Genomic DNA, 57,671 nt, shown 5'->3' with positions numbered 1-57,671 from the left:
GTTTTCAGGTAGCCGACGATCGTGTAGACGAACGAATCGTAGTTATCCACCACCAGAATGTGCGCGGAATCAGTCATGCTTGCTCTCCTTGGAAGACGTGTCCTGCAAGCCATACTACTCAGTGCGGCCGCTGTGATGCGGGTTGATTCCAGTAGGGAGGAATCGGCGTGAGGAATCGGCCTGCGGCCGATGCTGGGTTGTTTCGCAGCCGGTTGGCTGCTTCTCCTTCTCTCCCCCAGTCAGCTTCGCTGACAGCCCCCCTCGTCAGAGGGGGCCAAGGAACTATACGGTGTAGGCCTTGCCTCCCTCTGGCGAGGGAGGTGGCTCGGCGTAAGCCGAGACGGAGGGAGAGCAGCACGCAGTCAACCGGCTGCGGAAAACCCAGCATCGGCCGAAGGCCGATTCCAAAGGCCGATTCCTACTCCACCGCCACGTAATTGGACATCTGCTGGAGGAAGGGGATGTGCGCGGCGGCCCACGGGAATCCCCACTGGAACAGCGCGCAGGCGGCCGCGAACAGCAGAATGGCGGCCAGCAGCAGTCGAATCGGCAGCACGCCGGGCTGCAATCGCACCAACGCACCGTACAGGCTTGCGTCCGGGCGACGGCGCTCACCAGCGTGAATCGCGCGCAGCACCGGCCAACGCCAGGCCACGGCGGCGGCGATGAACAGAATCGCCCACGCCACCAAGGCCCACGCCACCACGCGATCCAGCGAACCGATATGCGAGGCCACGGACGGTGTCTCGGTCACGGCGAACTTCACCGCACCGGATGAATCGGTGGTGGCCAGTTCGGCCGGCACCCCGTCGGACACCTTGGCCCAGTAAGCCAGTTCGCCGTAACTGATCCAGCGATGCGTGGGCGTGGAGTATTTCGGCTCGCACGTGGTCATCGTGATCATGCGCTTGGTGGGCTCGGCACCGGGGTTCTCGGGGTTGGCCGAGATCACGTACGTATCAGTGGGCAGCACGATTTCGTAGCGCGTGTAATGGTAGACGTACCAGTAATGCTCCGTGCGGACGATGATGGCGTCGCCGGTCTGCAGCTTGTCCACGTCGCCGAGCGGCTGCCCATAGCCGTTGCGGTGTCCGGCGAACGCGAAGTTGCCCACCTGGCCGGGCAGTTGGCTGGTCTGGTAGCGGCCGAGGCCATGGCGGTTGAGCTGTTCGAGTGTGGTGCCCTCCACCAGGTTGCGATGCCAGCCCGAACCGAACCGCGGGATGTACACCTGGGCGATGAGGTCGCCGTACTGCGGGTTCTCGGGCTCGGCGGGAGGGTCGCCCTCCTGTGCCTTCGCGATGGTCGTGGTCCCGTTGCCGTTGCTGCCGGCGGCCGGGTCGGACCAGGAGACGGATTGCAGGGTCTCATTCTGCGTCTGCTCGGCCTCCACGCCGGTCCACCACATCTGCCACACAATGTACAGGGCGCAGATCGCGGCCACCGTGATGAGCAGTTCCGCGATGATGCCGAGCGCCTGCCACAGCGGGCCGCGACGGGTGCCGGGCATGCCTGCGTTGCGCGAGCCACCGGGGACTCGGGAGCCGCCAGAAATCATCGCGGCGACACCGTCGGCCTGCGTATCCACCGCTCCCCCACGCGCCCTACGAATCCCTGCCCGTCCGCCGAATCCACCGCGCACGTTGCCGGACCCGCCGGTGTGTCTGCCGCGGCTCACTGCGCCGACTCCTCGTCCTTGACCTTGGACGAATCGACCGTGGCGTACTTGAGCTGCTGGAGCAGGGCCGCGGTGGACGGGAACTGGAGGTCGTCCTTATTCTCCACCTTGTATCCGATGCCGAACGCGGTGACGTATTGCTTCAAAATCGTGATGGCCTTGGAATCATTGAGGGCCTTGCGCATGGCCGAGGCATCGCCGATGGCGGAGATGGTGAACGGCGGCGCGTACTTCTTGCCGTGCAGCGAGAGCACGTTGCCCGAGCAGATCACGGCGGAATTGAACAGCACGCGCTGGTCCATGATCATCATGGCCTGGGCGCCTCCGGCCCACAGCGCGTTGACCACGGACTCCACGTCCTGCTGGTGAATCACGTAATCGTCGATGTTCGAAGTCGAGCCGTTGTTGTTCACCGCGTTCTCCCACAGCGGCGAATCGTCGAGGGTCACGGTCACGCCCGCACCATCCAGCTCGGGCAGCATCAGGCTGGAATCGTTGCCGTTCTGCGAGGAATTCTGGGAGGTGCCGCTGCCGTCGGAGCTGAGGATGTCGGTGAGGCTGTCGATCTGCGAGGTCAGGTCCGTGACCTCCTTCTGCAGGCCCGCCACCTCGTCCACGCTGTGTTCGATGAGGTCGGCGGTGTCGTTGGTCACGGTGGTGGTCTTGTTCACGCGCACGTTGGTGCTGAGCAGAAACCCGGTGAGCGCGATGACCACGAACGCCGCGATTCCGGCCGCAAGAGAGCGCTTCACGCCATGCTTACCCACGTGTTTGACCATAAATACCCGTCTTTTCCTCGGCGTGTTCGCTGGTTTCGAGTGTAACCACTATTATGACTTTTAGCCTATTGAATGGAGACTATGCTGATGGCTAACGAAGAGCTGCACGAAACCGACTCGAACGACCAGAAGGACTGGCAGGACGAGACTTCCGCCAAGGCCGCTGACGACGCTGCCGCCGCCGAGGACGAGAACTACGGTGTTGATATGGATCAGGTTCAGGCCGTCCTGAACGCCACCGCCGACAAGTCCACGATGACCCCGCAGATGCAGCGCATGATGAGCCGCCAGGAGGAGAACACCAAGCGCGTGGAGGAGACCATCAAGGGCACCAAGTCCAACCCGCGTTGGTTCGTTCCGGTGTTCTGCGCGTTCATGATCATCGGTCTGATCTGGTGCGTGGTGTACTACCTGTCGCCGTCCGGCGCCTGGCCGATTCCGAACATCGGCGCCTGGAACCTGGCGATCGGCTTCGCGCTGATCATGGTGGGCTTCCTGATGACGATGGGTTGGCGCTGAGTCCGCTGCCTTATTCGTCCGATTGACGTATTGCAAGGCCGGTTCCCGATTTCAATCGGGGCCGGCCTTTTGCGTAGGCTCTGTTCAGCCAAGATTGACATGGTCCCATTCTTGGCTTCCCTTGTCAGGGGAGCTGGCGGCGAAGCCGACTGAGGGGTAGTCCAATGGAATTCATGTCAATCTTGGTTTAACAGAGCCTTTGTGTATCCATTCTGTTCTGGCGGGCCAGCATGCTGCGCACGCCCTGTCCACCAGTTACCCACAGCTATCCACCACTTATCCACGAGTTATCCACACGGTTATCCACTCAATGTGGATGAATTACACGATTGTAGTTTTTCGAGCCAGTTATCCACCGAATGTGGAAAAGGGTGTGGATAACTAGTGGATAAGTGGTGGATAAGGTGCGTTTCATGGTGTATATCCCGTGTATAACCCTGATTTGCGCCGGTTTTTCGCCGATTGGCCGGTGCATGAAGACCTGTGGAAATCGGGGTTGTACGCCGGTTATCCACAGTTATGCGGTAAGGACTTATGCACCGGAGAGCTCCGATATCCACCAACCCACCGGGTTATCCACAGACTTATACACTTTTCCCCACACCTGTGCACAACTCGATTCCCCACCCCGCGGTATCCCTTGCGTCGGCGATGTGCATAACTTGGACGTGGATTGTTGACAGTCTCCCTTATAGGAGTCCGGCATACGGGTTGGCGGTGTTGAGGGCCAGAATCAGCGCCACCACCAGCACGGTGACGCCCCAGCCGTACACCTGCATGCGCCATTTCAGGCTCTTGGAGCGCCACGGCTTCAATCCGGCCACCAGCAGCCAGGTGAGCAGTCCGCCGACCACGAATCCGCCCACATGCGCCTGCCAGGCCACACCGCCCACCACGAACGGCAGGGCGAAGTTGACCGCCATCCACACCAGCATCGAGCGGATATCGGCACCGATGCGCCGGTACACCACCAGCAGGGCGGCAAACAGGCCGAACAGTGCGCCCGAAGCGCCGTATGCGGCGTATTGCCAGCCTTGGCCGCCGGGGGCCAGCACGCCCCACGCCATAAGGCCCAGCGCACCGCCGAGCCCGGAAATCATGTACAGGCCCAGGAACCGCCAGTGGCCCATAAGCCGTTCAAGTTCGGGTCCCACGGAATACAGGGCGATCATGTTGAACAGGATGTGCAGGATCGAGTTCGGCGCGTGCAGGAACATCGAGGTGACGATGGTCCACGGCTCGCGCACCATCGTGGCCGGGGCCGCCATGCCCCGCACGATCAGCCAGCTCTGCAACGCCGGCGAGATGAACCCGGCGAGCACCTCCACCAACCACACCGCCACACAGGCGACGATCAGTGCCCATGTGACCACCGGGCCGCCGCGTTCCCATTGGTATCGAATCTGCTGTTTGGTAGGCATACGCATGGGCTCCACTGTATCGGAGCGCATGTCATTCCACCCAATCAACACAAACACCGACTTAGAATAGGGAGCAGAGTCGGTCTGAATGGGCATACCGACCAGACGATCCCTAGGGAAAGGAGCCGTCATGGAGAACAAGTCTTCTAACGGTTGGAAGTTCTTCGCACTGCTGTTCGGCGCGCTGCTCGCAGCGGTGGTGGGTCTGTACATCTACAAGCAGCAGAACCCGGATTACGATCCGTGGGAGGAGCCGTGGGAGAACAGCTCTTCGCCGGTGGATCTGGGCCTGAACAAGGCCGCGGACAAGGGCGATGAGGAGGAGCCCGAAGCCGCCCCGGCCGAAGCCTGATTTTCCAGCTGTTATATACGAGGAAGCCCCCGCAACCGATTTGATTGCGGGGGCTTTCGTATGCCGTCAGACTCCGGCTCCCCTCTCTGAGGGGAGCTGCTGAGCGGAGCCACACACATAGCGCTACTCCCCTCAGTCACCTACGGTGACAGCTCCCCTCAGAGAGGGGAGCCGAGGTTATGCTCAGGCGAGCGAGCCGGTGTGCCAGAGTGCGGCGCCGTTAAGCAAACAGTCCGGTGGACTGTTTGTAGGCGACGCCGAGCGACGACAGTCGCGAGGCAGGGACCAGCGCGCATTTGGCGCGCCGGTCCCGAGCCGTCAGGCGAGCGGAGCGAGTCGACTGACGTGTGTGTCCGCAAGGCGCACCGAGGGAAGGCGTACGAAGGTACGTCGACCGAGGAGCAACGCCGCGGACACTCCGTCAGTCGGCGAGCGGGCCGGTGTGCCAGATGCGCTCGAGGTAATCCTCGATGGAGCGGTCGGAGCTGAAGTAGCCGGAGTTGGCCACGTTGAGCAGGGCCTTGCGGTTCCACTCGAGCTGGTCGCGGTAGAGCTTCTCGATCTCGGCCTGGATGTCGGCGTAGGCGGAGAAGTCGGCCAGGGTCATGAACCAGTCCTTGGTCAGCCAGTCGGCCACGAGCGGAGCGTAGGCGTTGCGGTCACCGTTGGAGAAGGTGCCGTTGGCGACCAGATCGATGGCCTGCTTCAGGCGAGGATCGGCCTCGTAGTACTTGGCCGGATCGTAACCGTCGGCGTACAGCTTCTCGACCTCATCGACGGTCATGCCGAACAGGAAGAAGTTCTCGGCGCCGACCTTCTCGCGGATCTCGACGTTCGCGCCGTCCAGGGTGCCCACGGTCAGGGCGCCGTTGAGGGCGAACTTCATGTTGCCGGTGCCGGAGGCTTCCTTGCCGGCCTGGGAGATCTGTTCGTCCAGTTCGGTGGCGGGAATCAGGTTCTGAGCCATCTCGATGTTGTAGTTCGGCAGCATGTGGACGGCCAGCTTGCCCTTGACGTCCGGATCGTTGTTGACGACCTTGGAGACGTTGTTGATGAGCTGGATGGTCATCTTGGCCAGGTAGTAGCCCGGAGCGGCCTTGGCGCCGAAGAACACGGTGCGCGGCAGGATCTCGTCGGCGGAGACGGTGCCGTTCTTGATGGCGGCGTACTTGGAGATGACGGCCAGGATCTTCAGGGCCTGACGCTTGTACTCGTGCAGACGCTTGACCATCGTGTTGAACATGGTGTTCTCGTCGATGTCGATGCCGTAGTGATCCTTGGCGAAGCCCACGAAGGCGTGCTTGTTGGCGGCCTTGACGGCGGCGAACTTCTTGACGAACTCGTCGTCCTTGGCCAGCGGGACCAGGCCCTGCAGCAGCTCGAGATCGGAGAGCCACTTGTCGGTGCCCAGACCCTCGGTGATGAGGTCGGACAGGCCCGGGTTGGCGAGCTTGACGAAGCGACGCGGGGTCACACCGTTGGTCACGTTGGTGAACTTGGTCGGGTAGGCGTCGGAGAAGTCCTTCAGGGTCATGTCCTTCAGGAGCTGGGAGTGCAGCTCGGCCACGCCGTTGACGTGGGAGCCGCCGTAGGTGGCCAGGTAGGCCATGCGGACGGAGTCGCCGGTGTAGATGCGCATGCGCTCGATGGTCTCATCGGCGATGCCCTTGCCCTTGAGCTCGTCCTCGAACTGCTCGTTGATCTTCTCGATGATCTCGAGGTGACGCGGCAGCAGCTCGCCAATCAGGCTGGCCGGCCAGACCTCGAGGGCCTCCGGCAGCAGGGTGTGGCAGGTGTAGTTGAAGGTCTTGACGGTGATGTCCCAGGCGGTATCCCAGTCGTAGTCGTACTCATCGATGAGGATGCGCATGAGCTCGGGGATGCCGATGACCGGGTGGGTGTCGTTGAGCTGGAACGTGATCTTGTTCGGGAAGGTGGTCAGATCCGGCTTGGCCTCGCCCGGGTAGAAGACGCGGATGGCGTCATGCAGGGAGGCGGACACGAAGAAGTACTGCTGCTCGAGACGCAGCTCCTTGCCGACCTTGGTGGAATCCTCCGGGTAGAGGATCTTGGAGATGTTCTCGGCCTTGACCTGCGGCTTGACGGCCTCCATGTACTCGGAGCGGTTGAAGGCGAGCAGATCGAACTCGTCGTAGGACTTGGCGGTCCACAGACGCAGGGTGTTCACACGCTGGGACTTGTAGCCCGGCACCAGGTAGTCGACCGGCACGGCGCGCACGGACCAGGCCGGCTTCCACACCTTCTTGCCGTTCTCCTCGACGACCTCGCCGCCGAAGGAGACCTTCTGGTCACGGTTGTAGTCGATGTGGCCCCACGGCTCCTCGTTGTTCAGCCAGTAGTCCGGGGTCTCCACCTGCTTGCCGTTCTCGTCGAACGTCTGCTTGAAGATGCCATACTTGTACTGGATGCCGTAGCCGAAGGCCGGCACGCCCAGGGAGGCGAGGGAGTCGATGAAGCAGGCGGCGAGACGGCCAAGGCCGCCGTTGCCCAGGCCCGGCTCGTACTCGGCGTCGACGATGTCCTTCGGCTGGAAGCCAAGGGCCTCGACGGCCTCGTCGAACTGCTCGGTCAGGCCGGCGTTGAGCAGTGCGTTCTCCAGCTGCTTGCCCATAAGGAACTCGGCGGAGAAGTAGCCCACGGCCTTGGTGTTGCCGTTGACGGTATCGGCCTGGGTCTTGAACCAGGCGTCCGCGAGGTGGTTGCGCACGGCCTTGGAGGCGGCGACATACACATCGGCCGCGGTGGCCTGCTCAGGGGTGACGTTCTGGGTGTACTTGAGTTGCTCGCGAATCTCGTCGGCGAACTGAGCCGCCGTGACAGGAGACTTGGGTGCGGTGATTTCGGTCATTCTGACTTTCCTTCCGGGATAGTTGCCCGACTTCATTATGCCGCGAGATAGGTATCGCCACATAAACGCAGGCATGAACTCTCCGTAACAGCATTGGAAAAGAGCGTTATGCATACGTTCTCATTAGGAGCATAGCACGCCTACGTAGTTTGCGCATCTCCGCGTATGTCATCGATGTCATCGTTTGCAATACGCGCCCCGTGGCCTGCGGAATGCCCCCTGCCGAGGCGCGCGACATTCCGGCATTCGAGACATCCTCCACGATGGCGTCATCGGGGAACCATCGCGCACGCCATCGTGCGAAGATGGGGGCATGGCTGTGATTTTGGAAAGGGACCTGCCTCGCGGACGCGAGGCGTTCAAGCGTTGGGCCGAGGCCGCGCGGGAGACGGTGAACGCCGTCGGCATCGATGACTCCGGCAGCGCCACCGCCCGCCTTGCCGTCCGCCCCGAACTGCCGCGCAACGTATGGGCGATGGCCGTGCGCTACTCGCTGTTCCTGCTGGAATGCCGCGCGCCCGGGCCGGGTGTGGAGGTGCGCGTGGCACCGTGGGGAGCCGTCAAGATCCTGGACGGTCCGGAATCGGACCCGCACAACCTCACGCCGCCGGACGTCATCGAACTGGACCCGGAAGTCTGGCTACGGCTGGCCTGCGGCATCACGGACTGGGCGGAGGAAAAGGACGCCGGACACATCAGCGCCGTCGGCGAACGCGACGACCTGAGCGACCTGCTGCCGCTGGCCTGAGAGCGATCGCCGCCCTGCCGCAGGCAACGAAAAGGCGCCCGCACTGAGCGGACGCCTAGAAAGTATGGAAACGGCGACTGCGCGAGCGCCGTCAATCGGCAAAACCAATCACTGCTTCGGCTTGAGAGCGCTCGGAATCGGGCGCGGCTTCGGCATCGGGATGGGCTTGTGCAGTGCGGCCGGCTTGGCCGTGGTCTTCGGGAATTCGCCGCTCGTCGCCTTCGCGGCGGCCTCGGCGGCCCACTTGGCGTATTCATCAAGATCATCGTCCGCGACCGGAGCGGCCGGTTCGGAAACGGCATCCGCAGCGGACGTCTCATGATCGGCGTCCACATCGTGAGCATACTTGGCTTCGATGTCGGCGAACGGATCGGGAGACCCCACTCCCGGCTCCTGCTCGCTCAGTTCCTTGGCCAGCTCGTCATAATCGGTATCGGTAGTCAGATACTTGAGCTTACGGGCTATTTTCTGCTGCTTGGCTTTCTGACGTCCGCGGCCCATGCGACCCCCTGCGATTACTGTGCTGTTCGATTCATCAACTTATGAGAGTACCACTTGTTTGCGGCTTGTTCGTTGTCGGCTCACACTTTTACCATAAAAAGCGTTTATTTGAGGCTATTTCAAAGGATTTCGCATGACCGACGAGCAGCAATTGACAGCGGCAGGCAATGAGATGAGCGCGAGCTTCCTCGCCGCCAAGAAGCGTTCGGACGAGACGCTCGCCAAGCTCGAAGCCGAGCCGGGCAAGTTCACGATGCTCACCGGCGACCGCCCGACCGGCCGTCTGCACCTCGGCCACTACTTCGGTTCCATCAAGGAGCGCGTGGCCATGCAGAACAAGGGTGTGCACTCCAACATCATCATCGCGGACTACCAGGTGATCACCGACCGCGACACCACCGAGCACATCCAGGAGAACGTGCTGAACCTCGTGCTGGATTACATGGCCGCCGGCATCGACCCGAAGAAGACCATGATCTACGCGCACTCCGCCGTACCGGCCGAGAACCAGCTGCTGCTGCCGTTCCTTTCCCTCGTGACCGAGGCCGAGCTGCACCGCAACCCGACCGTGAAGTCCGAGATGGAGGCCTCCGGCCACGCGCTGACCGGCCTGCTGCTCACTTACCCGGTGCACCAGGCGTGCGACATCCTCTTCTGCAAGGCCAACGTGGTGCCGGTCGGCAAGGACAACCTGCCGCACATTGAGATCACGCGCACCATCGCCCGCCGCTTCAACGAGCGTTACGCCAAGAAGCACCCGGTGTTCCCGGAACCGGCCGCCATCCTGTCCGACGCCCCGGAGATTCCGGGCCTCGACGGTCGCAAGATGAGCAAGTCCTACGGCAACTCCATCATGCTGGGCGCCACCGCCGAGGAGACCGCCAAGCTCATCAAGAAGAGCCCGACCGATTCCGAGCGCAAAATCACGTTCGACCCGATCGCCCGCCCGCAGGTCTCCGCCCTGCTGACCACCGCCGGACTGGTGACCGGCCGCGACCCGAAGGAAATCGCCGAGGAGATCGGCGATGCCGGCGCCGGCGCCCTGAAGGCATACGTGATCGAGTCCGTGAACAACTTCCTGGCCCCGCACCGCGAACGTCGCGCCGAACTGGCCAAGGATATGGACTACATCCGCGACGTGCTGGAGGACGGCAACAAGCGCGCCAACGCCATCGCCGAGGAAACCCTCGACCAGGTGCGCGAGGCCATGGGCATGAAGTACTGAGTTCTGCCCGGCCTTTCGGACCGTACGTTTAAATACGTGTAAGGCTGTGTGCCGCATCTCTCTCGGGGATGCGGCACACAGCCTTTTTGCACGCCCAACACAAAATGAACCCCTTCACAACACCTGCGGGAATCCTATCTGCGTTACGAGGGGCTGATTTGCGGGGGCTGGGATACCTATCTGCGTTACAAGGGGCTGCGCAACCGGTTAATCGGGGGTGTCCGAACCGCCCATACATCGATATTCCGCCGTTGGGGGACTGTATCTACGCTGAGCGGAGCCCCTCGTAACGCAGATAGATGTCCTGATGAAGCCCAATCAGCCCCTTGTAACGCAGATAGCGATTGGGCCAGACTACATCAGCCGTGCTGTTCCACGGATCGGGTCTCAGTGGACACGGGTGCCGGCCACGAACGTCATCGCTACATGGGTGGGCATGGCGCGCATGGCCTCAGGCGTGGTCTGGGCGTACGGGTCCGCGTCCAGGAGCACGACGTCCGCGGGGGCGCCGGCTTCGAGACGATCTCGGCCCGCAGCGGTCGAGGCCGCCAGTGCGACTTCGACCGGCAGGCACTGCTCCGGCTGGAACGGATCGCGGGACGAGTTTTCGGTGCCGAAGACCGCGGCGGAAATCGCCAGCCACGGGTCGAGCGGGGCGACGGGCGCGTCCGAGCCCATGCGCAGCTTCGCCCCCGCGTCATACAGCGAGCGGAACGGGTACGGGATGCCGGCGGGATTGGCCCAGAAGCGGGTGACGACGTCACGGTCGTCCATCGCATGCTGAGGTTGGATGCTGGCCGTAAGCCCCAGCTGGGCGAATCGCGGGATATCCACGGGCTTGAGCATCTGCGCGTGCTCGATGGATCCGTGCGCATGGGTGGCTTCCGCCGCATTCAGCACGATGGTGTTCGCCTCGTCGCCGATGGCATGGCAGGCGATGTCGAAGCCGTGCGCGGTGGCGAGCCGCATGTACTCCTCGATTTCCTGTGGCGTGTAGCTCAGGGTGCCGTAAGTTGCGGGTTCGATGCCCGAATACGGGGTGGAGCAATAGGCGGAGCGTGTGTTGAGAGAGCCGTCCGAGATGAGTTTCATGGCACCGACGCGGCCCAGTCCGTTGCTGCCGGGCAGGGTCTTGCCGGTATGCCATCCGGCGTCGATGGCGTCCTGCATGCGTTCGGGGTATACGCCGGCGTCCACACGCAGCCGGTTGATGCCGGCCGCGAAACGGCCGATCCACGTATTGATGTTCTCGGCCATCTCGTAATCGCGGATGCCGACGATGCCTTTGGCGACCGCATCCCGCTCGGCCTCGCGCAGCAGTCGGTCGGTCTCCTCGGCGGCGCCGGGCGCCTTGTCGAACTGGGTGTAGGCGTCGAACCATTCGAGCTCGCCCACGAGCCCGGTGCGCTCGTCCACATGCACACCCAATCGCCGCGCAGCCGCGGAATTCACCCAGCCGCAGTGCATGTCCGCGCTGGAGAGGGCCACCGGCTGGTCGCCGGTCACCGCATCGATGGCGGCAAGCGTGGGCTGTTCGTCGTCGGACCACAGGGAGTGGCGGAATCGCATGCCCACCACGAAGGCGTCAGGGTCGAGCGTTCCGGCGGCGCGACGCTCATCGAGGTGGGCGCGCAACATCGCCATCGCCTCGGACGCCGAGCGGGCATTGATCAAATCCAGCCGGCCCAGCGTCTTCGACCATTGCGTGAAGTGCGTGTGGCAATCCCACAGGCCGGGGATGGCCCAGAGCCCATCGGCGTCGATGGTGGTTTCGGCAGCCGGTTCTCTCCCGACCGAACCGGTCGGGCTGACGAACGCGACCTTCCCGTCCTGCAGGACGATATCGACACGGGTCTGAGCACCGGGGACACCGGCATTGGCAATACGCACCGAGTTATTCATACCTGCCATCATGCCACCGCCAAGTCGGTGGAGACCCATCGTGCTCAGTATGAGCCGAGGGCATTGTCGACCGGTAGTTCGGCATGTGCGGCAAGGCCTCCCAGAGACCAAGTTATCCACCGTGTTATCCACATTTATCCACCGCTTCAGCAAGGCACTAGCCAGCCATGGCTGCATGGCTCTAGACTCGAACGCACGATGCCGCACACAGCACGAAGGGGTGATGCTTATGGGCAACTCAATCGCATTGACGGAATTGACCATGCTGAAATATCAGCGCATGGACGTCTGCGCCGCTATCCAGCGGCGCAGCGCCTGGCGGCCTCCCTATGCCCTGACGACAGCGCTTGAACTGCTTTCCGTCGAAATGCCGCGCATCCCGCACAGGCATCGCCGAATCACGCAATCGGTGATGGTCGCGGTTCCGCATGCCAATGCCAAACGTCACGTGGAAGGACTCGCCGCAGCGGTATGGCCGTTCCCGATCGACACAATCATCGTCGACGGCCAATTCGTCTGCACATCGGCACCTTGCACGTGGGCCATGTTCTCTTCCTATCTGGGTCTTGAGGAACTCGTCGTGCTGGCAGACTCCATGATGCGCCGGGACAAACGACTGCGACGGACCACCACCGACGACCTCACGCTGTATCTGGATAACGCATACCGGCGAGTACAGGAGTCCAAGGCCACAGGGGCCGGCACACGCCTGTTCCGTGGATACAACAACTGCCGCCGCGCCCTGCTCCTGGCACGCAGCGGCACCGATTCCTCGATGGAAACCCGCACACGTCTGGTGCCACCGCGATATGGGCTTGACATGCCACAGGTCAATTACCCCATATTCGCGGGCCGCAGCGCCAAACCCCTCTATCTCGACCTTGCGTATCCGGAATTCAAAATCTGCATCGAATACGAGGGTTCACACCACGCCGGGCAATGGCTCAATGATGTGAGACGCCGTCAGACCATCGAAGACGCCCAATGGAAATACATCCAGGTCACCAAATTGGATCTGGGGCATGAGGACGACGAGGAAGCTTTCGCACGCCGAATCGCGGAGAAGATGCACGAGGTCACGGGGAAGGCCATCCAGCTCACACCGCGCAAAACAATCCGGCAAATATGCGACGCAAGGACCGTCAAGCGAGCGCCGCTCTACGAACGGCTGAACTTCACGCCGCTGCTTCCCGCGAATCCAATGATTCGCTGATGCAACGTCATACGCCTTGCGGTGCGTCGCGTCAGACCGCAATCGCACCCTGTGATCCGCGCGTATTTTCCGCGAACCGTCCGCTAACTCGCTTACGAGGGGCTGATTTCCAGAGCCCGGAACGTCTATCTGCGTTACAAGGGGCTCCTGAAACGGCATACACGATGCATACGGCTATACCCGCCATCGGAATCATGCGGTTTATTCACGTCGCATACTCGCGCAGCAGCCCCTCGTAACGCAGATAGACGTTCCAGAGCAGGCCAATCAGCCCCTTGTAAGCGAGTTAGGCAGCACTACCGACGAACACGGGCGGAAAACCTGCCCGAAGGTTCGGAAAGGGCCTCACTTCTCGCCGCGGACTTCGGCCTCCATGGCCTCCATCGGCTCGTTCACCAGCACGGAGCCGGAGGGCAGGGAGCCGGGCAGCGGGTCGTCCATGTAATGGTCGAACTCGTAGAGCATACGTTCGCTCGGCGGCTCGGTGATGAGCGAGACCACCACGATGAACAGCAGCGAGATGAGGAACGCGGGCAGCAGTTCGTAGATGGCGAAGATGCAGCCCAGCGGCTTCATGAGGTTGTGCCAGATGAGCACCGTGGCCGTGCCGGAGAGCATGCCGGCCACCGCACCGGCCTTGTTGGCGCGGCGCCAGTAGAGGGCGCACAGCATGAGCGGGCCGAACGAGGCGCCCAGGCCGGCCCAGGCGTAGGAGACCACCTGGAAGATGGAGGAGTTCTGGTCGTAGGCCACAAGGCAGCCGAATAGGAACATCACCACGAGGGTCGCGCGGGCCACGATCATCACCTGACGATCCGTGGCCTTCCGATGGAACAGGCCGCGGAAGATGTTCTCGCCCATGGCGGATGCGCCGATGATCATGTACGAGGAGCTGGAGCTCATCGACGCGGCGAAGATGCCGGAGACCACCACGCCGCACACGAAACTCGGCAGCAAGGTCTGGGCCAGCACGATGAAGATGGTTTCGGCGTCCGTGGCGGTCAGCAGCTCGGTGGGCATCATGGCGCGGCCCACCAGGCCGATGCACACGGCGCTGGCCAGCGAGAGCACGCACCACAGGGTGGCGATGATGCGGGACTTGCGCACCTCCTCCACGCTGCGGATGGACAGGAAGCGCACAAGCACCTGTGGCATGCCGAAGTAGCCCAGGCCCCAAGCCAGCATGGAGACGATGGTGATGATGCCGTACTCGGACGGCTGGCCGAACACTGCGCGACCGGCCTCGATCAGCTGGCGGCCGGTCTCCGGATCGAGTTTCGGGGCTGCCACCTGCGTACCGGACAGGAAGCCAGGAATGGACTGGAGGAAGGCCACGGTGTTGCCGATGCCGCCCGCGTTGGCCACAGTGCCGATGAACACCACGGCGAGCGCGAAGAACATGAGCAGGCCCTGAATGAAGTCGGTCATGACCACGGACAGGTAGCCGCCCACCACGGTGTAGACAAACACCACCAACGCGCCCAGGATCATCATGAGGTGGTAGTCGAAGCCGAAAAGCGCGGCGAACAGCTTGCCCACGGTTACGAAGCAGCTGCCCACGTACACGCTGAAGAACACAAGGATGATGACGGCGGCAATGGTGGAGATCACGCCCTTGGTATCGTGGAAGCGCTTGGCGAAGAAGTCCGGGATGGTGATGGAGTCGCCGGCCACCACCGAATAGCGGCGCAGTCGCCGGGCCACGATCTTCCAATTGAGATAGGTGCCGATGGCCAGGCCCAGCGCGGTCCACAGCGGGTCGGCGGCGCCGGTGAAGTAGGCAAGGCCGGGCAGGCCCATGAGCAGCCAGCCGGACATGTCCGAGGCCTCGGCGGACAGGGCGGTGAGCCACGGCCCCACGCCGCGGCCGCCCGCGAAGTACTCCTTGGAGGAGGAGTTGGACCGCTTGGAATACACGAATCCGATGGACAGCATGGCCGCGAAGTAGATGACCATGGCCAGCAGAATCCAGAAATCGTTCGCCACGCTAACCGCCTTACGTCAATGGGATGGCTCCGTCTGTTGCGCTTCGGCTCCCTTGTGTTGGGGAACCATCAGTGCAGTATCAGCTGACTGCGGGGTAGTCAGGGGGACAAGTCACGGGGATAGCCGCCGTCATGACCTGATCGGAGAGCCTTCAGAAATCTTCCTCTGTGGCCGACCTTTCCGGAACGCAAGGACAAAGCGGCGTAAATGGAACGATTATGTCTCAGAGTGTGGCGGCGTGCGGCGCAATATGGCGCAGTGTGGCGCCGGAAATGACGCCACATGCAACGTCAGATGTCGTAGCGCCAGGACTTGTCCGTGATCACGCGGGCCATGGCCAGGCCGATCGGCAGGCAGATGATGACCATGAACGCCTTGAACGCCCAGTCGAGCGCGGTCAGCGTATCGAACGAACCCAAGTGGAACATGGCCTGGTACATATACAGACCGGGCACCATGATCACGATGGACGGTACGGTCAGGCAGATACGCGGGTAGCCGAAGTGCGGCGCGAGCCAGCCCTTACGCACGGACGAGCGCCACGCGGTGGCGAGCAGGCCCGCAAGCAGCGCGCCGATGAACGCGCCGGCCTCGGCGGGCACGCCCACATCGACGATCTCCAGTCGCAGCGTATCGGTGATGGCACCGATGATCGCGGCGACGAGGCACATGCGCTGCGGCGAGTTGAACATCACGGAGAAGCCCCAGACCCCGAGGAACGCGAACACGAAGCGCAGCGCGCCGTTCACCCACACGTTGAGGCCGAGCGGCTCGAATCCGGTCGGGTTGAGATGCACGATCGAGGCCACCATCCAGCCGGCAAGCGTGGCCATGAGCACGATGCACAGGAAGTACGTCAGTCTCTGGATGCCGGAGGGGAAGTCGATCTTGGCCATGTCCAGGCCGCTGGTGATGAGCGGGAAGCCGGGGATGACGAACAGCATGGCGCCGATGTAAGCGGTGTCGTGCTGCAAGGCTATCGGGTCGAACAGGCCGATGAGGCGCAGCGTGCCGGTGCAGGCGAGCGCCGCCAGGGCGACGCACACGAAGGTGACGAAGAACTGGTTGAGGTGCCGCTTGAACAGCAGGCGGCGCAGCCAGTGGCCGAGTCCGGCACCCACGAATGCGCCGATCATGTCGTACGGGCCACCGCCGAGCAGGAACACGAAGGATGCGCAGGCGATGGCGGAAGCCAGTCCCGCGAAGGCCGGCGAGTACAGGGGCTTGCGATGCTCGATCATGTCGAGGCGCTGGTGGGCCTGCCTCACGGTGATGCCGTGGCCGCCGTTGCCGTTCGCGGAGGCGCCGTCGAGATGGTCGAAGTGTTCGGCGTACTCCTTCGGAGGCTTGCGGTTCGCGGCCTTCGACGCCTTGGCACCGAGGCGGCGCGATGGCTTGTCGGAAGCTCCGGCAGCGTGGTCGGGGAAGTCCGATTCCATCGCGTCCGATGCCGGCGTGCGCCGCGTCTCGGCCGCTTGTTCCGCGGCCTGTTCGGCCTCGCGGGCCTGTTCGTCGACGGCGCGGGCGGCGAGCGACTGGGCCATCGCGGACTGCGACCAATCGGTCTCGTGCACGTGCAGCTGGTGCGCGCGCGGGTCGCCGGGGTCGTTGTGACGGCTGGCGTCCTCGAGGGCGTCGAGTACGGCGTCCTGCCCGGGGCGGGAGGCGGCTTTCTCCTCTTTCTCCTCCTTGCGCAGCTGCCTGGAGAGGTCGGCGGAGACCTGCGAGGCGTCCTTCACGTCGAGGTGCTGCATGAGCCCCTGGGAGACCTCGGGCTGCACGTGGTACATCGACTCCTCGCCCAGGTTCACGGAGAACCAGTCGGCGAAGTGCTCCAGCAGCCAGATGCGTTCGGTGTTGACGCCGGTGCTCGGCAGGTCGATGACCTCCGTGATGCGATCCTTGCCGTCCGTGCAGGCGGCCTCGATGTCCGTGAGGTTCACGTCGGCGCGCACGTGCACGCCGAGCGGGTAGGCGATGCGGTGCATCATCTCGCGCACGCGGAACGATCCGGTGCCGGCCGACAGGTCCAGCAGGCCCACGCGCACGATCACGCTGGCCTTGGCCGCGATGCCGGCTTCGGCGATGGGCTTGTCCCAGTCGCGCTCGATGTCCTCCATGTCCAGCGGAATGGAGTGGGTATGGAAGTGCGAGACGGCGATGGCGCCGTGCTCCTTATGGTCCTCTTGATGTTGGCTCTCACTCACGTTCTCCATTACTACCGCGCGCAATCGACCGGAAAACGGCGAAAAATGGACTTCGTAACGTAAGTGGTGATTGGGCGGCGATACACTGTAGCGCGTAAACAACCACGTTGGATACAGGCTGTGGGCTCGCAACGACCGGCCTCAACAACCGCGGAGGAGCCGCGGGCGACCGGTAGACCGAGCAACCTGATATTCAGCAAAGGAGGTTATATGGCAACATCCGAAGAACAGATCACTCCGGCTGACGCTGCCATCGTCACCACCGGGACCGGACGAAAGGGCCCGGAGGAGCATGATCTTCCCGCAAAGCTCAAGTACGACATGGATCTGTGTCTGCGGATCCTGCGCGACGTGCTGGGCGAATACAACCCCGAACTGCTCTCCACGTTCGACACCGTGCGCAACTACGCGGTGGAGGCCAGCGCCGAGCACTTCGGCGGCATGACGGACCCGAACCCCGGACATGACGGGCTGAAGGCGGCCGTCGAGGTCATCGACAACATGACCCTGCACGACGCCCAGCTGCTCGCCCGCGCGTTCGCCACCTACTTCCATCTGGCGAACCTCTCCGAGGAGAACTACCGCGTTTCCGTCCTTCACCAGCGTGAGAACGAGGTGACCGAGGACAGCGCCGTGGACCCGATCAACGAGCTCACCGTGGCCTACCACCAGCTCATCAACGAGACGGGTCCGGCCAAGGCCAAGGAGCTGCTCGACCGTCTGGAGTTCCACCCCGTCTTCACCGCCCACCCCACCGAGGCCCGTCGTAAGGCCGTGGAGGGCAAGATCCGCCGCATCTCCGAACTGCTCACCGTGCACAACAGCCTCGGCGGCTCGGACCGCAAGGAGAACTGCCGTCGTCTCTACAACGAGATCGACGCCCTGTTCCGCACCTCCCCGATCGCGCTGAAGAAGCCGACCCCGGTCGAGGAAGCGGACACGATTCTCGACATCTTCGACAACACGCTCTTCCACACCATCCCCCAGGTCTACCGTCGTTTCGACGACTGGGTCCTGGGCGATAAGGCCGGTCTGGTCGAGCCCGTCTGCCCCGCGTTCTTCCACCCGGGCAGCTGGATCGGCTCCGACCGCGATGGCAACCCGAACGTCACCGCCAAGGTGAGCCGTCAGGTGGCGCGCAAGTTCTCCGACCACGTGCTGGCCGCCCTTGAGGAAGCCACGCGCACCGTGGGCCGCAACCTCACCATGGAAGCTGAGACCACGCCGCCGAGCGCCGATCTCAAGGTGCTGTGGAGCCACCAGAAGGAGATGAGCGAGCGCCTGACCGACAAGGCCGCCCTGATCTCCACCAAGGAGCTGCACCGCGCCGTAATGCTGGTGATCGCCGATCGCCTGCACTACACCATCGAGCGTGACGCCGACCTGATGTACCACACCTGCGACGACTTCATCGCCGATCTGAAGACCGTGCAGAAGTCCCTGGCCGATGCGGGCGCCAAGCGTTCCGCCTACGGACCGCTGCAGGACCTCATCTGGCAGGCCGAGACCTTCGGCTTCCACATGGTGGAGATGGAGTTCCGCCAGCACTCCGTGGTGCACTCCCGCGCCCTTGCGGATATCCGCGAGCACGGCCTGCACGGCGAGCGCGGCGAACTGCAGCCGATGACGCACGAGGTGCTCGACACCTTCCGCGCCCTCGGTTCCATCCAGAAGCGCAACGGCCAGAAGGCCGCCCGCCGCTACATCATCTCCTTCACCAAGAGCGCCCAGAACATCAAGGACGTCTACGAGCTCAACCGTCTGGCCTTCGCCCATCCGGAGGACGTGCCGGTCATCGACGTGATCCCGCTGTTCGAGCAGCTCGAGGATCTGCAGAACTCGGTGGACGTGCTCGAGGAAATGATCAAGATCCCCGAGGTCCAGGCTCGTCTGAAGGCCACCGGCAACAAGCTCGAGGTCATGCTCGGCTACTCCGATTCCTCGAAGGACGCCGGCCCGACCTCCGCCACGCTGGCCCTGCACTCCGCTCAGGAGCGCATCGCCAAGTGGGCCGAATCGCACAACATCGACCTGACCCTGTTCCATGGCCGCGGCGGCGCCGTCGGTCGTGGTGGCGGCCCGGCCAACCGTGCGGTGCTGGCCCAGCCGGTCGGTTCCGTCAAGTGCCGCTTCAAGCTCACGGAGCAGGGCGAGGTCATCTTCGCCCGCTACGGCAACCCGGTGCTCGCCATCCGCCACGTGGAATCCGTGGCCGCGGCGACCCTGCTGCAGTCCGCCCCGAGCGTGGAGAAGCGCAACACGGACATGACCGAGAAGTACGCCAACATGGCGCACCAGCTGGACGAGGCCGCTCACGAGCGCTTCCTCGACCTGCTGCACACGCCGGACTTCGCCCAGTGGTTCTCCACCGTGACGCCGCTGACCGAAATCGGTCTGCTACCGATCGGCTCCCGCCCGGCCAAGCGCGGCCTGGGCGCCAAGTCCCTGGACGACCTCCGTACGATTCCGTGGATCTTCTCCTGGGCTCAGGCACGCATCAACCTGGCTGCCTGGTACGGCCTGGGCACCGCGTGCGAGAAGTTCGGCGACCTCAAGACCCTGCGCGAGGCGTATGAGGAATGGCCGCTGTTCTCCACCTTCATCGACAACATCGAGATGTCCATCGCCAAGACGGATGAGCGCATCGCCAAGATGTACCTCGCCCTGGGCGACCGTGAGGACCTCAACGAGAAGGTGCTGAACGAGATGGAGCTCACCCGCAAGTGGGTGCTCGACATCGTCGGCGACAAGTGGCCGTTGCAGCACCGTCACGTGCTCGGCCAGGCCATCCGCATCCGCTCCCCGTACGTGGACGCGCTTTCGCTCACCCAGGTGCTCGCCCTCAAGTCCCTGCGCAAGAAGGTGGACAAGGAAGAGCTCTCGCAAAGCCAGCAGGCAGGATTCATCTATCTGATCCTCTGCACCGTTTCGGGCGTCGCCGCCGGCCTGCAGAACACGGGCTGACGTTTGCGTCTGGTGCTTTGCAGCTAGCGCTGCAAAGCACCAGGTGGTGAAGTCTGGTGGACTTCACCACCGCAAACGTAGCAAGGTTTTTGCGTAGTAGCTTTGCGCACGCAAAAACCGCAGCAATACAGTACCCCCGCGGCCCAGCGGGGGTTCCTTTTTCTAAAGCCGAATGAGCCCTGTTGCGTGAATAACAAGCATCATCACGCAACAGGGCTCATTCGGTAGTCGGTATCGGACTATGGCTTGATACCGCGTTCCCCACAACCTACGGGCTGTTCGCCCTACTACCCCTCAGTCGGCTTCGCCGACAGCTCCCCTGACAAGGGGAGCCGAGAATGGGGCGCCATGTCAAATCTTGGTTTAACGGGGCTTTCCTATTTCCGCAAAGAACTTTAGCGGCCCTTTCATACCAGAATGACGTAGCTCCTAGCGTGGAACGGACGCAAATCGCTGGTTTAGCGTCCCTTTCGCGCTAGAAAGACAGTGCTTCTAGCTTCAAACGACCTCAAAATGCCTCTTTAGCGGTCTTTTCGCGCTAGAAGCCATACCTTTCTAGCGCGAAAAGACCGCTGAGACATCGAAAGCCATCCTTCGGCCACCCCTTACCGCGCAGTCGACTCGCGCTCGATGAGCCGGTAGCCCACGCTCACGGTCTGGGGGTAATACTGCTCGTCCGGGTGCTCGATGCGGCGCATGAGCAGCGTCAGCGCGGTGTTCGCCATGCCCTTGAAGTCGGTGGCCACGGTGGTCAGCGTCGGCACGGTGTAGGCGCCCTGGCTCAGGCCGTCGAAGCCGATGACCAGCACGTCGTCCGGCACATGCACGCCGCCATCCGCGAGTCCTCGCAGCAGGCCGATGGCGATGCCGTCGTTGAGACAGTAGAAGCCGTCGTATTTCTTGGTTTTCCGCCATTTCTTGGCCAGCGCCCGACCAGCCTCGATGCCGCCGTCGATGGACCATGCACAGCGGATGAAGTCGCGTTTGTCATCGAAGTCCAGTCCGGCCGCGTGGATTTCGGCGGCGGCCGACTGCATGCGGATATCACGCGAGCCGGGGATGATGTTCGGGTTGTGCGGGTCGCGGTTGTCGCCCACGATGCCGATGCGTGTGCATCCGCGTTCCACCAGATGCCGAATCGCCGCGCGCGAGCCTTCGGCGCTGGGCGCGTTCACCGTGTCGATGGGCAGGGTGGCGTCGTAATTCTCCAGCATGACCGAGGGATGCTGTTTGAGGATGTCCACCGCGCGGGGCGCGTTGATGGCGATGATGCCGTCGGAGAACGTATAGGACAGGTCGTTGTCGTCGGTCAGGTAGCGCGAGAGTTCGATGAGCATGTGCGAGCCGCGCTTGTGCACCTCCTCGGCCACGGCCATGGCCAGATGGGAGAAGTAGTCGCCTTCGATGCCGGAGGTGAGGAAGGTGATGGTGTCGCTGCGGCCGGATCGCAGCGATCTGCCGGACAGGTTGGTCTTGTAGCCGAGCTTTTTGGCGGCGTCACGCACGCGCTGCATGGTTTCCGGCTTGACGTAGTCCTTGCCGCGCAATGCGGCCGAGGCGGTGGTGGCGGTCACGCCGGCGAGCTCGCCCACGTCCTTCAGCGTCACCATGAGATATCACGCTCCCTGCATGAGATATGCGATGGTTTGCAGCGGCCCGTTTTCCCTTGCGAATCCGCCGTGCTTAACGATGAGAATAATACAGTGCGTCGATGTCGCCGCCGTTTGCCGCGCGCCGGGCTCCGTCCCGCGACCGACGAAATCGACGAAATCAACCTCGCGTATTGCGAAGGGCGGGAACCCGGCAACCGGATCCCCGCCCAAGGCAGTGAAAGGGAGTTGCGCCGCAGACCGGAGGGGAGGTTGGTCGGTTCCGGCCCGGCCTGCGGCACGTGTGGTGTCAGCCGATGTCAGCTGTTCAGTGAGTGATGTCGGTTATGCGTCAGGTGATCACCTCTCAGCCCTTGTTGGTGGCGTTGATCACGTTGTTGTGGCCCCAGCACTGCTCGTACGGCATGCCGGCCAGGTCCTCGACGACCTTGCGGGTCTCGGCGGTGACGTCGTCCATGGAACCGCCGTTGCGCAGGCGGGCGGACTCGGCCACGAGGATGTCGTGGTTCTTCTCGTTGAGGTGCATGCGGTAGGTCAGCAGGATACCGACGAGGGCGAGCACGACCACGGTGCCGCAGTACATGTACAGCAGCACGTTGACCACGAGCGGGGATTGGGTCTTGACGTCGGCGCCGGACTGGAAGCCGACGGCCTGCAGGATGACGCCCACGAGGATGGTCACCAAGGTGTTGACGATGACCTCAAGGGTGGACTGGATGCCGGCGTACTGGCCCTCGCGGCGCTTGCCAGTGACGAGTTCGTCGACATCCGGGACGAAGGACTGCACGTAGGTCTGCGCGTTCACGATGCCGGAGTTGCCGAGCGTGAACAGCGTGATCAGGATGGTGAAGACCAGGGTGACGGTGGCCTTCGGCATGGAGCCGTGGGTCAGACCCAGGATGAAGATGCCGATGAACAGGATGATGGTGAACCAGGAGCCCAGACGGTAGGCGCGCATGCCGCCCAGCTTGGTGATGATCGTGGCCCAGATGACCACGCAGACCATGCCGAACAGGAAGCTGAAGCCGGTGGACAGGGAGACCTCGGCCGGGGTCAGGAGCAGCACGAACATGATGAAGTAGGCGTTGATCTGGCCGCGTACGGTGCGGAAGGTCAGCTGGGACAGGAAGATGCCGAGGTAGTTGCGGAAGGTCTTGATGCGCAGCACGGACAGGAAGTTCCAGAACACGGAGACCAGGCGGCCGAAGAAGCCGACCTTTTCGGCGTCGCCCTTGTCGGCGGAGGAGATGTCGGTGGTCTCGTCGTACGGACGCTCCTTGATGCACAGGGCGCCGATGACCAGGAGGACGGTGCCGAGCACGGCGTAGATCATGGCGATCTTGAAGTACGGCTGCCAGCTGTCGGCACCCCAGATCTTGAACAGGTAGGCGTTGAACATGGACAGGGCGAAGCCACCGACGCCGCCGCCGATCTGCTGGATGGCCACGAGCTGGGCGCGGTCCTTGGAATCGTCGGTCATCTCGGAGGGCAGGGAGTAAACCACGGTGTTGATGCCCGGGTAGACGCCGTAGTAGATGACGTTGACGAGCAGGTAGTACCACACCGGCATGCCCGGGACCCACAGCAGCACGTAGAAGATGAGGTTCAGCGGAGCGGCGATGAGCAGCGTGCCCTTGCGGCGGCCGACCTTGCGGCCGAAGGAGGTGGAGTACATACGATCGGAGATGTAGCCCCAGACCGGCGTGATGAAGCCGCCGATGGCCTTGCCGACGGCGAGCATCGTGGTGACGATGCCGATGGAGATGGCGAGCGGCTGGGTGTAGTAGATCATCTGCCAGGTCATCACCATGGTCGTCATGGTGAAGGACAGCGGCAGCAGCGCGTAGGTGAGCTTCGTCACCCAAGAGAGCTTGCGCCCCGCCGCGGACGATGCCGAGTTGGACATTGGATTTCTCCTGTTCTCCTTTGAAACCGACGCGACGAACTACGGCGCAGGGCCATATCTGACTTGGAGCTGCTGGGAATGCCGGACTGCTGTGTTCGGTACCCGATTCGTCTACCTAGAAACCTTATCGTTGAGATTTCTTGGCTCGATTTCATTGCTTGATGTTTGCGAAATTAACCTTATCACAAATCTTATCGATGAGATTATTTTGCGATTCGGGCGTGTCGCTAGGGGCCACAAAAGAGAGTTCGTGCTTGCTGCGCTACCGAGAAGACCGCCCGGAAGAACCGGGCGGCTGCCTTTACTTCAGCTCGTCAGGCCCGTGGACGTCGCGCCACATCATGTAGACCGTGATAGCCGCCATGAGCAAGTCGGCCTCAAGAGGATCGACTTTGCCACCAAGAGTCACGACGACAATCGCCATGCCCCAAATCGCCGAGCCGAAACGCGGCTCTTCTCCTGATCCGTGCATGTGAATGCACCTTTCATAGACAGCCGCGCCGCGAAAGACGCGGCAACGTCACCCGGCTATTGCCGAGCGACCGATTCACCCGTGCGAATGAGCTCATCGGTGCAGACCATCGTACCGGTTATGATAGAGATGACGGCGAAGGCGTGCGAACGTCTCCCGACTTTCAGGCGGGTATACACGACTTTAGGGAGACGGCCGGCGCCGCCCAGGATGGACCTGATTCCCATCCTCATAGACAGCACAAGGCCGTCGGCATTATCAGCGCCGACGGCCTTGTTGTTCTCGCTTATTTTCACCCCTTGTGGCTCACGTCGATGACGTTGTTATGGCCCCAGCAGTGCTCGTAGGGCATGCCTGTGAGGCTTTCGACCAGCGTGCGCGTCTCGGGCGTCACGTCCTCCATGGCGCCGCCGGAACGCAGACGGTCGATCTCGGCGAGCAGCAGCTCGTGGTTCTCACGGTTGAGCCTCAGCCGGAACGTGAAGGCTATGCCCACGATGCAGATCGCGATGGGCACGAACGAGAACAGGCACGCCAGCGCGAACACGGTCTGCGGCGGCTGCGACTGCGCGCCCTCCACGAATCCGGTCGCCTCCAGCACCAGGCCGATCACGATGGTTTCCGCGGAGGAGAAGATGTCGTCGATGGTCGAATTGATGGCGGCGTACTGGCCTTCGCGTCGTTTCGAGGTGATGATCTCATCCACGTCCGGGATGAACGTGTACGTGTACTGCGTGGCGTTCACCACGCCGGTGATGCCGAAGTTCATGAACAGGCCGAGGCCGATGTACAGCACCGCGCGCGTGCCGGTGGGGATATGACTTGCGGTCATCGCCAGGACAAACATCGCGAGGAACACGAAGATCACCTCGACGCCGCCCAGACGGTACGCCCGCGGGCCGCCGATCTTCGCGGTGATCCACATGAAGAAGCCGACGCATGCGATGCCGAACAGCAAGTTGACGCCGGTGGCGAGCGAAACGGTCTGCGGGTCGAGCAGCAGCACGAAGATCACGAAGTACGTGTTGAGCGTGCCGCGCACCGTGCGGAACATCTCCTCAGACAGGTACAGGCCGAGGTAGTTGCGGAACTCCTTGACCTTGAGCACCGAAAGGAAGTTCCACACCACCGAGACGAGCCGTCTGCCGAAGCCGATATGCACGCCGCCGGCCTCGCCGGAAGTCGCATCGGCGCCGGCGTCAGCCGCGGAGACGTTGGTGGATTCGCTGAACGGGCGCTCCTGAATCGACAGGAAGCCGAGCATGAGCACCGCGGTGCCGAGCAGTCCGTACAGCAGCGCCATGTTGAAGTACGACTCCCAGTTGTCCTTGCCCCAGATGGTGAACAGGTAGACGTTGAGCACCGAAAGGAAGGTGCCGCCGATGGCTCCGGCGATCTGGTTGACGCCCACCAGCTGCGCGCGCTGGGTCGGGTTCTCGGTCATCTCGCTGGGCAGGCCGTACTGCACGGTGGTGATGCCTGCGAAGAACGCCCAGTACAGCAGGTTCGCCGCGAAATAGACCACGAGCGGCAGGTTCGGGATCCACAGCAGCAGGTAGAACACGAAGTTCGCGGGGATGGCGAAGATCAGGATGGACCGACGGCGGCCGAAGCGACGGCCGAGCGCATTGCGGTACATGCGATCGGAGATGTAGCCCCAGACCGGGCCGATCACCGAGGCGACGATCTTGCCGATGGCGATGAGCACCGCGGTGACGGCCATCGATACGCCCAGGAACGTGGTGAAGTAGAACATCTGCCACGTCACGATCATGGTCTGCATGACGTAGGAGAGGGAGAAGGTGGCGTATCCGAGCTTGGCCTTCCACGGCAGGGCGGCGTCCACCGTCTCGGACGCCACGTTGGCCCGCTTGATTCGATTGCCGTTCGGTCTCGACATCATCGTCCTTTCCACGCCGGCGCGACCTGCGCCCCGAGGGCGTACGGCAGCGCGGCACCCCTCGGGGTCGGCGTAACGTGTCTCAATTGTGTCCGCACGGCCTGTTCGCATCGTCGCGACACGCCGTTCGACTGTTCTGGTTCAGAACTCTATCATCGTTAAGATTTAAGCGCCATATACGGCGTTTTGAATCCTATGAGAAACAAGCTTTATTCTCAATCTCATCGTTAAGATGCTATGCTGGTTTTCGTCAACGATGAATCGCCGCATCTCCCCTCCCCGAGAAGAAGCCCGCGGCCACAACTTCGATTGGTGCACCCGACGTCGGGCGCACCCGCCCTGCCACAACCCCACATCATCCAAAAGCCATGGAGGTCTTTACGATGACAACATCCACCCGTCCGGAAGCCCGCCCGGAAACCGACGGCAACGCCGACCTGACCGCACGCAGCAACAACTTCGACCAAGGTTGGCGGTTCTTCCGCGGCACCCCGAACGGCGCCGAACGCCCAGGATACGACGATTCCGACTGGCGCGAGGTGACCCTCCCCCACGACTACGGCGTCGAGGGCCGCTTCTCACGCAACGCCCGCGCCACCGTGGGCTATCTCAAAGTGGGCGAGGGCTGGTACCGCAAGACCTTCACCGCCCCCGAATCGCTCGCCGGCAAGTACGTGACCCTCGACTTCGACGGTGCCATGGACCGCGCCGAGGTCTGGCTCAACGGCGAGAAGGTGGCCGAGCACCACTACGGCTACACGAGCTTCGCCGTCGATCTGACTGGCAGAATCAAGCCCGGCGAGTCCAACGTGCTCACCGTCAGGACCGTCAACGAGGAGCCGAGCTCCCGCTGGTACGCCGGCGCCGGCCTCTACCGCGACGTGACCCTGACCGTGGCCGACCCGGTGCATGTGGCCCGTTTCGGCACGCAGATCACCACCCCGAGCCTGGAGCAGGACGTCAAGGACGGCCGTGCCACCGTGCTTGTCTCCACCATCGTGGCCAACGGCACCGCCTCCGACGCGGCCATCGAACTGCGCCAGGAGATCCTCGACGCCAACGGTGTGGTTGTGGCCGCGGGCGAGGACGGCGTGACCGTGCCGGCCGGTACCCCGGACACCACCGAGGCAGCCGCGGCCTACGACGCCGCCGAGGCCACGAATCGTTTCGAGACCACGCTGTCCGTGACCGAGCCGCATCTGTGGAGCACCGCCGACCCGTACCAGTACACGCTGCGCACCACCGTGCTCGTGGACGGCAAGGCCGTGGACGCCACCGAAACCCGCTTCGGCCTGCGCTGGATCACCCTCGACCCGGCCCGCGGCCTGTTTCTTAACGGTGTGAACATGCGTGCCCTGGGCATGTGCATGCACCATGACCTGGGTGCGCTGGGTGCCGCCACCTACCGTCGCGCCGTGGTCCGCCAGCTGGAGATCCTGAAGGACGCCGGCGTGAACGCCATCCGCACCTCGCACAACCCCTGCTCGAAGGTGTGGGCCGAGGAGTGCAGCCGCATGGGCTTCCTGCTGCTCGAGGAGCTCACGGACATGTGGACCGCCCCGAAGAACCGCAACGACTACTCCAACTATTTCGCCCAGGACTACCCCGAGGATCTGGCCGCCATGATCCTGCGCGACCGCAACGAGCCGGCCGTGTTCATGTGGGGCATGGGCAACGAGGTGGCCTGGCAGGAAAGCGAAATCCCGATCGCCGCCGACCTGACCCGCCGCTGCCACCTGCTCGACCCGACCCGTCCGAACTCCGTGAACGACGCCTCCTACCTGTCCAAGGGCATCGACGGCATCGGCAACAAAATCCACGAGCAGATGGACGTGCGCGGCTACTCCTACATCAACCGCGACCAGATGGAGAAGGTGCATGAGAAGCACCCGAACGACGTAATCCTCAACTCCGAATCCGGCAACTGCACGCCGTGCCGCGGCTTCTACGTGCATCCGACGATCCTCACGGACGAATGGCAACTGCGCGGCCGCGACTACCCGTTCGCCAAGGGCCGCCAGCCGTGGAGGGAGGACACCTACGAGATCTCCGACTACAACGTCACCACGAACCGCGGCTACCCGCTCGACATCGCGTTCGGCCGTCTCGTGAACCTGCCGTTCAACGTCGGCGAGTTCGCGTGGACCGGCTTCGACTACATTGGCGAGCCGGCCCCGTACATCTCCAACTTCTACTGGAACAAGCCGGACATGCCCGAGTCCGACGGCACCGTGCTGGCCCCGTTGCGCTCCTACTACGGCATGGTGGACACGGCCGGCTTCCCGAAGAACCCGTGGTGGCTCTACAAGGCGTTGTGGACCGACCCGGACGACGCCCCGATGGTGCATCTGCTGCCGCATTGGAACTGGGATGAGGGCGAATCCGTGGCCGTCTGGGCGTACACCAACGCCGCCTCCGCCGAGCTGTTCCTCAACGGCCGCTCGCTGGGCAGGCGCGAGTTCGAGTCGCACCAGGCCACCTTCCACCTCAACAACAAGTATGCGGACAAGCCGTTCGAGTACCGCTACCAGAAGGACGGCAACGAGCCCAAGCAGCTGACCCTGCAGTGGGAGGTGCCGTTCGAGCCGGGCACGGTCGAAGTCGTCGCGTACGACAAGGCCGGCAACGAGGTCGCGCACGACGCCATCACCACCGCGGGCGCGCCGGCCGGCATCAGGCTGATCCCGGATCGTCACGTCATCGATGACAATGGCCATGACCTGAGCTTCATCGAAGCGGACGTGATCGACGATGCCGGCGTGATCGTGCCCCGCGCGAACGACGAGCTGACGTTTCACGTGGAACACGGCCGTCTGCTCGGCACCGACAACGGCTATCAGGCCAACACCGAGCCGCTGCAGTCGCCCGTGCACTCCGCGTACTCCGGCAAGGTGCTCGCCATCGTGGCCTCGGACGGCTCCGGCAAGCCGATTCGCGTGACCGCCACCGCCAAGGGCCTGCGCTCAGATACCGTGAACGTGTTCGTGACCGAGTCCACAGCCGATAAGGCTCATAACGCCGGACTACCCCTCAGCCCTGCTGCGCAGGCCAGCTCCCCTGACAAGGGGAGCCAAGATCAAACATTCCCCGTCCCGGTCGCTCGCCGTTCCAGCTTCCCTGACAAGGGGAACCAAGGCAACGGCGTGCTAGAGGTGCGCGATGTGGCCGTGCGCGTGCGGGCCGGCGAGACCCCGGCGCTGCCGCGGACCGTGACCGCTCTGCTCGCGGACAACACCCGCGCCGAAGTGCCGGTCGAATGGACCACTACCGACCTGCTGGACGCCGTGGCCGCAGCCGAGGCCAAGTCCGGCGCTCAGTCGTTCACCGTCACCGGCAAGGCCGCGGGGCTGCCGGTCAGTGCCACCGTCACCGTGACCCATCCGGTCGCCGCGCGCCCGGTTTCCCTGGCTTCCGCGGCCGGTACCGTACCTGCGCTGCCGGCCCACGCCATGGTCATCTTCGATGACGGCAGCAGCGTGGACGCACCGGTCGACTGGACTACCGGCGGCGAAGCCGCCTCCTGGACCCCGGGCACCGTGACGGTGGACGGTACCGTCGAGGGCTACGGCCTGCCCGTGACCGCCAGCGTGCGCGTGGTCGATCCGGCCGGTGTCGAGGGCGCCGAATCCCTCGCCCACGACACCACCGAATTGGCCAGCGTGACGGTGGACGGACAGGCCGTCGCCTTCGATTCCGCCAATCGCACCGTGCTGCACCGCGCCGTCACCGTGGGCGCGGACGAAACCGCGCGGCTCACCGTGAATGCCACGGACGAGACCGGTGCCGCCATCGACCTGGGTGGGGGCAGCGAGGCCGTCGTGACGTTCTCCTCCAGCCATGAATCCGTGGCCGGCGTGGACGGTAGCGGCGTCGTCACCGGCCGACTGTCCGGTACGGCGAGCGTGAGCGCCACCGTGACGTACGGCGGCGTGGCCAAGACCAGCGCGCCGGCCATCGTGACCGTTACCGAAGGTGCGGCGCCGAAGCGGGCGACCGGGGCCGTGGTGCCCGCCGTACGTACCGTGGCCGGCACCGTGCCGGAGCTGCCCACGAGCGCGAGCGCGAGCTTCGATCACGGCGTGGACGCACCGCTGCCGGTCGAGTGGGACGCGGTGCCCGCCGAGGCCTACGCCCAGGCTGGTGAGGTGAGCGTGCAGGGACACATCGCCCGCCTTGATCTGGACGTGAGCGTCACCGTGCATGTGGTGAAGGTGCTGGCCGTGCAGACCGTCTCCCTGGCCACCATCACCGGCATCGAGCCGCAGGTGGGTGAGACCGCGCCGGAAGTGACCGTCTACTGGTCCGACGGCGCCAAGGAGCAGCGCGCGGTGACCTGGGACAGGCCCGCGGCCTCGCTGTACCGCAGTGCCGGCACGTTCACGCTGCTCGGCACGGTGGACGGCCTGGAGGAGAAGGCCATCGCCCATGTGCGCGTGACCGACGACTACGTGCAGAACCGCGACCTGTTCTCCTACCGCAACGACGTGTACCCGCAGGTGCGCGCCTCCTACACCAACCCGGATCCGAAGGCCCAGGAGGACGCCTCGCTGCTCATGGACGGCATCGTGTCCTACACGCCGCGCGTGGGCTACAACCTGAAGAACCGTTGGTCCACGTTCGGCGATCCGTCACGCACCGCCTGGCTGGAGTACCGCTTCGGTTATGGCGAGGAGACGCCGTTCATGCTCAACTCCTTCACCGTCTACTACTGCCTTGACGGCGAGGGCGTGGCGCTGCCGGAGTCCGTGGGCGTGGAGTATTTGGAGGCCGATGGCTCCTGGCAGCCGGTGCGTGGACTATCCGCGGCCTCGCATCCGGTCGAGCAGACCAACGATGCGGCCTGGGTGTACGCCACCGTGGGCGACAAGCCCGGCTCGTCCATGTCGTCGCGCGGCGACGAGATCACCTACAGCTTCGACATGGTGCGCACGTCCCGCATCAGGATCACGTTCATGTCCGCCAAGGGCTCGAATGTGGCCATCACCGAGGTGCGTGGCGACGCCCGCATCCCCGCCCAGCACGGTGAGGCCGTGATCGCCGGTCTGTTGGCGAACGGCAAGGAAGTGGCTGGCTTCGATCCCGCGGTCGAGCACTATACGGTGGCCGTGCCAGCCGGCGAGACGCCCGAAATCCAGGCGTTGCCCGGCGACGGCAACGCCGCGGTGACCGTGGTGAACGCCGCGGCCGCGAGCGACGAGGCCCAGGTGATCGTCACCTCCGAGGACGGTATCACCACCCACGCCTACCACGTCGCGATCGTCCCGGAACAGTGAAAGGCCAGGTGATGCCCATCCGATGAACCCGTGAGTTTCCTAGCCTGATCAATGTCAAAGGTCGGCCAATCCTCCATCCAAGAATCGGCCGGCCTGTTTCCATCGAAAAACGTTGGCTCTGTTAAACCAAGATTGACATGGCCCCATTGGACTACCCCTCAGTCGGCTTCGCCGCCAGCTCCCCTGACAAGGGGAGCCAAGAATAAGGGCCATGTCAATCTTGGTTTAACAGAGCAAAACGTTTCCATAGTCTTCGGCTACGCACCCAGCAGGTCGAGCATCTGGGGGATGTTCTTCTTGCCGAATTCGACGGTTTGGGCACCGTCGGCCTTGTCGATGACGATGCAGGGCACGCTCATCGCGCCGTACTGGTCCCTGAGCTCCGGGAAGTGCGAGACGTCGTACGCCTCGGCGCGCACGGCCGGGTTGAGCGAGGCGATGCGCTGGGCGGAGAGCACGGTCTCGGGGCACATCGTGCAGGTCAGGGAGACCAGAATCATGACGTTCATCGGCTCCTTGATGGCCGCGATGCGTTCCTTGAGGTCGTCGCCGAGCGGCTGGCCGGGGCCGGCCGCGTTGTAGAGGCCCAGCACGAATGAGTTGAATTCGTGGCCGGAGGGCACCCCGTGGAAGGCCAGGCCGCTGAAGGTCAGCTTGCCGTCATCGCCGTCAGCCGGCAGGCAGATGCGCACGGCCGGGCGGGCCAACGGCAGCACGCCGGCCGGATTGAACTCGGCGCGACCGGAGTCGTCAAGGGAACCGTAGACAGGCAGGGCCGTAGCGTCACCGTCGCCGGATTCCGGCAGCGTGACCTCCAACGGTTCGCCGACGACCAGCGAAGCCGGCGCGGACTCGCCGTCGATGGCGGTGACGAGTCCCGCGGCGTCCACGGCCACGGAGTTCAGCTTGCCACCGGACAGCGCAACCATCTCCCCCACGAATCCCTGCAATTCCGTGGAAAGCGGAGTGTTGTCAAGCTCCAGGACCAGCGTGGCCGGGCGGCTCATGCGGCCGAACACCACGCCGAGCTGCTGCTTGATGGCGGCGGAGAACAGTTCGCCGGGCTTCTTGGCGGCGGCCGCGGCATCGGCGCTGCGCTTGGCCGGCGCGGTGGCGGGCGAGGTGCCGGCGTTCGCGGCGGAGGCCACCTTGGAAGCGGCCTCGGCTTCGGCCTGCTCGTAGGCGGAGGTGTTGGGGCGCGGCGGCACCAGGCCGGTCTTCTCGCTCAGCTGCTTGGCGTAACGCTCCAGTTCCACTGCGGCGATGGCGCCGTCGGCGGTGGCGGTGACCACCTGGCGCAGGTTCTTGACGCGCAGGTCGCCGGCTGCGTACACGCCGGGCACGGAGGTTTCGAGATAGCCGTGCGTGACCACGTAGCCGTGGTCGTCGAGCTCGACCACGCCGCGCACCAGGTCGGTGGCGGGCACGTAGCCGGCGAATACGAAGACGCCGAACGTGCCGTTGTCGGCCGGCTTCCAGGTCGTCGTCTCACCGGTTTCGACGTTGCGAACCGCGGCCTCCCTGAGACCGCCCTGGCCTGCGGTGACGCCGTCCAGAACCGTGTTGTAGCGCACCTCGATCTTCGGGTTGTTCTTGGCCTCGGCGGCCACGGAGGCGTCGCAGGTGAAGTCGGGCTCGCGCACGAGGATCGTGACCTTGCTGGCGTACTTGGTCAGGAACACGGATTCCTCGGCCGCGGCGAATCCGCCGCCAATGACGAGGACCTCCTTGCCGGTGAAGAACTCGCCGTCGCAGGTGGCGCAGTAGGCCACGCCACGGCCGGCGTATTCGGCCTCGCCGGTGAAACCGAGCTTACGCGGGGATGCGCCGGTGGCGATGAGGATGCCGAAGGTCTTGAGGTCGCCGCGGGAGGTGTGCACGGTCTTGACGTCGCCCTCGACGTCAAGTCCGGTGGCCTCGGCGGAGAGGAATTCGGCACCGAAGTCTTGTGCCTGCTGGCGCATGGTCTGGGTGAGCGCGCGGCCGGTGGTGCGGCCGACGCCCGGATAGTTCACGACTTCGTTGGTGATGGTGATCTGGCCGCCGAAATCGTCCTTTTCGAGGATAAGCACGCGGTAGCGGGCGCGAGCGAGGTACAGGCCCGCCGTAAGTCCCGCCGGGCCGCCGCCGATGACGACGACGTCGTAGAGGTTGTCTTGCGTTTCAGTCATGAAAGCTCCTTGGTACGTAAAAACTGGCTCCCCTCTTTGAGGGGAGCTGTCGCTGAAAGCGACTGAGGGGAGCACCACGGAAGTTCATCGCGGGGCTCCCCTCAGTCTCACTTCGTTCGACAGCTCCCCTCAAAGAGGGGAGCCAAAAGAACTGACTATCCCTCAGTCGTCTGTGACGACAGCTCATCCTGCAACTACGGACGAACTTCGTTCGCCTTCTGCTGGCTCGACTGTCGTCTCGCACATTGCCTACAAACAGTCCACCGGACTGTTTGCTTCACGGCAATGTCCTCAGAGAGGGGAGCCGGAAAACCGACTGTCTGCCTAATGCGTCACAGCTGGCCGACGAGGTCGAGGCTGGGCTCGATGGTTTCCTCGCCCGGGGTCCAGTTGGCGGGGCAGACCTGATCACCGTGCTCGTAGACGAACTGGGAGGCCTGCACGCGGCGCAGCAGCTCGTCGGCGTTGCGGCCCACGTTGGAGCTGGTGACCTCGTAGGCCACGACCTTACCCTCCGGGTTGATGATGAAGTCGCCACGCTCGGCCATGCCGTCGGCCTCGTTGTAGGTGTCGAGGTCACGGGCCAGCAGGGCGGTCGGGTCGGCGAGCATCGGGTACTGAATCTTGGCGATCTTCTCGCTGGCATCGTGCCAGGCCTTGTGCACGAAATGGGTGTCGCAGGACACGGAGTAGATCTCGCAGCCGATCTTCTTGAATTCCTCGTACTTGTTGGCGAGGTCCTCAAGCTCGGTGGGGCACACGAACGTGAAGTCGGCCGGGTAGAAGAAGAACACGGACCAGTGGCCCAGCACGTCCTCCTTGGTCACCTCGTGGAACTCGTTGTTCTGGAAGGCCTGCACCTTGAAATCGGTCAGCTCGTGCTGAAGAAGAGTCATCATCGGTCCTTTCATGACGTCCGAAACGTTGCCATCTCCCATCGTAACGTCGCCGGGCTTGGGCCGGGCGGCTGTTCCCTATGAGCCTTATCACAGCGGTACTTTTCCCCGGAATCGATGGCGGTCTTGGGGAAAAATGCCGCTTCCTCCCACAGCCGAGCCGATACCACCGTCCCGGCTAGTATGGAACGCAGAAGAACCATCGAAACATGGAGGTGTCATGGCTCAGGAGTTCACCCAGGAAACCACCGCAAACGCCACGTGGAGCCGCATGCTGCAGGGCAATAGGCGGTTCGCCGAAGGTAAGGCGGAGCACCCGTGGCAGGACAAGGAGACCCGGCACATGCTCACCGACGGGCAGAACCCGGATGCCGCGGTGTTTTCCTGCTCCGACTCGCGTGTGCCTCCTGAGATCATCTTCGACCAGGGTTTAGGCGACCTGTTCACCGTGCGCACCGCCGGCCAGATGATCGACGATGCGGTCATCGCCTCACTGGAGTACGCGGTCAAAAAGCTGCACGTGAGCCTGATCTGCGTGCTCGGCCACGGCCGTTGCGGCGCGCTGGAGACCGCCGAACGTGAGCTCGATGCGCTGATGGAGTCGATCACGTCCGAGGCGGACGGCTCGTTGGAGGCCGCGGATATCCTGGACAATCTGGATGAGCAGCTGGCCCAGTCCGATTCCATCGTGCTGCGTCAGGCCGGCATGTCCGTGTGGCAGGCCCGCGAGGCCGAGCTCGACTGCCTGGACGACATCGAGCGCGTGCATGTGGCGCGTACCATCGAGTCGCTGGTGGATCGCTCCGAGGTGATCCGGCAGGCGCTGGCGGACGAGAAGCTCATGATTGTGGGAGCGCGGTACCAGCTCGATTCCGGCAAGGTCGAGGTGCTGAGCTTCTAGTCCTTTTCTGGCTCCCCTTCAGAGAGGGGACATTGCCGTGAAGCGAACAGTCCGGCGGACTGTTTGTAGGCAATGTGCGAGACGACAGTCGAGCCAGAAAGACGCGAACGAAGTTCATCCTTAATCGCAGGAAAGCCAAGACCGGAGTAGGAATCCAGAGAACGGCCCGACTCCTTGCATCGCTCCGATAATGCGGGGATGATAAGGGTTGTCAGAGAGAAGACAACCCGGAAGAAGTCGGACATGCCACCTGCTCTTACCGTCTATTACGGCTCGACCAAATACGTCGTCAGCCCGGAACGCACCACCATCATCGGCCGCGCACCCGATTGCGATCTGGTGATTCGCAACCCGTACGTCTCGCACCACCACGCCCGCATCACCTGGACCGAGGACGGCTGGCTGCTGGCGGACATGGGCAGCGCGAACGGCCTGACCATCCAGGGCATGCACACCAATTCCGTGCTGCTGACCTCGACCGTCACCGTGGCGTTGGCGCGCGACGCCGTCATCACCTGCGTGGTGGGCGACCAGACCCCGCAGTCGCGGCCGATTCCGGCGCAGATGCCGGCTTCCCAGGCGAAGCCCGACGTACCGGCCCGGGAAGCCGGACAATCAGGCGCGCAACCGACCGCTGGACGACCGGCCGCACAGCCCCAGCCCGCACGGCAACGGCATCAACAGCCCATGGTTTCGCCCGCAATCCCCCAGCAGACCGCTCCGGTAACGACGCAGCAGCAATCATCCGGGACCCGCCGTCCATCGACAACGCCCGCGGTTCCCGCACGTCCGACTCCCGCCATCGGCAGAACGGCCGCCGCCACGCCCCCTCAGGCACCCGCCATCCCGGCCAAGCCGACGTCCCCATCGTCCCGGAATACGACCCCGCTGCCGTCGCGTGCCACGGTCCCCGCGAACCCGCCGGCGGCACCAGCGCTCCCCCATCAGCCCGTCACAGCCCAGACCGACGCCGGCGATGGAGCCACCGTACTGTCCAGCTCACATCGTCAAGCCTCCACAAGACCGGCTTCCATACCTGCGACTCCGATCTCCCCTACCGCCGTGCGTCCGGCCGAAACGACGCATGGCGCAGTGCCACAAACCCGCACCCAACCGAATCAGACGGCCCAGCCAACCCCGACGCAGCCCAAGCATCCCCTCTCCCCCGCCTCGAAATCGACCACCGCCACCGTGCTGGCGGGCAGCACACAGGCGGCGCATCTCGAGTCGCAGCTGACCTCACACCGCGTGACCGGCTCGTTCGACCCGGCCAAGGACAAGGAGGGCACGCTCGGCCGCGACGCCTCCTGCCAGATCCGCATCAACGACTTCCTTGTCTCCCGCAAGCACTGCTCGCTGGCGTCCACGCCGAACGGCATCCTCCTGACCGATCTCGACTCGGCCAACGGCACGTACGTCAACGGTCGGCGCGTGGCCAAAATCTGGCTTGAGGAGGGCGATCTGGTCACCGTGGGCAACACGGACCTCATCGTGCATGAGGGCGTGTTGTGCGACCGCGAACCGCTGGCCGGCACGGACGCGGTGATCGCCGAGAACGTGGGCCTGACCGTGGGCAAGGGCACACGACTGCTCAAGGGCATCAACGCCGTGTTCGCCAAGGGCACGCTGACCGCGGTGATCGGCCCGTCCGGCGCGGGCAAGACCACGTTCACGTCCATCGTGGCGGGCCTGAGCTCCCCCACCGAGGGCCACGTGCTGTTCGACGGCTACGACGTGCAGCAGAACATCGAACTGCTGCGCAGCCGCATCGGTTTCGTGCCGCAGGACGACGTGGTGCACCGCAAGCTCACCGTGGACGCGGCGCTCGAATACGCCGCCAAACTGCGTCTGCCCGGCTCCACCAAGGCCGAGCGCGCCGAAATCATCAACCATGTGCTGGAGGAACTGGAGCTCACCGGTCGTCGCGGCAATCGCGTGGACCAGCTCTCCGGCGGCCAGCGCAAGCGCGTCTCCACCGCCATCGAGCTGCTCACCAGCCCGGAGCTGCTCATCCTCGACGAGCCGACCTCCGGCCTTGACCCGGCACTGGACCTGACGGTGATGACCATGCTGCGCCAGCTCGCGGATGCGGGCCGCGTGGTGATCGTGGTGACGCATTCGCTGGCGTACATCAACAAGCTGTGCGACAACGTGCTCATGCTCGCGCCCGGCGGAAAACCGGCGTTTTTCGGGTCCGTCGCCGAGATGCAGCAGGCGTTCCACGGCCAGGAATGGGCGGACATCTTCAACGCCGTGACCGCCAATCCCGACCGCGTCTACTCCATCACCGATTCGCGGCAGCGGGCGATGGCGGCCAAGCAGACCGTCCGGCCGCACGGCGACCATGAGAAGCCCGCCAAGCCGTTCCGCATCAAGCAGACCGTGACCCTGGTGGCCCGCCAGCTGCATCTCATCGCCGCGGATCCGGGCCTGCTCATTTTCCTAATACTGCTGCCGCTGTTCCTGGGACTGCTCTCGCTCGTGGTGCCCGGTTCGCACGGTCTGGGAGAACCCGATTTCAAGGACGCGGCCACCGAACCGAACCAGCTGCTCTCGCTCATCATCCTGGGCGCCTGCTTCATGGGCTCGGCCCTGTCCGTAAGGGACATCGTCTCCGAGCGGGCCATCTACGACCGCGAGCGCGCGGTGGGCCTCTCCCCCACGTCGTACACGTGCTCGAAGCTCATCGTCATGGGCCTGCAAACGTTACTGCAGGCCGCGTTGCTGGTGACGGCCGTGAGTCTGGGCAAACCGCATCCCGATCAGGGCGTGCTCACCGATTCGGGCATTCCGGAACTGGTGCTGGTGGTGTGGCTCACCGCGTGGGCTTCGGCCATGCTGGGCGAGGTGGGTTCGGCATTGGTCAAGTCCGGCGAGCAGACCATGCCGCTGTTGGTGATTCTGGTGATGGCGCAGCTCGTGTTCTCCGGCGGCATGATTCCGGTGACCGGGCGCGACGGCCTCGACCAGCTGAGCATGATCTTCCCGGGCCGCTGGGGCTTCTCCGCGGCCGCATCGGACATCGACCTCAACGGCCTGCTGTACGGCCCCACCAAGGTGCCGACCTTCAAGAAGGACGACCTGTGGGAGCATACCGCGGACCAGTTCTGGTTCGACCTGGGCATCCTCGCGATCATGGTGGTGGTGTTCACCGTGATACTGCGCGTGTGCGTGAGCAACGCGGCGGCCAAGCTGCGCCGGCGGTCGTAATGACTATCCTTGCTCACTCTATTGTGGATTCACGCTCCAGCAGTCGAAAACCAGAAGTGAAAATGCTAGGAGCAGAGTCATCACCGTCGATACGTCGAATAAGAGCGTCCACGGCCATGTCGGCATACTGGTCAACATGCGAATCGATAGTGCTCAACGGAGGGATAGAAAATTCTCCATCCGGTAAATTGTCAATTCCGATGATTTGTACATCATTTGGAATATCTATATGCATTTTAGTCAAGGACGAAATCACTCCCAGTGCCAAAGCATCATCTACACAGACCAACGCTTCCGGTAAATCAACACATTGAGCTAATTCAAATCCAGCTTTCACTCCAGATGAACCTGCCAATGAATCAACACCGATTACATGTCGCCAATCGGGTTCCAGCCCATGACGGCGATGCGCTTGAATATACCCTTGCAACCGCAAAGCGGCATTACCTTCAAAAGCTTTCATTGCACAGGCTTCGCAATAGTACGGATCTATTTCCTTTACATCAGCAGCATCATGAAGAAACTGTCTGGGAGCTCCGACAAACCCAATCTTTGTTAAACCTCGACCAATCAACCATTCAGTTACATATCGAGCAGCTTCAACATTAGGCATCGTAACCATATCACATAAACCATGAGCAGAATAATCTCCCGTTAGCACCATTGGATAATTTTGTTGGAATAATGGCGATTCAGCCGAAAGAGGATCAGCGGCAAACATAATCCACCCATCCGCGTTCAATTTATACGCAGATGCTGCGAATTCCTCTATACCACCATTAAAATCACCATATGTAGCAACAACAATTGCGCATCCTCTTTGATGCGCACTACTAGAGAGCATGTCAACAAAATAACCAAAAAAAGGCTGCCCAAAATTAGGAACAGCTAATCCGATGATACCCGTCTTACCCGTCTTTAATGATTTCGCCGAGCTATTAACGCGATACCCCAGTTGCTTGACAGCTTCCGTGATTCGTTGTTTCGTCACGGCACTGACCTGACTATCATTCCCATTTATCACATTCGATACCGTTTTGATAGATACACCCGTCTGCAAAGCAACATCTTTCATAGTTATTTTGCGCATACGCATCTCAGCCCCTAACTGCTATCACATGTAGACTACATCGTATTCTATTATCGTTCCACGAATAATTTTTTAATACTCCTCAATGATTTTCACACCCCAAGGGTCGATTGCAATATGTTGACCTAATGCAATATGTTCGTTCGACAATAAATCAATACCACAAAACATGGAATTACATCTAACAATCTGTGAAGTATAATTTAACATATAGATTAAAGACCTTCCTTCTTTATTAACTCCTTGTCGCACTGTAATTTTATTTGCAAGCTCCATCGCCTTATTGCGAATACCAGCAGAGAGGGCAGCGTCTCGTATTACCGCACGAATCATGTCAGCACTAATCATGGTCCCTATCCATTCAGCCCAGCCACGACCAAATGTATTACGAGTAACCGCAGCATACATATGCCATTCAGACTGCGCATATCTAGCAACAATCTGCGTACCATCCACCGGTTCCAATAATTCCATGATGCCATGAATGCGAAGGTCCATACCATCAGCAGAGACAGACAACGGACCATCGGCGGCCAAACACAGCGCAGAACCATCATCGGTACGAGTATATTCACCAACTCGGATGCCAAATACATCAGATAAGCCATGAGGCTGTCGGTCATGCCATACGGTCACGTCGCGATTGGCCACAAATGAGCGGAAGCTAGATAGCAGGTGCCCACCATTCGCCACATAACCACGCAACAGGTCAATAAGCGACTGACTTGCACAATACAAAGCAGGTGTAATCACCAAATTATATTTTGCAAGTTTGTCAGCAGTAATAATAGGAGTAGTTTCCTCGGAATCGAAATCTTCTATAGTTGAGCACACATAGTCACCAGATAAAATATCAACTTCAATATTGTTCTCATACAGGGAGTCATATATCCAGCGAACAACATCATTATATGTCAATAAACCGAAATTATCATCACTATAAAGAGAAGGCTTCGGAAAACCCGTTTCTAAAGTAAATCTATTCAAAGCGGATAGTGAATCATTGCTTATGATAAGTGCTACCCGATTATGTTTTTCTAGATTAACGAGGCGATAACCAATCTGGTTGATTTCTTTACCTATCCGAGCCGCCTCAGCATATACCAGATTAGGTTCGAAATCATGACTAAGTATACCTTTCCAATAAGTTTCGAATGAATTATGGATAGAATGCCAATGCCAATACATTACCGAATTTGAACCACTCGCCAAATGCGAATACGCTTGAAGCCGTAACTGTCCAGGATACGGTAGCCACCCATTCTGACCCTGTGCTTCGGTCTCTAGGAGTAAATAATTACGGCCGCCTTTAGTGGATCGAGCAAGATCTCCACCAAATGCAATTTCTTTACCGGTCAATCGCGATTCAGTAGGGTGGTAAATATCTACCCCAGAATAATCAAGACAACCTGCATTAGAAAAATGATCAGCATTGGGTTGTATGCCATAACTGTAGCCACGCCATTCTAAGTCCTGATTTTGAGTAATGAATTGGCCATTACGCGCATATTCACGAACAATAGCTGCCTGCCAATTGAGATATTCGGTTACGACCCCACGGCGAAATCTATCGAAAACACCAGCAAGCGAACCATTGATGGTTTCGGTTAGGTCAGGAAAATCTTCCCAACTAGTGATGCGATTAGACCAATAATTGAGCCCAAATGCGGCATTGATTGCATCAAGATCATCATTGAACCGGGAACGTAAATCAGCAATGAAAGCCTGCTGCATGTCATCATTAAGCGCATCATAAAACTTGGTTTCATTATCGAGTTGAAAACCAATAACCGATTTACGACCGGCAACATGCGCTACAAGCGCCCGAATGACTCGCTCCGCCGCAGATCGGAAATCAACATTAATGATATCCATAATCTGACGCGAACCATAGCGGCGCTGGCCGGTATGTTGACGAACAAGGATTTCGGGATGCTGGCGTGTAAGCCAAGCGGGAACTGCATACGTGGGAGTGCCAACAATTACATTGATACTTGCGGCCTCCATGGCGTCAATCACTCTATCAATATGCACGAAGTTAAATTCTCCAGGATGTGGCTCCATAGTAGCCCACGTGGATTCGGCAATACGAACAGTGTTCATATGTGCAGCCTTCAACATAGCTATATCTTCGTCTAGTCTGTCATACGGCATATATTCGTCATAATATGCAGCGCCAAATAAAACTTGATTTATCATGCAACAGCCTTTCTACACAATATGGCGGAATTCATTGAGATATAGATGCAATTCCGCCATATATTATTCAAACCAGGGTTAGCTCACCACAACATTGAACCCCTCCTGCTTTCCGTGTTCAATTAGAGCATTCTGCCATTGCTCAATGGCTTCCTGAACCGTAATTTCTCCTGATAGCGCCTTGCCAATATAATCCCCGTAGATATTCCTCGCATATACCTCATATGGCAGGAACTGCCATTGCTTACCGACATTATTGGCACCTTCGACCAATACATCTTGATACTTTTGATCCCCAAAATATGGATCAATTTTTGTTAGAAAATCATTATCCGACATAGTTTTGACATCCGCGGGAAACTGCCCTTTGTCCATACGGATATTGATTCCTTCTCGCTCATGACCAGCAAACTCTATAAATTTATAAGCCGCATCCGCTTTCTTACTCGTTTTCAGGATAGCCAAAGAAGATCCACCATCTTCTCCATTTCCATGTGTTGAAGAGCTAATCTGCGGCATGAGTGCCACACGCCACTTCCCCGCACCTTGATCAACACCGCCTTTTAACATAGACGCCATCCAGGCCCCCGAGGTCATCCCCGCCAGATCACCATTATTCAGGGCCTTATACCAATCATCGGTAAAACCGGTAAGTTTGGTATCAATTAAATCCTCATCAATCATCTTCTGGAGTAGGACATAGTATTTTTGTGCTATTGAATCACCTGCATAATTGATTGTTATTTTTTCTCCATCAACCTTGACTGGCTCGGCACCAGCAGCCCACAGCCAAACCTCCATAATTGCCGGGTTAGCAGCATCAGCCGCAAGATAGCTACCTTGTGCACGAACTTTTTTTGCAACTTCATAGAAGTCATCCCATGTTTGAGGAATTGAGTCAACCCCTGCTTTTTCAAATACTTCTTTATTATAGAAAAATGCGTCGGGGCCAGAATCCATTGGCAAGCCGTGAATACCGCCACCATATGTAACTGCATTCCAGGGACCAGCTGTGTAAAAATCAGCATATTTGTCCGCACCAAACCTACTAAGATCCATCAGAGCGTCCTGCAAAACAAACTCCGGGATAGCAAAATATTCAATTTGGGCAATATCGGGAGCGCCGGAACCCGCTTGCAAGGCATTAGTTATATTCGTGTACTCTTTTCCTGCTGTACCCACATTAGAAATTTTGATTTTAATATTCGGATACTTCTCTTGGAATTTTTCTGCCACCGGAGTTAAAGCCGGCTCCCATGCCCATACATCAACAGTAATTGATGAATTTTCATTATCGGCCGTCTGCGCACCACATGACGCCATAGATAGCACGGTGGTAGCAGAAAGTACGCACGCCAATACTTTTTTACTTGACTTCATTGTCTTTTCTCCTTATTTATTTTGTATTTGACGATAAAACTGTATTGGACTAATAACGGTATGCTCCTGACCCTCCTTCCCAAAGGGATAAGCGAATAAAAATCATTCTTTGACGGCGCCGGCGGCGAGGCCGGACTGCCAGTACTTCTGCAGGCACAGGAACGCGATCACCAACGGGATGATCGTGATCAGCGAACCCGTGATCACCAGATTCTGAATCGCCTGACCACCAGCCGTGCTCGCCTGATCCTTCCACTGGTTCAGACCAATGGTCAGCGGATACCAGTTGGAATCCTTCAACATGATCAACGGCAGGAAGTAGTTGTTCCACGTCGCCACGATCGTGAACAGGGCAGTCGTGACGATACCGGGAGCGAGCAGGGGCAGGCTGATGGTCCAGAACGTGCGGAACTCGGACGCCCCGTCCACGCGCGCCGCCTCCAACAACTCGGTGGGCACCGCCTGCTCGGAGAAGATCCACATCAGGTACAAACCGAACGGGCTGATCAGCGACGGGATGATCATGGCCCACGGGGTGTTCGTCAGGCTCAGCTTGGCGAACAGCAGGAACTGCGGCACCGCCAGGGCGATACCCGGCACCGAAATGGAGCCGATGATTACCGCGAACACCGCCTTCCTACCCGGGAAACGGAACTTCGCCAACGCATAACCGCCCATGATCGCCAGCAGGGTCGCGCCGCCCGCGCCCACGACCACATAGAGGAGCGTGTTGACCAGCCAGCGGCCGAAGATACCATCCTGATACGTGAACACCGTCACGATGTTGTCCCACAAGGCGAACGACTTGCCGAGACCAAGACCGAACGTGGAAGTGAAGTCCGCCTGCGTCTTGGTCGCGTTGATCGCCAGATACACGAACGGGAACAGGCAATACACCGCGAAGATCGCGCACAACACCGTCATCAGCGTGGAACGACGCGGATTGTTCACATTCGCGAACCCCGCCTTCGCGCTCCGCTTGCGCTCCGCGGCCTCATCACGCGCGATACGCTTCTGACGCTCCCGCTCCGCCTTCTTGGCGGCCTTCTCCTGAGCCCTGAGCTCAGCATCAGTCAAACGGGCACTCGTTGCCGCACTCATCACGCACGCTCCTTCACAATCACAGTCACATCCACATTCATCATCGAAACCAGCATCAGGCGCATCACTTCATCTGCTCCTTCATGCTGTTCAGCTGCACGGCGTAGGCGATGGCCATCGTGATCACGGCCATCACGATCGCCAGGGCGGCCGCGTAGTTGGACTGGTTGCCGGAGAACGACAGGTTGTACGCATACATGTTCGGCGTGTAATACGTCGTGATCGCATTGCCCGGCACCATGTTCTGCAAAATGCTCGGTTCGTTGAACAGCTGGAAGCTGCCGATGATCGAGAAGATCACCGTGATCGCCAGGGAACCCTTGAGCTCCGGCAGCTTGATGGACCTGACGATCTGCCACTCCGAAGCACCATCGATCGACGCCGCCTCATACAGGGAGTGCGGAATCGTGGACAATGAACTGTAGAAGATCAGCATGTTATAGCCCACAAACTCCCACGTCACGATATTGCCAATCGACGCCAACAGCACACCCGGCGCCAACACATCCACTTGCGTGCCGAAGAAGTCGTTGAACGAGCCCACGAGGCCGTACTTCGCGCCGTACACGAAACCCCAGATCAGCGTGGACACCACGGCCGGCACCGCGTAGGGCAGGAACGTCGAGATGCGGAAGAACTTCGTGCCGTGCAGCTTCATCGAATCGATCGCCAAAGCCATCACAGCCGACAGGAACAGCATGATCGGCACCTGCACCACCGTGAACAACGCCACACGACCCACGGACGACCAGAACTGCGCATCCTGCAGCAATCGCGCGTAGTTCTCAAACCCCACGAACTTCGTACCACCAATCATCTGCTTCTTGAAGAAGCTGATGTAAATGGCGTACACGATCGGGATGATGAACACGAACACGAACACGAACACCACCGCAAAAGGCCACATGAACTTCCAACCACGCCAATCCGTCTTATGACGCTTCACAAACACCGGCAACTGTTTTTCCATGCCAATACCTTCATTTTACATACATCGTTGTAGATATCATTCACAAGAAGAATATATAATAAATACCGGCAATATTGAGAAACACACTAATGTCCCTCAGCTCCATAGGTATTTAAATTATCTTCATCGTTGAAGTAAATAATAGCGCACAAATTACTGCATGCAAAATCAATCGCGACACACCTCAAAACCCTTGCCATCATTCCGCTCTCGCCTTTAACGCGCATCACCCCTATACAACTGCATCATTTTCGTGTGCAATGAGCGATAAAGGATTGACTCCCCACTCCCCTAGAGTTGGCGGTATGTCACTTGGTTTGAACATCCTCCTGATTTTCGTGTTCCTGCTCATCGGCTCCATGTTCTCCGGCACCGAGCTTGCGCTGGTCTCCCTGCGAGGCTCGCAGATCGAGCAGATGGAGCAGGAGGACGCGCGTGGCGCGAAAGTGGCCAAGATCGCGCGTGATCCGAACACCTTCCTGTCCACCGTGCAGATCGGCGTAACGCTCTCCGGCTTCCTGTCCGCATCGTTCGGCGCCTCCTCGATCGCCCCCTACCTGATTCCCACGGTGGAAAGCTGGGGCGTGCCGGTCGGCATCGCCGGCGGTCTGGTGAACATCATCCTGACGCTCATCATCTCGTACTGCTCCATCGTGATCTCCGAGATGGTGCCCAAGCGCATCGCCATGCAGCGCACCGAGCAGATCGCGCGCGCCGTGGTGCCTGCCATCGACGCCTTCGCCACCGTCTGCCGTCCGATCATCTGGCTGATCGGCAAGAACACGAACGGCATCGTGCGCCTGCTTGGCTTCGACCCGCAGCAGACCGAATCCGAGGTGTCCGACGACGAGCTGCGCGTGCTGGTGAGTTCCAATACGAACCTTTCGAAGGACGAGCGCACGATTCTGGACGACGTGTTCGACGCCTCCGAGACCATCGTGGCCGAAGTGATGCGCCCTCGCGCCGACGTGGTGTTCATCGAGGGCGACCAGCCCATCGCCGACGCCGCCGCGTTCGTGCGCGACCAGCCGTACTCCCGCTACCCGGTGACCGGCAAGGACTTCGACGACGTGATCGGCTTCGTGCATGTGCGCGACCTGCTGGACGTGCGTGACCCGAACGCCAAGACCGTACGCGACGTGACGCGCGAGGGCATCTCGCTGCCCGGCACGTCCAAGCTGCTGCCCTCCCTGGAGATGCTGCGCAAGCGTGGCATCCATCTGGCCGTGGTCATCGACGAGTACGGCGGCACGGACGGCATCGTGACGCTTGAGGACATGACCGAGGAGCTCGTGGGCGATATCCGCGACGAGTACGACCTGCCCACCGAAAAGGGCGGCGAGCGCACCACCCGTACCGCGTTCGTCAACGGCGTGGCCACCATCGAGGCCAGCATGACCATCGAGGACTTCGCCGACCTGACCGGCATCGAGTTGGAGGACGGCCCGTACGAGACCGTGGCCGGCTACTTCCTGGCCCACACCGGCAAGATGGGCGCGGTGGGCGACGTGCTGCATTCGGACGACGGCTACAACATGGTCGTCACCAAGGTCGACGGCCGCCGCATCGAGACCATCGAGGTGAGGAAAGCAGGCGCTCCCGACCACGCGCCGGTCGCCGAGGCCTCAGCCATCAAGTGATTCTTCCCACGCCCGGTCCGGGCCTGTGCGAACCGCAAAACACCTAGACTGGAATGACTGTTCCCAAACATGAAAGGAAGGAACATCATGACACTTGCATTCGTGGTTCCCGGTCTCGACGAGGCGACCAGCGAGAAGGCCATCGCCATCCTGCAGAACCGACTGAGCCAGGAGCAGGAGGCCGCCCTGGTCCTGAAGCACGCGCACTGGAACGTGACCGGACCGAACTTCATCGCCGTGCACGAGATGCTCGACCCCGAGGTCGAATCCGTGCTGGCCCAGGCGGACGAGACCGCCGAGCGCATCGCCACGCTGGGCGGCACCCCGGACGGCCGCGCGGACGCCATCGTCCGCAACCGTACGTGGAAGCCGTTCGATGTGGACGGCCGCGCCGGCACCGAGGAGTACCTCAAGGCCCTCATCGAGTACTACGACGCCTTCATCGCCGACGACCGCAAGGCCGTGGCCGAACTCGACGAGCTGGACTTCGTGAGCTCCAACATCATCCAGGACCACGTTCAGCAGCTCGAAAAGTTCCAGTGGTTCATGCGCAGCCACCTGGCGTGAGATAGCCGCACAGTAGAGCTCATATAGCTGACTGAGGGGAGTGCCCGGCAAGTTGTCTCGGGACTCCCCTCAGTCGTCTATGACGACAGCTCCCCCGGAGAGGGAGGCAGATTACGTTAGGTTCTGTTAAACCAAGATTGACATGTCCCCCATTCTTGGCTCCCCTTGTCAGGGGAGCTGGCGGCGAAGCCGACTGAGGGGTAGTCCGGAGGAATTCATGTCAATCTTGGTTTAACAGAGCCTTACGTTATGCCTGTCTCCGCGCTGGTTCAGTCCTCGATACAGACCTTCAGCCACGTAATGTGGCCAATCCGCAGTCTTCCTGTGCCGCGATTCCGGGGATGTCCCTCCATGACGCGCCCCCATATGCCCATCAAACGATTGACATGGCTCCGGGGGACAAAATCACTTGCCCCGGCAGACCATTTCGGTCGATTTTCGCATGCCGGGGCAAGATTCTCCTGTACAGTCCGGCCTCGACGCAAACCGCTCTTGCTCAAAACCACGGAATTACGCCAATCCTCAATTCACGACTTCGTTGTCGATCCAGGCCCTCTTGCCCCGGTAATCAAAAAACGCGCAAAATCGCATATCGGGGCACGAAAAATTGCCCCGGTGCGTACGTCAATCGGTTGACATACACACCGGGGCAAATACCGGGGCGATAGCGGAGGCAACTACTCGTCGGCCGAATGTTTTCACCACACAGCCGGGTGAGACGCTCTCAATCCGCTGGGACAGCCATGCGCACGGACCGATTCGGGGCCAAGAGCGGCGGCAATCGCGGCCATCAGCGCACCGAGCTTCGCTCCTTCAACCCAAATATGCGTTCAGCGCCTGCTCAGTGCGTGGCGATCTCGTCCACCTTGGTCACGTGTCCACCGAACTGGGCACGCAGGGCGGTCACGACGCGCAGGATGTCGTCGGCACCGCCACGGGAGGTCTGACGCTGCCACAGGGCCGCCGCGGTGGTGGGCACCGGCACGCCGAGTTCCAGGGCCGCCTCGACCATCCACTTGGCCTCGCCGGACTCGTTGGCCACGGCCGGCACGCCCTTGAGCTCCGGATCGTCCTTGGTGGCGTTGTCGAGCAGGTCGAGCAGCCAGCTGGCCACCACGGAACCGGTGCGCCAGGAGGTCATGGTCTCGGCCGGGTTGGTGACGTATTCGCTGCGCAGCATGGTGGCGAAGCCCTCGCCGAACGCCTGCATCATGCCGTATTCGATGCCGTTGTGCACCATCTTGGCGAAGTGGCCGCCGCCCACCGGGCCGGCATGCACCAGACCGTACTCGCCTTCCGGCTTGAGGCTTTGGAAAATCGGCAGGACGGTCTCGTAATCCTTGTCCGATCCGCCGATCATCAGCGCGTATCCACGCTCGGTGCCCCACACGCCACCGGAAACGCCGCAGTCCAGGAAGCCGACGCCCTTTTCGGCCAAGGCGGCCGCGTGCTCGCGGTCCTCGGTGTACTTGGAGTTGCCACCGTCGACCACGATGTCGCCCGGCTCCAGCAGCTCACCGAGTCGCTCCACGGTGGAGTCGGTGGGGGCGCCGGCCGGCACCATGACCCACACCACGCGCGGGGCGTCGAGCGCCGCCACCAGGGCCTCCAGCGAGTCCACGTCGCGGCCGGAGTCGGGGTTCATGTCGAAGCCCACGATCGTATGGCCGTCCTCGCGCAGGCGCTTGACCATGTTGCCGCCCATTCGGCCGAGGCCGATCATTCCCATCTGCATTTCGTTGCCTTCTTTCATTCCTGAGACTTAAGAGCAATCCTCGGCTCCTTTTGCCGGGAAAGCTGCCAGCCGTCGGCTGGCTGAGGGGTGGTCAGTAATCGATTACGTATTCGCGAAACGGATCCGTCCGAGACGAAGCCGTCTATAGACGAGTCACAGGTTCAGCGCACCGGCCACGGCCATGGCTTCCTGGTCCGGATCGGCCAGGCCGATGTGCACGTTGACGTGAACCTCATCGTCGCCCGGCTCCTCGAGGATGTCGAACTGGCTCTTGAGCATGCTCGGCTTCATGAAGTGGCCTTCGCGGTGGGAGAGTCGGTCCATCACCTCGTCGAAGGTGCCCTGCATGTAGACGAACACCACGCCCGGGCGGCGCAGCTTGTCGCGGTAGACCTTCTTCAGGGCGGAGCAGGTCACCACGGCGGCCTCGCCGGCGGCCACGCGCTCGTCGATCCAGGAGGCGAGGGTGTCGAGCCACGGCCAACGGTCCTCGTCGGTCAGCGGGATGCCGGCGGCCATCTTGTCGATGTTGGCCTGCGGGTGGAAGTCGTCGGCCTCGGCGTACTTCAGGCCGTAACGCTCGGTCAGGTGGGTGGCGACGGTGCTCTTGCCGCAGCCGCACACGCCCATGAGCACGATGATCGGCTTGGCGGCGGCGAAGTAGCCCTCGGGGATGGTGTTGGCGGTGATGATGTCGGTGTGTTCGGCGGTCGCGATGGTCATGGGAGTCTCTTTTCAGCGGTGATGGGGAAGTGGATTACGAACGATTGGTGGGGAAGTAGGGCCGGTGCCGTCGGCGGAAAGGAAGGAAGGAGACCAGGCGGCACCGGTCGGGTTACGGAATCGCGGGGATTGCGGGACTCGGCTAGACCAGCGGCACGAAGATGCTGCAGATCATGACGAGGGCGAGCACCACCACGGACAGCAGGCATTCGAGCACGGTCCAGGTCTTGAAGGTCTCGCCGACCTCCAGGCCGAAGTACTCCTTGATGAGCCAGAAGCCGGCGTCGTTGACGTGGGAGAGGAACACGGAGCCAGCGCCGATGGCGATCACCAACAGGGCGATGGCCGGTGCGGTGACGCCCATCTGGTCAACGACCGGGCCGAGGATGCCGGCGGTGGTGATGATGGCCACGGTGGCGGAGCCGGTGGCCACGCGGACGAACGCAGCGATGATCCAAGCGAGCAGGAAGATGGAGATGGAGGAGCTTTCCACGAACTTGCCGATGATCTCGCCGATGCCGGTGTCCACGAGCACGCCCTTGTAGCCGCCGCCGGCGCCGACGATGAGCAGGATGCCGGCGATCGGGGGCAAAGCGGCCTTGAGGGAGTCGTTGACGGCCTTCCAGGTCATGTGGGTGGTGCGGCCGAGCACGATCATCGCGAAGATCACGGCGGTGGCCAGGGCGATGGCGGGCTTGCCGAAGAAGGCGAACACCTGGGCGTACAGGGCGCTGGAGTTGGCCTGGTCGGGGGCGGCGATCTCGAAGATGGCGTTGCCGAGCATGAGGATGGCCGGCACGAGGATGCACAGCACGGACAGGGCGAACGGCGGCTTGGCGGTCACGGGGTTGCCGTCGGCGTCGACGCGGCCCTTGCCGGTGTCGAAGTTGGCGGGGGCGCCGACCGGCACCCACTGGGCGGCGAACTTGGAGAACAGCGGGCCCACGAGCGCGGCGGTGATCACGGCGATGGGCAGGCCGAACATCATGGTGACGCCCACGGAACCGTTCTTGAAGCAGCTCAGCGCGGCGAGCGGGCCGGGCTGGGGCGGCATGCAGGCGTGCATGACCGAGAGACCCGCCAGCGTGGGTATGGCCACGCGCATGAGCGGGAGCTTGGAGCGGCGGGTAATGAGGATGATCACCGGCACGAGCACCACGAGGCCGACCTCGAAGAACATCGGCAGGCCGATGAGGGCGCCGATCAGGGCCATGGTCCACGGGATCATCCTTGTGGAGGTCTTGGCGAGCAGCGTGTCGACGATGCTGTCTGCGGCGCCGGTGTCCATGAGCACGCGGCCGAGCATGGCGCCCAGGCCCACGAGGATGCCCACGGAGGCCATCGTGGAGCCGAAGGTGGTGGAGAAGCTCTCCACGGTGGCCACCGGGCCGTAGCCGGAGCCGATGCCGACCACCAGCGAGGACAGCAGCAGCGAGACGAACGGGTGCAGCTTGGCCACGGTGACCAGCAGGATCAGCACCACGATGCTGGCCACCACACTGATGCCGAGCTGGGTGCTGTTGAGCTGGACGGCCTGCGCGGTTTCAGCCAGAACAAGCGTATTCATAATCCATCTCTTCTTTGAGTCGTTGTATTTGGATGACGTTTCGTTGTCACCGCATACATATTGTATGTTGACATCCAATATAAAGCTGTTTTATGGATTACGCAATACGTGTTACGTTCGGCGTGTTGAATATGTATGCCATATTCGTCGGCGCGTGGGATACTTGCGTTATGACTTCCGAACGCTCCTTTGATTCCGATGCGACGAGTGCCAGTGCCGTTGCGGCAGGTGTCACCATCGCCTCAGGTTCCGCCGCCAGATCCGCCGTCACGCAGAACACCTCGGTCATCGCCAAAGCCGGCACCAGCGACTCAAGCGACACGGCCTCCGCCCAGACCACCGTCACCCCGGAAATGTCCCTGCACGACCGACTGCTGGACGAGTGGGGCATGGCCGTTGTCGGCGGCGCGGTCACAGCGGGGGAGCGGCTGCCCGAGCCGGATATGGGCGGCGATGCGGCACCGTCGCGCACGGTGACGCGCGAGGTGACGCGCGTGCTGGAATCGATGGGGCTGGTCAGCGTCAAGCGCAAGGCGGGCGCCACGGCCAATCCCATCGAGGCATGGAACATCCTTGACCCGCAGGTGATTCGCTGGCGGCTGCGCGGCCCGCATCGCATCGCGGCCCTGCACGAGCTTTCGCAGCTGCGCGCGGCCGTGGAGCCCGCGGCGGCCCGGCTCGCGGCCACGGAGGCCACCCCCGAACACTGGGCCACGCTGACCGAGGCGGCCATCGGCATGGTGGCGCATTCCGATCACGCCGACGAATCCGAGTATCTGGAGGCGGATATCCTCTTCCATCGCACGCTGCTGGAGGCGTCCGGCAACCTGATGTTCGCGGCCCTGGGCGAGGTGATCGCCTCCACGTTGACCGGCCGCACGCAGCATGAGCTCATGCCCAAGACGGCCGACCAGACCGCATTGAACTGGCACACCGAGGTCGCGGCCCTCATCCGCAAGGGCGATGGCGCGGCGGCCGAAGCCACCATGCGGCGCATCGTGGACGAATCCGATCAGGCCATCAGCCACATCGCCGGCGATCGGTAGAAGTACCCCAGCAGCAACCATCCACGCAATACCACCCGCTATCAGCCGTGGATATTGGGGCTACAGCACCACGCGACGATTAAGTTCGCGGCGCAACTGCCGCCAATTCGGAAGATAGGCGGACATGCGACGCTGGAATCCGGCGCCGTGGCCACGTTCCCATAGGTGCGTCATCTCATGCACCAGCACATATTCCAGGAATCGCGGCTCCATCAGCCCCAGTTGCAGGTTCAGCCGGATGCGGCCGGTGGCCGGCGTGCAGGAGCCCCATCGTGAGGTCATGACGCGCAACGTGATATGCGTGGGCGTCCGGCCGACCACCGGCCCCCATTTGGCCAGTAACCCCGGCAGTTGCGCGTTGATGCTGGCCGCGGCCCGCGCCTTGCGTTCGTCGGTCCAGATCGCGGTGCGGTCGAAGGTGGGCGGTGTTGCTCCGGCGTCATTCGCAAGGCCATCGCCGCCGTCCTTGCCGTTGCGCGTCCCGCAATCCCCGGTGCCCCCGGAACGACCATCACGCCCAGGCCGGGGCGAGGAGCCGCCGGCCAGCCCGCCCATATCCATCGATCGCCGGCGAGCCTCGGCCATACGCCGCACATGTTCGTCAATCCATGAGCGACGGCCGCGCACGAAATCGATGATGGTACGGTCGGCCATGCGGCGCGGCGCGGAAATCACGACCTCGCCGTTCGGCGGCTTGATGCGCAGATACATGTTCTTGATGGGTTTGCGCACCACCTGCACTTCAAGCCCGTCGATATTCATGCGGTCATTGTCCAATCGCCGCACGACACCGGAGCACCATCGGTACGCCCCGGCCGCTTGCATTCCATCGTCACCTCGGTTCCGGGGAATTACCGGCAAAACCGGCCCGGCAAAGTCTCGGCACCAACCGGCAACGCACGCATCGCCACGAATCGATCACAGCGCAATCGCATCGCAAGACGGTCACCAAGGGGCCGACGCAGGCCTTACTTCAGACACCCGATGCCGATGCCGACCTTGCCGCCGTCCAGCAGGAACCGCTTCATATTGCGCTGCAACGATGTGCGTTCCGGCAGCTCGGCGATTGGCGCACCACACCGCTGGAACACCCATTCGCGCCAGTCCGGCGCATCCGGATCGGTTTCGCGGATGTCGAAGCGACGCTGGAAGGCAAGGATGTGCGAGCCCTCGGGCAGCAATCGTTCGAGCGCAGGGGAGAGCAGCCACGATTCGCACCAATACGGCAGACCAGTCCAGTCGGGGAAGAACCGGGTGAGGAACGAATGCGATTCAGCAAAGGACCGGTCGCACTGGGCGGGGTCGAGCGACGCATCGGACGGGATATGCACGTTGATGACGCGCGACGAGCCCGCGACCGCCGGTACGTCGGCGGTGTCGTAGGCCAATTCGAATTCCAGCGATCCCAGCCGGAACAGTCGCGCGCTCAGCTCGCGGTACGTCCAGAAGTCGCGGTCGAACCCGTACCGGCCGTAGCTGACCCGATGTTCGCCGACGAACCGCGTGAAGCAGCCCATGGTGGCATCGAAGATGCTCACGGGAATGCCGAGGCGACGATACTCGGGGAACGTATATCGACCGGCCGCGTACAGCATCCAGTACAGTATGCGCAGGCCGTTCGGGTCGCCACCACCGGCAAGCTCGGCTTTGAGTGTTTTCCATGATTCGACCCGCCGCCGGGGATCGGTAAGCCCACGCACGGCTTCCACGCCGTTTGCCGACAGTGTTTCGCCGGACTCATCGATGCGCCGCAGTTCGGCGATGACCGGTTCGGCCAGGCCGATGCGCCCGGCCACCTCAAGTACCGTCAGAACCTCGCCGCGACCATCCATTGCCATCCGCCATCGCCCTTTCCTTCGTCCATGAAGCCAATACCATTCTCCGCCATAGCTGACGTATTGGCCGTACGATGTGCACGAATCGCGCTATGTGGCGATGTCGTTCATCAGCGGTTGGCATCGCCATAGTCACCGGAATTCGTTGGCTTTGCCGCAATATCGGCATCATCACCCAGCGCGACACGCCGAAGCACCTTTCGCGTTGACACCTGAACGTTCGGTGGTATTGTAATCACTTGTGCGCTTTTGAAGTGCATGGATCGGGCCCATAGCTCAGCTGGTTAGAGCGCATCCCTGATAAGGATGAGGTCGGAGGTTCAAGTCCTCCTGGGCCCACAGAAAATAACAGCGGCTTCGTGCCGCTATTTTTTTCTCATGGGGCTATAGCGCAGCTGGTAGCGCATCTGCTTTGCAAGCAGAGGGTCGCCGGTTCGAACCCGGCTAGCTCCACCACCAAACCCTTGGAATCGGCTCAGTTCCAAGGGTTTTTCGTTTGCAATGAAAACGTCCGGTATTTTTCAACACCGGACGTTCAATCTATAAGCGAGGCCAAGGAAGCCTCAACAGTTCGGCCCAACGGGGCGAAAGTCAGTGGCGCCGCCTAGAAGATTGCCCCGAAGTTGACGCGGCCTTACCGTTACGACACAGCATACCAGCCTCCATCGAACCTCACCCGTAAACTGAACGGACCCGACCGGGGCACTGTTGACGCGGTCCCCGGGAAGGCGAGGTCACGCCATTCGGCGCGCCTCCAATCTATAAGTCAACAAGGAGGTTTTCATGGACGAAGACAACGGCCATGACGACCGTCCGAGGCGACAGGACCGGCAGTATCGGGAAGGCCTGATGACAGGACTGCTGATCGCCCTGGCCAACCAAGTTGGGCAGCAAGCATCCACAGTCATTATCATCGCCGTACTCGTAGTGCTTGCCCTGAGTCTCAGGCGAGGCCGCTGACCTTTCAGCGGAAACGGCCGGATTCCAAAGGTGCAAACCAGCGGGCTCCGGCCCCTCGTTTTATTTCTTTTATTTCCCTCTCGACTGTTGTCCTATTTTTGCGGAACACACCACGTTGACACTGCGTCAAAACACGCGCTACAATAAGCCGCGAGAGAAATTGACGCTTCGTCAACACCGTGCGCATGGCAGCGTACGACGCCTCGGCCCAGCGCCAATGGCCCACGAAAGGCCCGGCACCAACGAGGGTGACGGGCGTACAGCCACAAAGAAAGGACCGCAATGCTGTTTCAGGTCTACGGCGACAATGCCGTGTATCAATGGATCGGATGGATTCTCGTCTTCTGCTGCCTCATCGGCGCCAACGAACTGGCCCGCCGCACCAAGACGGGCGGCGTCATCGCCTTCCTCATCGTGCCGGCCATCCTGACCGTCTACTTCATCACCATCTACACGGCCGCAGCCATGGGCGCCGACTGGGCCCTGAACAACCCCACCTACGTGCACATGACGAGCTGGTTCCACTACGCCAAGCTGTACGCCGCCACCGCCGGCTGCATCGGCTTCATGGCGCTCAAGTACAAGTGGGGTTCCATCGGCAAGTCGCACTGGTTCAAGTGCTTCCCGTTCGTAATCGTGGCCATCAACATCCTCATCGCCGTGGTCTCCGACTTCGAATCCGCCATCCGCGGCTGGGGCACCACCTGGATCTCCACCGAAGGCGTGACCCTGTACGGCGGCTGGCACAACGTGTTCAACGGCCTGGCCGGCATCCTCAACATCTTCTGCATGACCGGCTGGTTCGGCATCTACGCTTCCAAGAACAAGGACGACATGCTCTGGCCGGACATGACCTGGGTGTTCATCGTGGCCTACGACCTGTGGAACTTCTGCTACACCTACAACTGCCTGCCCACGCACTCCTGGTACTGCGGCCTGGCGCTGCTGCTGGCCCCGACCGTGGCCAACTTCTTCTGGAACAAGGGTGGTTGGATCCAGAACCGCGCGTTCACGCTGGCCATCTGGTGCATGTTCGCGCAGGTCTTCCCGATGTTCCAGGATTACTCCGTGTTCTCCACCCAGTCCGTGAACAACCCGAACGTGAACCTCGTGGTCTCGCTGATTGCGCTCGTGGCCAACGTGCTGGCTCTCGGCTACATCCTCGTGCGCGCCAAGAAGCAGGGCGTCAATCCGTGGCTGCAGGAGATCTTCAAGGGCACCCGCGACTACGAGCAGGCTATCGCCCGCGCAGCGTGATTACCTCACGACTGCCGTCGCTCGGCGTCGCCTACGGGAACCTCACCGGGGTTCCCGCTACACGGCTCCGTGAGCAGGCCATCGCCCGCGCCGCGTGACCGACTCACAGACGCCGCCGACAGGTAGTCGACCCAACAAAACCGTCACTATGTATGCGGCTCAACCATGGCCCCGCATACATAACGCCGGTTTACGACCCAAAAACGTCACTATGTATGCGGACCCTTCGTTCGCGCGCATACATAGTGACGTTTTATGCCTCAAACCGTTACTCCGTACGAGCCACCGCCGTCCCCGCGCACAGGGCAACGGGAACGCCCCCATCAGGACCGGCGTCCGCTACCCGCTATTCCGCCTGATTGTTGGCCTTCGCCTTGTCCACGAATTCGGTGACCTGCGTATCGCTTGCGGACACCAGGTTCTGGCCGCTCAGCGATAGCGAGCCGTCCACCGAATCGCCGTCGTATTCGGCATGAACGGAAATCGAGTTGAGCATCCGCTTGCCGCCGTAATTCAAACTCACTTCGACATATGGCATCTTGACTTCGGAACCGGTGCCGAAATCCCATTTGCGGACCTGATCGAGGGCCTTGCGATACTCACTTTCGGCATCGTCCACACCGCTGTCCTTGATCTGATTGATGACCCATGCTCTCAATTGCGGATACTCGGTTTCGTGCGCGGTCCAGTAGCTCACGAAATGCTGGGCGAGCGCCTTCAGGTCGATGCGGTAGTCCAGCTGGGTGGTGCCACCCGACTTCTGCGAGGTGTGCATGGGGAAGATCGTCGCGATGGCTTCCTTCTTCTCCAGCTCCACGCCGAAATAGTGCTGCATCAGTTTGGAGGCCTCCGATTTGACGGCGGCCGATGGTTGGGTGTCCTTGAATCGTTCGATCTC

At 61.6% G+C, this 57,671-nt stretch carries 40 protein-coding genes and 2 tRNA genes (2 of these 42 cut by a window edge); 16 read left to right on the top strand and 26 right to left on the bottom strand.

Annotation, left to right across the window (positions count from 1 at the left end; all coding sequences use genetic code 11):
* From DF196_RS00400 to DF196_RS00390, 3 genes are all read right to left on the bottom strand, one after another.
* On the bottom strand, positions 1 to 77 hold the 5' portion of the coding sequence (locus DF196_RS00400) for an anthranilate synthase component II (protein WP_109055961.1). 568 nt of this gene lie to the left of the window's left edge; 77 of the gene's 645 nt are visible here — the first part of the coding sequence; its start codon is at positions 75 to 77; its stop codon lies beyond the left edge, outside the window.
* Between the two features lie 341 nt (positions 78 to 418).
* Positions 419 to 1,510 (bottom strand): class E sortase, encoded by a 1,092-nt coding sequence (locus DF196_RS00395; RefSeq protein ID WP_241519523.1) that lies wholly within the window; start codon positions 1,508 to 1,510, stop codon positions 419 to 421.
* A gap of 164 nt (positions 1,511 to 1,674) precedes the next feature.
* On the bottom strand, positions 1,675 to 2,457 hold the full coding sequence (locus tag DF196_RS00390) for a DUF881 domain-containing protein (RefSeq protein ID WP_109055960.1): 783 nt from the start codon (positions 2,455 to 2,457) through the stop codon (positions 1,675 to 1,677).
* An 81-nt stretch (positions 2,458 to 2,538) separates the two neighbouring features.
* On the opposite strand from DF196_RS00390, the gene crgA reads away from it, so the two are divergent.
* Positions 2,539 to 2,976 carry a cell division protein CrgA gene (crgA, locus tag DF196_RS00385; protein WP_193852551.1) on the top strand — a complete coding sequence of 146 codons (438 nt, stop codon included), beginning with the start codon at positions 2,539 to 2,541 and terminating at the stop codon, positions 2,974 to 2,976.
* 689 nt (positions 2,977 to 3,665) lie between these two features.
* Here the strand turns inward: crgA and DF196_RS00380 are convergent.
* The gene (locus tag DF196_RS00380) at positions 3,666 to 4,403 is read right to left on the bottom strand and encodes a rhomboid family intramembrane serine protease (protein WP_109056022.1); all 738 of its coding nucleotides are present in this window, start codon (positions 4,401 to 4,403) and stop codon (positions 3,666 to 3,668) included.
* Positions 4,404 to 4,527: 124 nt separating this feature from the next.
* Between DF196_RS00380 and DF196_RS00375 the strand changes: the two genes are divergently transcribed.
* Positions 4,528 to 4,749: a hypothetical protein gene (locus DF196_RS00375; RefSeq protein ID WP_170114947.1), complete on the top strand. Its 222-nt coding sequence runs from the start codon at positions 4,528 to 4,530 to the stop codon at positions 4,747 to 4,749.
* Between the two features lie 421 nt (positions 4,750 to 5,170).
* Here DF196_RS00375 and DF196_RS00370 read toward each other — a convergent pair whose 3' ends face one another.
* A complete protein-coding gene (locus DF196_RS00370) occupies positions 5,171 to 7,618 on the bottom strand; it encodes a glycogen/starch/alpha-glucan phosphorylase (protein ID WP_170114946.1) in 2,448 nt (815 codons plus the stop codon).
* A 313-nt stretch (positions 7,619 to 7,931) separates the two neighbouring features.
* On the opposite strand from DF196_RS00370, the gene DF196_RS00365 reads away from it, so the two are divergent.
* On the top strand, positions 7,932 to 8,366 hold the full coding sequence (locus tag DF196_RS00365) for a sterol carrier family protein (protein WP_109055957.1): 435 nt from the start codon (positions 7,932 to 7,934) through the stop codon (positions 8,364 to 8,366).
* A 108-nt stretch (positions 8,367 to 8,474) separates the two neighbouring features.
* Here DF196_RS00365 and DF196_RS00360 read toward each other — a convergent pair whose 3' ends face one another.
* Positions 8,475 to 8,867, bottom strand: coding sequence for a DUF3073 domain-containing protein (locus DF196_RS00360; protein ID WP_109055956.1), 393 nt, complete (start codon positions 8,865 to 8,867; stop codon positions 8,475 to 8,477).
* 133 nt (positions 8,868 to 9,000) lie between these two features.
* On the opposite strand from DF196_RS00360, the gene trpS reads away from it, so the two are divergent.
* On the top strand, positions 9,001 to 10,092 hold the full coding sequence (gene trpS, locus DF196_RS00355; RefSeq protein ID WP_109055955.1) for a tryptophan--tRNA ligase: 1,092 nt from the start codon (positions 9,001 to 9,003) through the stop codon (positions 10,090 to 10,092).
* A 387-nt stretch (positions 10,093 to 10,479) separates the two neighbouring features.
* Here trpS and DF196_RS00350 read toward each other — a convergent pair whose 3' ends face one another.
* Positions 10,480 to 12,003, bottom strand: a complete 1,524-nt coding sequence (locus DF196_RS00350; RefSeq protein ID WP_109056021.1) for an amidohydrolase — start codon at positions 12,001 to 12,003, stop codon at positions 10,480 to 10,482.
* A gap of 220 nt (positions 12,004 to 12,223) precedes the next feature.
* On the opposite strand from DF196_RS00350, the gene DF196_RS00345 reads away from it, so the two are divergent.
* Positions 12,224 to 13,207, top strand: a complete 984-nt coding sequence (locus tag DF196_RS00345) for a hypothetical protein (protein ID WP_109055954.1) — start codon at positions 12,224 to 12,226, stop codon at positions 13,205 to 13,207.
* A 345-nt stretch (positions 13,208 to 13,552) separates the two neighbouring features.
* Here the strand turns inward: DF196_RS00345 and DF196_RS00340 are convergent, their stop codons facing one another.
* A complete protein-coding gene (locus tag DF196_RS00340) occupies positions 13,553 to 15,193 on the bottom strand; it encodes a sodium/proline symporter (RefSeq protein WP_109055953.1) in 1,641 nt (546 codons plus the stop codon).
* A 290-nt stretch (positions 15,194 to 15,483) separates the two neighbouring features.
* A complete protein-coding gene (locus DF196_RS00335) occupies positions 15,484 to 17,313 on the bottom strand; it encodes a threonine/serine exporter family protein (RefSeq protein ID WP_421728437.1) in 1,830 nt (609 codons plus the stop codon).
* Between the two features lie 297 nt (positions 17,314 to 17,610).
* On the opposite strand from DF196_RS00335, the gene DF196_RS00330 reads away from it, so the two are divergent.
* Positions 17,611 to 20,364 carry a phosphoenolpyruvate carboxylase gene (locus tag DF196_RS00330; RefSeq protein WP_109055951.1) on the top strand — a complete coding sequence of 918 codons (2,754 nt, stop codon included), beginning with the start codon at positions 17,611 to 17,613 and terminating at the stop codon, positions 20,362 to 20,364.
* Between the two features lie 605 nt (positions 20,365 to 20,969).
* On the opposite strand, the gene DF196_RS00325 is transcribed toward DF196_RS00330, so the two are convergent.
* The 4 genes from DF196_RS00325 to DF196_RS00310 all read right to left on the bottom strand — a co-directional run bounded on the left by DF196_RS00325 (position 20,970) and on the right by DF196_RS00310 (position 26,255).
* Positions 20,970 to 21,974 carry a LacI family DNA-binding transcriptional regulator gene (locus DF196_RS00325; RefSeq protein ID WP_109055950.1) on the bottom strand — a complete coding sequence of 335 codons (1,005 nt, stop codon included), beginning with the start codon at positions 21,972 to 21,974 and terminating at the stop codon, positions 20,970 to 20,972.
* Between the two features lie 346 nt (positions 21,975 to 22,320).
* Entirely contained in the window at positions 22,321 to 23,880 is a 1,560-nt protein-coding gene (locus DF196_RS00320) for an MFS transporter (RefSeq protein WP_109055949.1), read from the bottom strand.
* Positions 23,881 to 24,181: 301 nt separating this feature from the next.
* On the bottom strand, positions 24,182 to 24,352 hold the full coding sequence (locus DF196_RS13355) for a hypothetical protein (protein ID WP_158276219.1): 171 nt from the start codon (positions 24,350 to 24,352) through the stop codon (positions 24,182 to 24,184).
* A 292-nt stretch (positions 24,353 to 24,644) separates the two neighbouring features.
* On the bottom strand, positions 24,645 to 26,255 hold the full coding sequence (locus tag DF196_RS00310; RefSeq protein WP_158276218.1) for an MFS transporter: 1,611 nt from the start codon (positions 26,253 to 26,255) through the stop codon (positions 24,645 to 24,647).
* A 380-nt stretch (positions 26,256 to 26,635) separates the two neighbouring features.
* On the opposite strand from DF196_RS00310, the gene DF196_RS00305 reads away from it, so the two are divergent.
* On the top strand, positions 26,636 to 31,525 hold the full coding sequence (locus tag DF196_RS00305) for an Ig-like domain-containing protein (RefSeq protein ID WP_158276217.1): 4,890 nt from the start codon (positions 26,636 to 26,638) through the stop codon (positions 31,523 to 31,525).
* A 257-nt stretch (positions 31,526 to 31,782) separates the two neighbouring features.
* Here the strand turns inward: DF196_RS00305 and DF196_RS00300 are convergent, their stop codons facing one another.
* Positions 31,783 to 33,696, bottom strand: a complete 1,914-nt coding sequence (locus DF196_RS00300; RefSeq protein ID WP_109055945.1) for an FAD-dependent oxidoreductase — start codon at positions 33,694 to 33,696, stop codon at positions 31,783 to 31,785.
* Between the two features lie 332 nt (positions 33,697 to 34,028).
* The gene (gene ahpC, locus DF196_RS00295; RefSeq protein WP_100493703.1) at positions 34,029 to 34,592 is read right to left on the bottom strand and encodes an alkyl hydroperoxide reductase subunit C; all 564 of its coding nucleotides are present in this window, start codon (positions 34,590 to 34,592) and stop codon (positions 34,029 to 34,031) included.
* Positions 34,593 to 34,812: 220 nt separating this feature from the next.
* Here ahpC and DF196_RS00290 point away from each other — a divergent pair, with 220 nt between their 5' ends.
* Together DF196_RS00290 and DF196_RS00285 are read left to right on the top strand one after the other, a co-directional pair.
* Positions 34,813 to 35,493 carry a carbonic anhydrase gene (locus DF196_RS00290; RefSeq protein ID WP_109055944.1) on the top strand — a complete coding sequence of 227 codons (681 nt, stop codon included), beginning with the start codon at positions 34,813 to 34,815 and terminating at the stop codon, positions 35,491 to 35,493.
* A 243-nt stretch (positions 35,494 to 35,736) separates the two neighbouring features.
* Positions 35,737 to 38,703, top strand: a complete 2,967-nt coding sequence (locus DF196_RS00285; protein WP_158276216.1) for an FHA domain-containing protein — start codon at positions 35,737 to 35,739, stop codon at positions 38,701 to 38,703.
* Positions 38,704 to 38,716: 13 nt separating this feature from the next.
* Here DF196_RS00285 and DF196_RS00280 read toward each other — a convergent pair whose 3' ends face one another.
* The 5 genes from DF196_RS00280 to DF196_RS00260 form a co-directional block, all read right to left on the bottom strand.
* Positions 38,717 to 39,799, bottom strand: a complete 1,083-nt coding sequence (locus tag DF196_RS00280; RefSeq protein ID WP_109055942.1) for a LacI family DNA-binding transcriptional regulator — start codon at positions 39,797 to 39,799, stop codon at positions 38,717 to 38,719.
* A gap of 66 nt (positions 39,800 to 39,865) precedes the next feature.
* A complete protein-coding gene (locus DF196_RS00275) occupies positions 39,866 to 41,992 on the bottom strand; it encodes a beta-galactosidase (protein WP_109055941.1) in 2,127 nt (708 codons plus the stop codon).
* 78 nt (positions 41,993 to 42,070) lie between these two features.
* Positions 42,071 to 43,372, bottom strand: coding sequence for an ABC transporter substrate-binding protein (locus tag DF196_RS00270; RefSeq protein WP_109055940.1), 1,302 nt, complete (start codon positions 43,370 to 43,372; stop codon positions 42,071 to 42,073).
* 102 nt (positions 43,373 to 43,474) lie between these two features.
* Positions 43,475 to 44,473: a carbohydrate ABC transporter permease gene (locus tag DF196_RS00265; protein ID WP_170114945.1), complete on the bottom strand. Its 999-nt coding sequence runs from the start codon at positions 44,471 to 44,473 to the stop codon at positions 43,475 to 43,477.
* 64 nt (positions 44,474 to 44,537) lie between these two features.
* Positions 44,538 to 45,443, bottom strand: a complete 906-nt coding sequence (locus tag DF196_RS00260) for a carbohydrate ABC transporter permease (protein ID WP_109055938.1) — start codon at positions 45,441 to 45,443, stop codon at positions 44,538 to 44,540.
* 305 nt (positions 45,444 to 45,748) lie between these two features.
* Between DF196_RS00260 and DF196_RS00255 the strand changes: the two genes are divergently transcribed.
* Positions 45,749 to 47,083 carry a hemolysin family protein gene (locus DF196_RS00255; RefSeq protein WP_170114944.1) on the top strand — a complete coding sequence of 445 codons (1,335 nt, stop codon included), beginning with the start codon at positions 45,749 to 45,751 and terminating at the stop codon, positions 47,081 to 47,083.
* Between the two features lie 87 nt (positions 47,084 to 47,170).
* Positions 47,171 to 47,650: a Dps family protein gene (locus tag DF196_RS00250; protein WP_109055936.1), complete on the top strand. Its 480-nt coding sequence runs from the start codon at positions 47,171 to 47,173 to the stop codon at positions 47,648 to 47,650.
* Positions 47,651 to 48,491: 841 nt separating this feature from the next.
* Here the strand turns inward: DF196_RS00250 and gnd are convergent.
* The 3 genes from gnd to DF196_RS00235 form a co-directional block, all read right to left on the bottom strand.
* On the bottom strand, positions 48,492 to 49,385 hold the full coding sequence (gene gnd, locus DF196_RS00245) for a phosphogluconate dehydrogenase (NAD(+)-dependent, decarboxylating) (RefSeq protein WP_109056020.1): 894 nt from the start codon (positions 49,383 to 49,385) through the stop codon (positions 48,492 to 48,494).
* A 153-nt stretch (positions 49,386 to 49,538) separates the two neighbouring features.
* Complete coding sequence (locus DF196_RS00240; protein ID WP_241519517.1) at positions 49,539 to 50,108, bottom strand: gluconokinase; 570 nt, start codon at positions 50,106 to 50,108, stop codon at positions 49,539 to 49,541.
* Between the two features lie 142 nt (positions 50,109 to 50,250).
* Positions 50,251 to 51,675: a GntP family permease gene (locus DF196_RS00235; RefSeq protein WP_109055935.1), complete on the bottom strand. Its 1,425-nt coding sequence runs from the start codon at positions 51,673 to 51,675 to the stop codon at positions 50,251 to 50,253.
* 170 nt (positions 51,676 to 51,845) lie between these two features.
* Between DF196_RS00235 and DF196_RS00230 the strand changes: the two genes are divergently transcribed.
* Positions 51,846 to 52,721 (top strand): FadR/GntR family transcriptional regulator, encoded by an 876-nt coding sequence (locus DF196_RS00230; RefSeq protein ID WP_206603758.1) that lies wholly within the window; start codon positions 51,846 to 51,848, stop codon positions 52,719 to 52,721.
* 60 nt (positions 52,722 to 52,781) lie between these two features.
* Here the strand turns inward: DF196_RS00230 and DF196_RS00225 are convergent, their stop codons facing one another.
* Together DF196_RS00225 and DF196_RS00220 are read right to left on the bottom strand one after the other, a co-directional pair.
* The gene (locus tag DF196_RS00225; RefSeq protein WP_109055934.1) at positions 52,782 to 53,483 is read right to left on the bottom strand and encodes a YgjP family zinc-dependent metalloprotease; all 702 of its coding nucleotides are present in this window, start codon (positions 53,481 to 53,483) and stop codon (positions 52,782 to 52,784) included.
* A gap of 206 nt (positions 53,484 to 53,689) precedes the next feature.
* Entirely contained in the window at positions 53,690 to 54,559 is an 870-nt protein-coding gene (locus DF196_RS00220; protein ID WP_146194638.1) for an acyltransferase domain-containing protein, read from the bottom strand.
* 262 nt (positions 54,560 to 54,821) lie between these two features.
* On the opposite strand from DF196_RS00220, the gene DF196_RS00215 reads away from it, so the two are divergent.
* The 4 genes from DF196_RS00215 (at position 54,822) to DF196_RS00205 (ending at position 56,773) form a co-directional block, all read left to right on the top strand.
* A tRNA-Ile gene (locus tag DF196_RS00215) sits at positions 54,822 to 54,895 on the top strand.
* A gap of 41 nt (positions 54,896 to 54,936) precedes the next feature.
* Positions 54,937 to 55,012 (top strand) — tRNA-Ala (locus DF196_RS00210).
* A gap of 327 nt (positions 55,013 to 55,339) precedes the next feature.
* Positions 55,340 to 55,516 carry a hypothetical protein gene (locus DF196_RS13535; RefSeq protein WP_170114943.1) on the top strand — a complete coding sequence of 59 codons (177 nt, stop codon included), beginning with the start codon at positions 55,340 to 55,342 and terminating at the stop codon, positions 55,514 to 55,516.
* Positions 55,517 to 55,798: 282 nt separating this feature from the next.
* Positions 55,799 to 56,773, top strand: a complete 975-nt coding sequence (locus DF196_RS00205; protein WP_109055932.1) for a DUF5692 family protein — start codon at positions 55,799 to 55,801, stop codon at positions 56,771 to 56,773.
* Between the two features lie 346 nt (positions 56,774 to 57,119).
* On the opposite strand, the gene DF196_RS00200 is transcribed toward DF196_RS00205, so the two are convergent.
* Positions 57,120 to 57,671, bottom strand: partial view of a hypothetical protein gene (locus DF196_RS00200; protein ID WP_241519516.1) — the 3' portion only. It continues 546 nt past the right edge of the window; the window shows 552 of its 1,098 coding nt (coding positions 547–1,098); the start codon falls outside the window, past its right edge; its stop codon occupies positions 57,120 to 57,122.

The sequence above is a fragment of the Bifidobacterium callitrichidarum genome (assembly GCF_003129905.1).
Taxonomy (GTDB): Bacteria; Actinomycetota; Actinomycetes; order Actinomycetales; family Bifidobacteriaceae; genus Bifidobacterium; species Bifidobacterium callitrichidarum.
The sequence above is the reverse complement of the archived record's forward strand: the minus strand, read 5'-3'. Positions and strand labels throughout refer to the sequence as shown.

Bases quoted from the DNA above. Each gene is read 5' to 3' on its own strand.
- DF196_RS00225 (WP_109055934.1), bottom strand. From the start codon at position 53,483: ATGAATATCGACGGGCTTGAAGTGCAGGTGGTGCGCAAACCCATCAAG.
- DF196_RS00330 (WP_109055951.1), top strand. From the start codon at position 17,611: ATGGCAACATCCGAAGAACAGATCACTCCGGCTGACGCTGCCATCGTC.
- DF196_RS00230 (WP_206603758.1), top strand. From the start codon at position 51,846: ATGACTTCCGAACGCTCCTTTGATTCCGATGCGACGAGTGCCAGTGCC.
- DF196_RS00305 (WP_158276217.1), top strand. From the start codon at position 26,636: ATGACAACATCCACCCGTCCGGAAGCCCGCCCGGAAACCGACGGCAAC.
- DF196_RS00220 (WP_146194638.1), bottom strand. From the start codon at position 54,559: ATGGCAATGGATGGTCGCGGCGAGGTTCTGACGGTACTTGAGGTGGCC.
- crgA (WP_193852551.1), top strand. From the start codon at position 2,539: ATGCTGATGGCTAACGAAGAGCTGCACGAAACCGACTCGAACGACCAG.
- DF196_RS00285 (WP_158276216.1), top strand. From the start codon at position 35,737: ATGCCACCTGCTCTTACCGTCTATTACGGCTCGACCAAATACGTCGTC.
- DF196_RS00390 (WP_109055960.1), bottom strand. From the start codon at position 2,457: ATGGTCAAACACGTGGGTAAGCATGGCGTGAAGCGCTCTCTTGCGGCC.
- DF196_RS00335 (WP_421728437.1), bottom strand. From the start codon at position 17,313: ATGGAGGACATCGAGCGCGACTGGGACAAGCCCATCGCCGAAGCCGGC.
- DF196_RS00375 (WP_170114947.1), top strand. From the start codon at position 4,528: ATGGAGAACAAGTCTTCTAACGGTTGGAAGTTCTTCGCACTGCTGTTC.
- DF196_RS00300 (WP_109055945.1), bottom strand. From the start codon at position 33,696: ATGACTGAAACGCAAGACAACCTCTACGACGTCGTCGTCATCGGCGGC.
- DF196_RS00345 (WP_109055954.1), top strand. From the start codon at position 12,224: ATGGGCAACTCAATCGCATTGACGGAATTGACCATGCTGAAATATCAG.
- DF196_RS00275 (WP_109055941.1), bottom strand. From the start codon at position 41,992: ATGATAAATCAAGTTTTATTTGGCGCTGCATATTATGACGAATATATG.
- DF196_RS00310 (WP_158276218.1), bottom strand. From the start codon at position 26,255: ATGATGTCGAGACCGAACGGCAATCGAATCAAGCGGGCCAACGTGGCG.
- DF196_RS00280 (WP_109055942.1), bottom strand. From the start codon at position 39,799: ATGCGTATGCGCAAAATAACTATGAAAGATGTTGCTTTGCAGACGGGT.
- DF196_RS00270 (WP_109055940.1), bottom strand. From the start codon at position 43,372: ATGAAGTCAAGTAAAAAAGTATTGGCGTGCGTACTTTCTGCTACCACC.
- trpS (WP_109055955.1), top strand. From the start codon at position 9,001: ATGACCGACGAGCAGCAATTGACAGCGGCAGGCAATGAGATGAGCGCG.
- DF196_RS00205 (WP_109055932.1), top strand. From the start codon at position 55,799: ATGCTGTTTCAGGTCTACGGCGACAATGCCGTGTATCAATGGATCGGA.
- DF196_RS00260 (WP_109055938.1), bottom strand. From the start codon at position 45,443: ATGGAAAAACAGTTGCCGGTGTTTGTGAAGCGTCATAAGACGGATTGG.
- ahpC (WP_100493703.1), bottom strand. From the start codon at position 34,592: ATGACTCTTCTTCAGCACGAGCTGACCGATTTCAAGGTGCAGGCCTTC.
- DF196_RS13355 (WP_158276219.1), bottom strand. From the start codon at position 24,352: ATGCACGGATCAGGAGAAGAGCCGCGTTTCGGCTCGGCGATTTGGGGC.
- DF196_RS00380 (WP_109056022.1), bottom strand. From the start codon at position 4,403: ATGCGTATGCCTACCAAACAGCAGATTCGATACCAATGGGAACGCGGC.
- DF196_RS13535 (WP_170114943.1), top strand. From the start codon at position 55,340: ATGGACGAAGACAACGGCCATGACGACCGTCCGAGGCGACAGGACCGG.
- DF196_RS00350 (WP_109056021.1), bottom strand. From the start codon at position 12,003: ATGGCAGGTATGAATAACTCGGTGCGTATTGCCAATGCCGGTGTCCCC.
- DF196_RS00235 (WP_109055935.1), bottom strand. From the start codon at position 51,675: ATGAATACGCTTGTTCTGGCTGAAACCGCGCAGGCCGTCCAGCTCAAC.
- DF196_RS00320 (WP_109055949.1), bottom strand. From the start codon at position 23,880: ATGTCCAACTCGGCATCGTCCGCGGCGGGGCGCAAGCTCTCTTGGGTG.
- gnd (WP_109056020.1), bottom strand. From the start codon at position 49,385: ATGCAGATGGGAATGATCGGCCTCGGCCGAATGGGCGGCAACATGGTC.
- DF196_RS00255 (WP_170114944.1), top strand. From the start codon at position 45,749: ATGTCACTTGGTTTGAACATCCTCCTGATTTTCGTGTTCCTGCTCATC.
- DF196_RS00265 (WP_170114945.1), bottom strand. From the start codon at position 44,473: ATGAGTGCGGCAACGAGTGCCCGTTTGACTGATGCTGAGCTCAGGGCT.
- DF196_RS00395 (WP_241519523.1), bottom strand. From the start codon at position 1,510: ATGCCCGGCACCCGTCGCGGCCCGCTGTGGCAGGCGCTCGGCATCATC.
- DF196_RS00290 (WP_109055944.1), top strand. From the start codon at position 34,813: ATGGCTCAGGAGTTCACCCAGGAAACCACCGCAAACGCCACGTGGAGC.
- DF196_RS00360 (WP_109055956.1), bottom strand. From the start codon at position 8,867: ATGGGCCGCGGACGTCAGAAAGCCAAGCAGCAGAAAATAGCCCGTAAG.
- DF196_RS00250 (WP_109055936.1), top strand. From the start codon at position 47,171: ATGACACTTGCATTCGTGGTTCCCGGTCTCGACGAGGCGACCAGCGAG.
- DF196_RS00325 (WP_109055950.1), bottom strand. From the start codon at position 21,974: ATGGTGACGCTGAAGGACGTGGGCGAGCTCGCCGGCGTGACCGCCACC.
- DF196_RS00365 (WP_109055957.1), top strand. From the start codon at position 7,932: ATGGCTGTGATTTTGGAAAGGGACCTGCCTCGCGGACGCGAGGCGTTC.
- DF196_RS00370 (WP_170114946.1), bottom strand. From the start codon at position 7,618: ATGACCGAAATCACCGCACCCAAGTCTCCTGTCACGGCGGCTCAGTTC.
- DF196_RS00240 (WP_241519517.1), bottom strand. From the start codon at position 50,108: ATGACCATCGCGACCGCCGAACACACCGACATCATCACCGCCAACACC.